Origin of the sequence: Pseudomonas qingdaonensis, from assembly GCF_018398475.1 — a bacterium.
GTDB lineage: Bacteria > Pseudomonadota > Gammaproteobacteria > Pseudomonadales > Pseudomonadaceae > Aquipseudomonas > Aquipseudomonas palmensis.
On record NZ_CP074676.1, the window covers coordinates 1882503 to 1940173 of the forward strand.

A 57671-nucleotide genomic window follows, 5' to 3' on the forward strand; every position below is an offset into this window, starting at 1 on the left:
GGCGAACAGCGACATCACGAAGCCCGGGGTACAGAAGCCGCATTGCGAGCCATGGCAGTCGACCATGGCCTGCTGCACGCTGTGCAGCTTGCCCTGGTGCTTGAGCCCTTCGACGCTGATCAGCTGCTTGCCATGCAGCGACGAGACGAACGTCAGGCACGAATTGAGGCTGCGATAACGCAGGTGCTGCCGGCCGTGTTCATCTGCAGCCAGTTCACCGACCACGACGGTGCAGGCGCCGCAATCGCCGCTCGCGCAGCCTTCCTTGGTACCGGGTTTGCCCAGGTGCTCGCGCAGGTACTCGAGCACCGTCAGGTTGGGGTCCAGGGCATGCTCACTGCGCAGCTCCTGGTTGAGTAGAAACTGGATCACGGAAGGCCTCACAAGCGAATTATTGTTGTTGAGTGGACGGGGTCGACTGTAGGCAGACTTGACTTGCCGGTCAACTGCTTTCTGACTTCAAGGTCAGCTTTTTGTGCGTGCTGATCCTGTCATCCTCGATAGCCTCTGTATTCAGCATAGAACCGGGGCCGGGTTGACGATTGTTTTGCTTCAATCGTGCCAACTGCGTGCCTGTGCCGCTGCGCGAGGTGCAGGCAAGTGCGCTACAATCGGCGCTTGTGCACAGTTCAATGATTTTGAAGGAAAACCATGACGTTCAAGGCGCCGGACAGCCTCTCCGAGCAAATTGCCCATTACCTGGCCGAGCGGATCATCCGCGGTGAGCTCAAACCTGCCGAGCGCATCCAGGAACAGAAGGTCACCCAGGCGCTCAATGTCAGCCGAGGCTCGGTGCGCGAGGCACTGCTGATACTCGAGCGCCGGCACCTGGTGACCATCCTGCCGCGCCGTGGCGCGCAGGTTACGGCGCTCAACGAGCACAACGTGCGCAGCCTCTGCACCCTGATGAGCGAGCTGTACATCCTGCTGGGCAATGCCGTGGCCAGCGCGCCGCGCAGCGAAGCCGAACTTGCACCGTTTCTGGTCATCCAGCAGCGTCTGCACGCCGCCAGTGCGCGCCAGGACATCAAGGCCTTCGTCGAAGAGAGCTTCGCGGTGATGCGCGCCGCGTACCCGTTCGCCAACAACCCCTACCTGCAGGAAACCGTCGAGAACCTGCAGCCGGCCATGAGCCGCACCTATTACCTGGCGCTGGACCAGCGCAAGGCCAACATGAACGACTTCCTGGTGCTGTTCGCCCAACTGCTAGAAGCGGTGGTGGGTGGCGACCTGCCGCGTATCCGCGAGGTGCTGACGCAGTACTGCGAGCGCAGTTGCACGCTGGTGCTGTCCTCGCTGGTTGCTGGCTGAGCATGCGCCTCAAGTGCATTCGCCTGGCGGGGTTCAAGTCGTTCGTCGACCCGACTACCGTCAACTTCCCCAGCAACATGGCGGCCGTGGTCGGCCCCAATGGCTGCGGCAAGTCCAACATCATCGATGCGGTGCGCTGGGTGATGGGCGAAAGCTCGGCGAAAAACCTGCGTGGCGAGTCGATGACCGACGTCATCTTCAACGGCTCCACCAGCCGCAAGCCGGTCAGCCAGGCCAGTATCGAACTGGTGTTCGACAACAGTGACAACACCCTGGTGGGCGAGTATGCCGCCTATGCCGAGATCTCGATCCGGCGCAAGGTGACCCGCGACGCGCAGAACACCTATTACCTCAACGGCACCAAGTGCCGTCGGCGCGACATCACCGATATCTTCCTGGGTACCGGCCTGGGCCCGCGCAGCTATTCGATCATCGAGCAGGGCATGATCTCCAAGCTGATCGAGGCCAAGCCCGAAGAGTTGCGCAACTTCATCGAAGAGGCCGCCGGCATCTCCAAGTACAAGGAGCGCCGCCGCGAAACCGAAAACCGCATCCGCCGCACCCACGAGAACCTGGAGCGCCTGACCGACCTGCGCGAAGAGCTGGAACGTCAGCTCGAACGCCTGCACCGCCAGGCCCAGGCAGCGGAGAAGTACAAGGAATACAAGGCCGAGGAGCGTCAGCTCAAGGCCCAGCTGGCGGCCCTGCGTTGGCGTGCGCTGAACGATCAGGTGGGCCAGCGCGAGGCGATCATCGGCGACCAGGAAGTGGCCTTCGAGGCCCTGGTGGCCGAGCAGCGCAATGCCGATGCGAGCATCGAGCGCCTGCGCGACGGTCACCACGACCTGTCGGAGCGTTTCAACCTGGTCCAGGGGCGCTTCTATTCGGTAGGCGGCGACATCGCCCGGGTCGAGCAGAACATCCAGCACGGCCAGCAGCGTCTGCGCCAGTTGCAGGATGACTTCAAGGAAGCCGAACGCGCGCGTCTGGAAACCGAATCGCACCTGGGCCACGACCGTACCTTGCTGGCGACCCTGGGCGAAGAGCTGGAGATGATCGAGCCCGAGCAGGAACTGTCGCTGGCGGCAGCCGAGGAGGCCGCCGCGACCCTTGAGGAAGCCGAGACCACCATGCATGGCTGGCAGGAGCAGTGGGACAGCTTCAATACCCGCTCCGCCGAGCCGCGCCGCCAGGCCGAGGTGCAGCAGTCGCGCATCCAGCAGCTGGAGCAGAGCCTGGAGCGCGTCTCGGAGCGCCAGCGCAAGCTGGGCGAAGAACGCGACCAGTTGAGCGCCGACCCTGAAGATGCGGCCATCCTGGAACTGAACGAACAACTGGCCAGCAGCGAATTGCTGCTCGAAGACCTGCACCTGGAAGAACAGCAGGTGATCGAGCGCCTCGACGCGCTGCGCGAGCAATTGCAGCAGGCCGCCCAGGCGCAGCAGCAGGCCCAGGGTGAACTGCAGCGCCTGGGTGGCCGGCTGGCATCGCTCGAAGCCTTGCAGCAGGCCGCGCTGGACCCAGGCAGCGGTACCCTCGACTGGTTGCGCGCGCAGGGCCTGGAGCAACGCCCACGCCTGGCTGAAGGCCTGCGCGTGGAGCCGGGTTGGGAGCTGGCGGTGGAAACCGTGCTGGGCGCCGACCTGCACGCGGTACTGGTGGACGACCTGGCCGGGCTCGACCTGGCGGGCTTCGAGCAGGGCGAGTTGCGTCTGCTGGAGGCCGCCGGCACCGGCAAGCGCCTTGCCGGCAGCCTGCTGGACAAAGTACAGGGCGGCGTTGACCTGGCCCCCTGGCTGGGCCAGGTCAAGCCGGTCGAGAGCCTCGAGCAGGCATTGAGCCTGCGCGGCCAGCTGGCCGACGGCCAAAGCCTGATCAGCCGCGACGGCTACTGGGTGGGGCGCCACTTTCTGCGGGTCAGCCGAGGCAACGATGCCCAAGGCGGCGTGCTGGCCCGCGGGCAGGAGCTTGAGCTGCTGGGCCTGGAGCGTCTGGAGCAGGAAGCTGCCCTGGAGCAGCTCGAAGCGCAGTTGCTGGCCCTGCGTGAACAGCAGCGCGTGCAGGAAGACAGCCGTGAACAACTGCGTCGTCGCACCCAGGAAGAAGCCCGCCAGCAAGGTGAGCTCAAGGCCCGTCTGTCGGCCGGCAAGGCCCGCGCCGAGCAGCTGACATTGCGCCGCCGGCGCCTTGAAGAAGAGCTGGCCGAGCTGCTCGAACAGCGCGCCATCGAACACGAAAGCCTGGGCGAGTCGCGCCTGCACCTGCAGGAAGCCCTCGACCTGATGGCCCACGACACCGAACAGCGCGAGGCCTTGCTGGCCCAGCGCGACAACCTGCGCGAACGCCTCGACCGCGTGCGCCAGGAAGCCCGCCAGCACAAGGACCACGCCCATCAGTTGGCGGTACGCCTGGGCTCGCTGCGCGCCCAGCACGACTCCACGCGCCAGGCCCTCGAGCGCCTGGAGCTGCAGTCGGAGCGCCTGAACGAAAAACGTGAACAACTGAGCCTGAACCTGGAGGAGGGCGAGGCGCCCCTCGAAGAGCTGCGCATGATGCTCGAGGCGCTGCTGGAAAAGCGCATGAGTGTCGACGAGGAAATGCGTCAGGCACGCCTGCACATGGACGAGGCCGACCGCGAACTGCGCGAGGCCGAAAAGCGTCGTACCCAGGCCGAACAGCAATCTCAGCTGCTGCGTGGTCAGCTCGAACAGCACCGCATGGAATGGCAGGGGCTGAGTGTGCGGCGCAAGGCCCTGCAGGAACAGTTGCAGGCTGACGGCTATGATCTGGAAGGCGTGTTGGCGACCTTGCTGGCCGAGGCCAGCGAGCAGGAGGCTGAACTTGAGCTGGAGCGCATCGATGCGCGCATCCAGCGCCTGGGCGCGATCAACCTGGCGGCCATCGACGAGTACCAGCAGCAGTCCGAGCGCAAGCGCTACCTCGACGCCCAGGATGCCGACCTGGTCGAGGCCCTCGATACCCTGGAAAACGTGATTCGCAAGATCGACAAGGAAACCCGCAACCGCTTCAAGGATACCTTTGATCAGATAAATGCCGGATTACAGGCACTTTTCCCAAAAGTTTTCGGTGGTGGCAGCGCTTATCTGGAACTGACGGGCGAAGATCTACTCGATACAGGGGTAACGATCATGGCGCGCCCGCCGGGCAAGAAGAACAGCACCATCCATCTGCTCTCGGGCGGCGAGAAGGCGCTGACGGCCCTGGCCCTGGTGTTTGCCATCTTCAAGTTGAACCCGGCACCGTTCTGCATGCTCGACGAAGTCGATGCGCCGCTGGACGACGCCAACGTCGGACGCTATGCGCGCCTGGTCAAGGAGATGAGCCAGACCGTGCAGTTCATCTATATCACCCACAACAAGATCGCCATGGAAATGGCCGATCAACTGATGGGGGTGACCATGCACGAGCCCGGTTGCTCGCGGCTGGTGGCGGTGGACGTGGAGGAGGCGATGGCCATGGTCGACGCCTGAAAAACGGATATAACGCACGAACTTGCAGCAAATGCCCCTGTCAGTTGCGACAGACGGTGTAAAGTTATCTTTGGTCGTGCTAGCTTAATGTAAATTTTTCTATGCGTGGGTAAAACGCCTGTCAGAACATAGAGTTGGCGCCACGTTTTAAAGGGGTTTAAACCCTTTATTTTTCAGCATTTTTCACAGAGGCACGGGATTACATGGAAATCGGTCTGCGCGAGTGGCTGATCGTCATCGGCATCATAGTCATTGCCGGTATTCTTTTTGACGGCTGGCGTCGCATGCGCGGCGGCAAGGGCAAGTTGAAATTCCGTCTGGACCGCAGCTTCTCCAACCTGCCGGACGAAGAGACCAGCGCCGAAGTGCTGGGCCCGCCGCGGGTGCTTGACGACCACAAGGAGCCCCAGCTCGACGAGCACGACCTGCCGTCGATGACGGCTGCGCGCGAGCAGCGCGAGCCGAAGGTGGGCAAGGGGTCCAAGCGCGCCAAACGTACCAGCGAGCCGCAGCAGGGCGACCTGAACCTGGCGGCCGAGCCACGCGAGCCTGACCTGTTCGGCAATGCCGACGACGACTTCCCGGACGAAAGCCCCAAGAGCACCGGCTTCGGTGCCAGCGAAGGCAAGGACCTGCCGCCGGTCGAGGAAGTGCTGGTGATCAGCGTGATTGCCCGCGACGAGAGCGGCTTCAAGGGCCCTGCACTGCTGCAGAACATCCTGGAAAGCGGCCTGCGCTTTGGCGAGATGGACATCTTCCACCGTCACGAAAGCATGGCCGGCAATGGCGAAGTGCTGTTCTCCATGGCCAACGCGGTCAAGCCTGGGGTTTTCGACCTGGACGACATCGACCATTTCAGCACCCGTGCGGTCAGCTTCTTCCTTGGCCTGCCGGGCCCGCGCCATCCCAAGCAGGCGTTCGACGTGATGGTGGCGGCGGCGCGCAAGCTGGCCCATGAACTGAACGGCGAGCTCAAGGATGACCAGCGCAGCGTGATGACCGCGCAGACCATCGAACACTACCGCCAGCGCATCGTCGAGTTCGAGCGCCGCGCCCTGACCCAGAAACGCTGACAGGTATGGCCGCTCCCTGCAGGAGCTGACCTTGCCGGCGAAAGCTGCCCCGCCGATCCACCGATTTGAACGCCAAGAGCAGCCCCGAGCTGCTCTTTTGCTTTGCAAGAGACGACACACATGACCGCCCAAACCCGCATCCTCGAACTGCGCGCCGAACTCGACCAGCACAACTACCGCTACTACGTGCTCGACGAGCCAAGCGTCCCGGACGCCGAATACGATCGCCTGTTCCGCGAGCTGCAGGCCCTTGAGGCCGAACACCCCGAGCTGGTCACCCCCGATTCCCCCACCCAGCGGGTGGGCGGCGCGGCGCTCTCGGCCTTCACCCAGGTGCGTCACGAGGTGCCGATGCTGAGCCTGGGCAACGCCTTCGAGGAAAATGACCTGCGCGAGTTCGACCGGCGCGTGGTCGAAGGCCTCGACCTGCCGACCGGCGACCTGTTCGGCGCAGGGGTGGCGGTGGACTACAGCTGCGAACCCAAGCTCGACGGCCTGGCGGTCAGCCTGTTGTACCGTGACGGCCTGCTGGTGCAGGGCGCCACCCGTGGCGACGGCACCACCGGCGAAGACATCAGCGTCAACGTGCGCACCATCCGCAACGTGCCGCTCAAGCTGCAGGGCAAGGGCTGGCCGGCGGTGCTGGAGGTGCGCGGCGAAGTGTTCATGAGCAAGGAGGGCTTCGAACGGCTGAACGCAGCCCAGGCCGAGATCGGCGGCAAGACCTTCGCCAACCCGCGCAACGCCGCCGCCGGCAGCCTGCGCCAGCTCGATTCGAAGATCACCGCCAGCCGCCCCCTGGAGTTCTGCTGCTATGGCGTGGGCCAGGTGTCCGAGGCCATCGCCGACACCCACATCGGCACCCTCGAAAAGCTCAAGGGCTGGGGCATGCCCATCAGCCGCGAACTGCGGCATGCCGCCGGCATCAAGGAATGCCTGGACTACTACCGTGACATCGGCGAGCGGCGCAACGCGCTGCCCTACGAGATCGACGGGGTGGTTTTCAAGGTCAACAGCCTGGCCTCGCAACGTGAACTGGGCTTTCGTGCCCGTGAGCCGCGCTGGGCGATAGCGCACAAGTTCCCGGCCATGGAAGAGTTGACCGAGGTGCTCGACGTCGAGTTCCAGGTTGGTCGCACCGGTGCGGTAACGCCCGTCGCACGGCTCAAGCCGGTCAAGGTGGCCGGCGTGACCGTGGCCAATGCCACCTTGCACAACATGGACGAAGTGGCGCGCCTGGGGGTGATGATCGGCGATACGGTGATCATCCGCCGTGCCGGTGATGTCATCCCGCAGGTGATGCAGGTGGTCACCGAGCGTCGCCCGGCCGATGCGCGTGCGGTGCACATCCCTACCCAGTGCCCGGTGTGTGGCTCGCAGGTCGAGCGCACCCAGCTGGTCAAGCGCAGCAAGGGCAAGGAAACCGTCAGCGAAGGCGCGGTGTACCGCTGCGTCGGCCGCCTGGCCTGTCGCGCGCAGCTCAAGCAGGCGATCATCCACTACGTGTCGCGCCGCGCCATGGACATCGAGGGCCTGGGCGAGAAGAGCGTCGAGCAGTTGGTGGATGAAGGGCTGATTGCCTCGCCGGCAGACCTGTACCGCTTGAAATTCGAAGACATCGTCGACCTCGAAGGCTTTGCCGAGGTGTCCAGCAACAAGCTGCTGGCTGCCATTGCCGACAGCAAGCGCCCGAGCCTGGCACGCTTCATCTACGCCCTTGGCATCCCGGATGTGGGCGAGGAGACCGCCAAGGTGCTGGCGCGCTCGCTGGGCTCGTTGCAGCGCGTGATGGTGGCGTTGCCGCAGGTGCTGACCTACCTGCCGGATATCGGCCTGGAAGTGGCTCACGAGATCCACAACTTCTTCGAGGACGAGCATAACCGCAGCGTCATCGCGCAACTGCTCGAGAACGGCCTGCAGTTGCAGGAGGAGGGCGAGCTGGCCGCCGAGTTCGCGGCCAGTACGACCCTGGCCGGGTTGATCGCCAAGCTCGACATCCCTTCTGTCGGCCCGACGGGTGCCGAGAAGCTGGTGGCCAAGCTGCAAAGCCTTGAGCGCATCATTGCCGCCGACGGCATCGACCTGCGCCAGGCGCTGGCAGCCAAGCAGGCTGATGCGGTGCGCGAGTTCTTCCTGGTCGAGTCCAACCAGGCACTGGCGCGCAGCGTCGAGGCGCAACTGCGCGAGTTCGGCATGCACTGGGAGAGCGAGAAGAAGGTTGCCCAGGGCTTGCCGCTGGCGGGGCAGACCTGGGTGCTGACCGGTTCGCTGGAGCGCATGAGCCGGGATGTCGCCAAGGACAAGCTGGAGAGCCTGGGGGCCAAGGTGGCGGGGTCTGTTTCGGCCAAGACCCACTGCGTGGTGGCGGGCCCGGGGGCAGGCTCCAAGTTGGCCAAGGCCACTGAGCTGGGGCTCAGGGTGTTGGATGAGGATGCGTTCGTGGCGTTTCTGTCGGAGCAGGGCATAGCGGTGTAGCGGTCACGCGGCCCGCTTCTGCCCGAAGGGCGTGGGAGCGGGCTTGACCCGCGATCGAGCGCGAAGCGCTCGCAACACCTGAGCGCACGGTGCGTCAGGCACACCGCAAGCGCTGTCACGCACATGGTGTAGGCTAGGCTCCAGCCAGGAGGTGGCCCCATGTACCCATTCTTCGAACAGCTCGTCGCCCGTATCGCCGCACCCTTCGTCAGCCAGGCACGCCGCAGCACGCGCGTGTGGCAATGCGAGTGCGGACAGTCCGTGTTCTTTCGCAACAGCCAATGCCTGGCCTGCCAGGCGTCGCTGGGCTACTGGCCCGATACCCACCATGTCGGCACATTGCTGCCGGCCGCTGTGGACGGCCAGTGGTACCTGGACGGCCAGCCAGAACTCGGCCCGCTCAAGCGTTGCGCCAACCTCGACACCCCGGCTTGCTGCAACTGGCTGCTGGCTGCCGACGACCCCGAAGCGTTCTGCCTGGCCTGTCGCCTAAACCGCACCATCCCCGACCTGTCGTTCACCGAAAACCACCTGCGCTGGCGCAAGCTGGAAACCGCCAAGCGCCGCCTGATTGCGCAACTGCTGCACCTGGGGTTGCCGGTCACGCCCAAGCAAGGCGCAGCCGGCGAGGGCATCGCCTTCGACTTCATCGGCATCGACATTGCCGGCAATCCCCCCACCACCGGCCACGCTGGCGGCCTGATCACCCTGGATATCCGCGAAGCCGACGACGACTGGCGCGAGCAGGTGCGCGTGCAGCTTCAGGAGCCCTACCGGACCGTGCTGGGCCACCTGCGCCACGAGATCGGGCATTACTACTGGGACCGTCTGGTGGCCAGCAGCGCCTGGCTGCAGGACTTCCGCCGCCTGTTCGGCGACGAGCGCGCCAGCTACGCCCAGGCCATGGAGCGCCACTACCAGCAAGGTGCACCGCTGGACTGGGCCGTCGCCCACGTCAGCGCCTATGCCACCATGCACCCCTGGGAGGACTGGGCCGAAACCTGGGCGCACTACCTGCACATGACCGATGCGGTGGACACCGCCCTTGCGCTGGGCATGGACGCCTCGGTGATGGACCTGGACTATCCGCCGTTCGATGCCCGCAGCCTGTACCAGCCCGAGCACCCTGGGGCGCCCGCGTTCCTGGCGTTCATCAATGCCTGGGTGGAGCTGTCGGCGATGCTCAACGAGCTGTCACGCAGCATGGGCCAGACCGACTTCTACCCGTTCGTGCTGAGTGCGCCGGTGGTGGCCAAGCTGCACTTCATTCACTGCGTGATCCAGGGCGATGCCCCGGCGGCAGTCACAAGTCCTTGAGCCAGAGTGGTTTTTTCACAGTACAGAGGTTGTAACTTCGCGTCAGACCGGTACAATGGCCCCGCTCGCTGCCAGGCGAGCATCGTTATGGTGACCCCATCGGTCCCCCCGCAACGATTACCCGTAAACCTGGTCAGGCCCGGAAGGGAGCAGCCACAGCGGGAACATCGTGTGCCGGGGTGTGGCTGGTGGGGTTGCCTCCATAACGCAAGCCCTTGTCTGCCAGGGGCCGCCTCTATCCAGTTCCCTTTCCCCGAATACGCATGCAGTGCACTGCTTTCCCTTCGCGCGCACGAAAAATGCCTGCGACCGGATCACTGTCGCAGACACCTCACTCTCTTCAGCGCTATCAGCAGGGCTCGTAAATGAACGCCTTGTAATCGCCACCCTCCCGGTAGATATAGCGCCCGATACATTCAATGTTGGCTATCTGTGCAACGTAGGTAATACGGTCCGGTTTGAATTCCCATGCCGCGGTGAGCAGCACTTTGGACAGGTCTCTTTTGACGTTTGTCACATGTTGCTCGTTGGTCTGGCTGAAATCGTCGTACTCGATGGCCCAGACGGTATTCACACCAGCCAACTTCTTCCATTGTTGTTCTGCCAGGAAGTTGTTGAAGTTGTCTCGTTCCGATTCCTTGTTGGTGAGGTCCAGCGAAAGCAATACCCTGATCATTGAGTCATTCCTTTGTGCAGTGCGCTAAGGGACGACGCTGCCCGCTGGCAGCGCCCGGCGGGCATGATTGCAGACGCGCGGCGCTCGCTTCAAGACGCTGTAATTGCGCCGAAACGGCACGCCTTTGAATGTTTCTGTTTATTTTAAAGTGCCTGAAAGCCCTTTGTTCCATAAAAGAACTTTATAGCTCGTGTTTCTTTGCGTAGTAACTTTCCTACATGGTCTTGGTTAAGTTGTTTAGTTGCTGTTTTTTGGTAAATTCTTGAATTATTTTAACTCTCAGGTGATGGCCATTTAGCATTGATGGATGAAAAGCGAGTGACTAGGTTGCAAGGGAATTTCACTGCTTATGGGAGCCCACCATGACCCTCTGCCTGTTGTCCCTCGACCTGTCCAATACCGGCGAAGTTCAGCGCGTGGCCTTTTGCAAGGTGCTCAAGGACGATAACTGGAAGCGATTTCGCAATGCCGACGCCACCTGGGAGAAGTCATACGAACTGGCCTACGACGCCCTTGTCGAAAAGCGCGTCAAGACCCTGCTCGAAGCTGCCGCCAATATGGCGGGTATCGAAGAACTGAGGTTCGTGGTGCAAGCCGGCGAGCAGGAGGGCTGGTGTTGCCAGCTGGAGAAGATCCACGGCATCTACCACTTCACCACGTTCGATTCAGCGGCAGATCTGAAAAAACTTGCCTGAGCAGTCGTCAGCGCCCGCTGCGCCGTGTCAACGCGCGCAACGGGCGTGGTGCGTCATGGCCTGGGGGGCAGCTGCACGTCACCCGCATAGGGCGTCTGCAGGTCGCGCTCGGGTATCTCCCAGATCACCAGCTGTGGCGGCGTCTGCCTGAACGCCGGGCTGTCGAAGTAGGCCTTGGCGGCTCCGGAGAATTCGCCGCCGTCCTTGGCGAAGTTGCCCACAGGCGCCGACAGCGCACGTTGCAGAAAGCCGACAAAGCTCGAGTTGCGCGAAAACGAGGTGCCGATCAGCGCGACATTCGGCAGGTTGTCGTCGCCGAACAGGTCATCGAGATTGTCGCCCGCATCGCTGACGGCCTCGGCCCGCTCGGTGATGACCGTTGGCGCCACCTGTTCCTGCGGCGGCTGCAAGGCCACTGGCAGCCAATCGATGCCGGCCAGCCGCACCAGGTCCCCGGGGCGCGGTGCCAGAGGCTCCTGGCGGGTGTCGAAGGTCTTGCTGGGGGTGGCGCTCAAGCCCATGCCCTTGACCTGCTCGGCAATGGCCTGGGCAGCGGCCTGGGCGCCGGCTTCGCTCCAGTGGGTATCGGTACGCAGAAATGCACTGGCGCCCAGCGGCTGCAGGCTGGCAGTCAGGTCCAGGGTGGCCACGCCGGCCGCCTGGAGTTTCTGCACCCACTGCTGGATGCGCGCCTGCGAGGCCGTGGGGCGAGTCAACCCGCACAGCTCGCTGGCGGCGATACGGCTCTTGTCCGGCACCACGCTCACCAGCAGACGGATACCCCGTTGCTGCAAGCTGCGTTGCAGGGCGATCACCGCATCGGCCTTGGCCTGGGCGTTGTCGGCCGCGTGCCGGTCGAGCTTGAGTTCATCGCTCAGAAACAGCCACTGCGTGCAGCCCGGCCGCACCCGCGGCCCGGTGTCGCCCAGCAACAGCCAACTGCTGGCCCGTTCCAGGTCGGCGGCCTCGCTCGGCAGCGGCGCCTTGGCCAGCTCCTTGGCAATGCGGTGGGTGATTTCGCCGTGCAGCACCTGGCCATTGGACAGGTGCTTGTCGGGCATCAGCTCGAGCTTGCCGCTGGCCACCAGCCAGCCACACGACAGCAGGCCGGCACCCAGGAACAGCGCCAGGGTGACGCCGGCGATCGGGCTGGTGCGCAGGGCCAGTGCACTGGGGGGCGTGGGCGCTGTACTGGGAGGAGGTGTCTTCATCGTCATCAGAACTGGAAGTACAGGAAGGGGACCGAATCACGGCTGGCGATCAACGCGAACGACAGCACGAAGCCGGCCACGGGCCACAGGGCAGCGGCATGCACGAACCACGCGCGGCTGGCGAAGCGGTGCTCGGCGCGTGCCTGCCAGATCGGCAGGATGATGCACGCCACGCCCAGCAACGCCGCCAGGCCGTGCACCGGGCGTACGGTGGCTGCCAGTGCCTCGCCCAGGGCAAAGCCGTGCAGGCCGAACTGGCCGGCGTACATCGACAGCGCCGTATGAAAGTCTGGGGCGCGGAACAGCGTCCAGGCCAGGCACACGAACAGCAGCGTCAGGGTGTGCGACAGCACCTTGGGGATCGCCGGCAGGCTGGAACGGCTCCAGGCCCGGTCGACGCACAGCGCGATACCGTGGGCCGAGCCCCACAGCAGGTAGTTCCAGCTGTCCCCGCCATGCCACAGGCCGGCAATGGCCATGGTCAGGAACAGGTTGCGGTAGGTGTTCCAGGTGCCGTGGCGGTTGCCGCCCAGGGCGATGTACAGGTAGTCGCGCAGCCAGCTCGACAGCGACAGGTGCCAGCGCCGCCAGAAGTCCTGGATGCTGCTGGCCAGGTACGGGCGGTTGAAGTTCTCGGGGAAGTGGAAGCCCAGCATCAGGCCCAGGCCGATGGCCATGCAGCTGTAGCCGGCAAAGTCGAAGAACAGTTGCAGCGAATACGCCAGGCAGCCCAGCCACGCGTCCAGGAACGACGGGTTGTCCAGGTGGAAGGCCACGTCCACCAGCGGCGACAGGGTATCGGCCACCAGCACCTTCATGCACATGCCGATCATGAAACGGCGCGCGCCCAGCGAGAAGTTCTGCCAGTTGAAGTAGCGCTGGTTGAGCTCGCGGCGTACCCAGTCGTAGCGGATGATCGGGCCGGCGATCGAGTGGCCGAACATCGAGATGTAGGTGGCGAAGTTCACGAAACTGCGCTCTACCGGCACGGTATGGCGGTGCACATCCACCAGGTAGGAAATCGCCTGCAGCACGATGAACGACAGCCCCGCCGGCAACGCCACCCGCTGCCACTCCATCGGCAATGCACCGTAATAGGTGATCAGCTCGTTGTAGTTGGCGGCCAGGATGTTGGCGTACTTGTACCAGCACAGCACCAGCGTATTGAACACGATCAGCGCGGCCAGCAGGCGTATGCGCCCGCGCGAGTCTTCATGGCTGCGGTTCACCAGCAGCCCGCCAACCCACGCGACCACGGTCAGCGCCATGTGCAGCAGCAGGAACAGCGGGCTCAGCCAGCCATAGAACAGCCAGCTGCCGATCAGCAGTACGCCGTTGCGCCAGGCCGGACGGCTCAGCGCGTACACCAGCATGAAGATCGGCAAAAACAGCGTCAGGAACTCGAGTGAGGCGAATACCATGGTGGTGAAGACGTCCGATCAGTTGGAGAGCGTGTCCGTGACGGGCACAAGCTGCGGGCCGCTCGCCGTGGGCAGCAGCAATACGCTGTAGCGCTCGCCGGCCTTGAGTTCGCCCAGGTCCACCGGGCCGCCGACGTTGGCATTGGCGCACACCAGTTGCACCGACAGCTTCACCGGGTTGATCGATCTACGCTGCACGCTGGCCTCTGGCGCGTCCTTGAACAGGTCCGCCGTGCGCCCGGCAGGGCGCAGGCTTGCGCCCTGGCAGGAAGGGTCGAGGTTGACGAAGGCCAGCGAAGCCTTCAGCGCATTGAAGTCGTCGGGTTGCTCGCGTACCACGCGTTGCCGGATGCCGCTGGCGTCCTGCAGGGCGACTACCGTGGCGAATTCGCCAGGAGCAACGCTCAGCTGCAGGGCCGAGCGCTGGCCGTCACGGCTCAGGGTGCCCTTGATGGCCTTGTTGGCCGGTACCGGCAGGTACGCCGACACCGGTTTGGCCGCGTCCAGCTGCAGGCTGGCCCTGGAGCCGTCCGCCACCAGTTGCAGGGTGCCGGGGGCCGCGTTGACGAAGCGCAAGAACGCCGAGTCTTCGCTGGGGCCGGTGGGGTACAGCGCGATCTCGGCCTGGGCCAGGCCCGCGCCGAGGGCGGCGGGCAGGGCCAGCAGTACAGCGTGCAGGGCGCGCTTCATTTCTTGATGCTCGTCACGACCGGCGCCTTGACGATCTCTTCGCTGATCTTCTTGCTCCAGGCCAGGTAGCCCGGGGCGGTCAAATGCTGACCGTCGACCGTGGCCCACTCGCCTTGCTTGGAGAATTTGAGCGAGTCGACGTAGTCGCACGGCGCCACGTTGGCGGCGAGGAACTTGGAGGTCAGTTCGACGCGGGCGTAGGTCTTGCCGTACTTGCCGCCTTCGGTCCCCCAGTTGGGGCCGACCCATACGCACTTGGCCCCGGTGTTGGCTATTTCCTTGGCAAAGCTGGTGGTCTGCTGCCACAGCCAGGCCTTGGGGAAGGCCGGTTTGGTGTAGCTGGCCATGGTGTCGCCCATCACCACGACCACCAGGTCCGTCTTGTCGGCCTTGATCAGGTCGCCGATCGGCCGGGTGGCCGCCTTGCTGCCCAGTACCACGGGCTTTTCGGTGCCACGGCGCTCGGCACCGCCGCAGGTGCCAGGGGTGGCTTTGAGCCAGTCGCCGGCATTGGCGCCGCAGATACCCAGCGAGTGCACCTGGGCACCTTGCTGCACGAGGTTGTCGTGCAGGCTCTTGATCAGGTAATCGGGGGTCGCCAGGTGGCTGTCGCCGATCATCAGAATGGTCAGGCCTGCGAGAAGTGAACTAGCCATGGTTGATACTCCTGCAAATCAATTCGAATAAGGGGAACGGTACGGGTTGACGGGCAACGGCATGGCGCCGCGGCCGTCGTTGAACAGGTAGCGCAGGTACAGGCCACCGGTCCATTGCTGGTAGTCGCGGGCGTTGTCCACACCCAGGGTGCCGCCGAAGAAGAACCCATCGCCCAGCCGGTATTCGCCACTGGCGCCCAGCGAGTAGCCGATGCCGGTCTTGCTTTGAGATGAGTAACGGGTGCGAAAGTCGACGTCGTTTTCAGCCAGAAGCTGCGACGCCTGATCGAATGCCGATTGCAGACGCGGGTCTCGCGGGAAGTAAGGTGCGCCGTCCTGCTCGATATGTTGCATGCCGACTGAGCCGTTGACCTGGTAGCTCCAGTCCGGCCCGCGATGGGCCCAGTTCACCGGAATGGCGATGGAGAAGAAGTTCTGTGGGCTGAAGTAGCCGCCGTGACCATAGGTGAAGAAGCTCTGGTTCTCGGCGTAGTGGGTACCCGAAACGCTCAAGCCCGCAGTCAGGCGCTGGTCCTGGTTGTTCAGCAGGTACCAGTAGATACCGCTGCCCAGTTCGGTGCGGGTATTGTCGTCGACGTTATGACCGATCAGCTTGTGCCAGGATCCGTAGCCGTAGACGCCGTAGCGCTGATTGTCGTAGCCCACTTGCAGGCGACCCCCGTTGGCAGTCACACCGCCCCATTCCAGACCACTGCGCGCGTCGCGGGCACCGGCAAAGGATGTCAGGCTGTCGGTCACGGAACGCCTTGACAGGTTGAGCCCGTAACGCCAGTTACTGCCTTCGCTGAACGGGCGATCCAGATTGATGCCGCCGACAACGGTGTTGTAGAGGAACCCGACCGGGCTTACGCCAAGGTCACTCTTGAGCCCTAGCGACGGGTTCTCATAGGCTACCGCGAAGCCGACGCCCGAATCCTTCTGTTTGCCGGTGCTGCCGAAGAACAGGTCGGAGGCTGCCTGCTCGATCTGTGCTTCGGTGCCAGCATTGGCCAGGTTGGCAATTTGCTCGGCGGTAAAGCCGCCAAAGCGGAAGCGATTCGCCGGGTCGCTGCTCACGCCTCCGGCGTTGAGCGATACCGGGGTAACGCGCAAGGCCATGCGATCGTCGCCGACGGGGAAACTGATCTCCAGCGGCGCCTCTACATCGGTGATCTTGCCCAGCCCCGATTCGCTGTCGTTACTGCGAAAGGTGACGCCCTGCTTGATCTGCGGGCTGCGCGCCTCGCGAATCGTATCCAGCTCGGTCTGCAGCGCGGCGCGCGGGTCGACCGGTGCCGGCGTGGCGAGCTGCGGCGTGGCCTGGCTGGCCGTGCGCAGGCCAGGTTCGTTGTCGCGACTGGCCAGCAGCACCGGTGCGTCGAACGCTTCGCTGGCGCGGCTGCTGACCTGGGTCTGTGCCGGCTCGGGAATTTCGGCCAGCACCGTTTCGCTCAGGCGCGACTGCTTGCGCTGGCCCGGCTGGCCGACGAAGGGGTTGACGGCAATCGCCTGGCCGAAGGGGTTGAGCACGTTCTGCTCCGGCGGCGCCTGCAAGGCCAGGGCCTGGGCATACAGCTGCTCGGCCTTGGCCAGCTTGCCGCGGCCACGGTAATAGCCGGCAGCACTGGTGAGAATCTGCGGGTTCTGCGGGGCCAGTTGCAGGGCCTTTTCAACGGCGCGCTCGGCCTTGTCGGCATCGCCGGCCTGTACGAAGGCCTGGGCGGCGCCCATCTGCACGTCGGCATTGTCCGGGTACTGGCGCAGCAGCGGGGTGAACAGCTCCACCGCCTTGGCCGGGTTGCGGTTGTCCAGGTACATGCGCGCCAGCGACGACACTGCCTGCGGGTCTTGCGGGTGTTGCGCCAGGGCCGGGGCGAGGGTGTCGTAGGCGGCCACCAGGTCGCCCTTTTCACGCAGCAGGTCGGCCTGGCGCACGGTGTACTGGAACACCAGGTCGTCGTAGCTGCGCTGGTCGCCGGCCTGCAGTGGCTGGCTGCGCAGCTCGCGCAGAATCTGGTTCACCTGCACGTCGTCGCCGGCCTTGAGCAGTGCGCCGGCATAGGCCAGGCGCAGGGACGGGGAGGGCGTGCTGCTCTGGGCAATGGCGGTGCGCAGCATGCCCAGCGCATGTTCGGTCTGGCCGATATCGATATAGGTCGCGGCCAGCGCCGAGAGCATGCCGGGGTTGTTGGCCGCTGCCGGTTCGGCGCGTTGCAGCAGCTTCATGGCCTGTTGGCGCTGGCCCTGTTTGGCCAGGTCTGCCGCCTGGCGGGTCAGCAGGTGCAGTTCGATCTCTTCGGCCAGGGTGTGCATGGCGGCGCTGCGCTGGGCCGTGGGCACCTGCGCCAGGCTGCGCTGGGCCGACTGCCACTCGCCCAGGCGGCTGAAGAACAGCGCGCTGGCATACAGCGCCTCGGCCCGCTGCGGGTTGGCCTTGAGCATCTCGTCGATGGTCTGGCGCGCCTTGCCGGAGGCATCGCTCTTGAGGTAGACCTGCGCCAGGTCGTAACGCGCCCACACGTTCTGCGGGTCGTTGCGCACGGCCTCTTCCAGCGCCTTGCGAGCGCCGGCCAGGTCGCCACTGCGCTCGGCGTCGCGGGCCTGGCCTACGGCGATGGCCGCGCGCAGCACGCGCAGGTCGCCCAGGCGTTCGCGCTGGGCATCGCTGAGCCCGTCGATCAGGCGCTGGCTTTCGCCCAGCTTGCCGTTCTGCGCCAGCACGCTGACCAGCCCGCGCAGCGCATCGGGGTTGCCGGCATCCAGACTCAGGGCCTGGCGATAGGTGGTTTCGGCGCTGTCGAACTGACCCTGGGCGGCCTGCAGGTCGGCCAGGCTGATAGGCCCCTGCACCTGGCGCGGGTTCATCGCGATGGCGCGTTGCAGCAGCTCGCGGGCGTCTTGCGGATTGCCGGCGTCGCGGGCGGCATTGGCCTGGTCCAGCAGCACCCAGTAGCGGTTGCCTTGCAGGGCGCTCTGCCAGCGGCTGCTGTTGCCACGGCTGATGGCCTGCTTGAACAGTGCATCGGCGTCGCCCAGGCGGCCCTGGCGCTGGCGCACGATGCCCAGCCCGCCGAGGGCGTCGGCATCCTGCGCCTGCTCGCGCAAACGGGCCTGGAACGACTGCTCGGCCTGGGGCAGGTCGTTGGCGTCCAGCGCCTTGAAGCCGCGCACCAGGTGGCTGTTCTGGCGTTGGACGGCGCTGGCCTGGCTGGCACGGGCACCGCTCTTGAGCTGGTTGCGGATCTCTTCGTCGTCCGGGTAGGCCTTGAGGTAGGCATCGAACAACGGCACCTCGGCGGGGCGCGGCGCACCCAGCCAGGACAGGCCCTGGCGCCAGCCCTCGATCGATTCACTGCCGATCACCGGGTCGTTGGCATAGGACGCCAGCCGGCGAATGCCCTCCACCCGCGTGCTTTCGTTGCGCAGCAGAAGCTTGGCCAGGTTGAGCTTGATCTTGGGGTTGTCCGGCGATTGGCCCTGCAGGCGCTCCAGGCCCTGGCGCGCTTCCTGCCAGCCGGTGGCGGTGTAGCCCAGGTAGCTGTAGAACTCCAGGCCCAGTTCGCCCTGGGGTGCACTGCCACTGAACAGCGTGCGGTATGCCGCCACAGCCTGATCCAGCTCGCCCGATTCGGCGAGTTGGCGGGCCTGCTCCAGTTGCGCGGTGTTATCGGCGCTGTGCAGGGCGATCTCCTGTTGCAGCAACAGGGTCTGACGCTCGCCGGGGTGCGCCTGCCTGAGCTGGTCGAGGTAGCGCTTGGCGCCCTGCGGGCGATTGCCATCAAGCTCCAGCAGGCCAAGGCCGTACAGCGCGTCGGCCTGCTGCGGATCGATCAGCAGCAGCTTGCGCCATGCCTCGGTGGCGCGGGTGGTGTCTTTGCGGGCCTGCCAGTATTGACCCTGTTCCAGCAGGACCTTGCCGTTCTCGCTGAGCTCGGCAAAGCTGCTGTTGTGGATCAGGGCGGCAAGCACCCCAATGGCTAGGGTTTGGCGGCGCGAGGGCATGAAGTCTCCCAGAGTGGTTGCAGCTTCCCGTCGTCGAGGAAGTGGTAACGATCATCCATGAAGCCGAGGGCGAACAGGCTCAGCACGAAGTCGTAGTAAGGGGGTTGTCTGGCCTGCAGCGCTTCGGGGCTCAGGCTTTTGCTCATCAGCTGGTCGACACGGGCACGCTGCTGTTCCTGCAGCCAGGGCTGCTGGCGCGCCTTGAAATACGGCAGCAGGGCGGCAGAAAAGCCGAACGGGCCATCGCCGCTGCTGGTGTTGGCCTGCACCTGCACTTTCTCTGGCGGTACGCCGTGGGTCGCGACACTGCGCGCCATGCCGTCGAGGCTGTCGAGGATCGGCTTGGCCAGTGGGTCCTTGGCCGGGGTCATGCCGGCCCACAGGTAGGTGCGGATGGCGTCGTAGCTGCCGGTTTCGCCCTTGACCGGGTCGATCACGAACAGGCCCTTGTCCGGGCCGGTGCCACGGTAGCCCACCCAGTCGGCCACATAGCCGTTGTGGCTCACGCCCTTGATCAGGCTGGCGGTGCTGCGGGCGATCTGGCTCCACGGCCCCTTGGGGTCGACCACCGCCAGGCGTCGCAGCACCGGCACCGGCAGGTAGCTGGGGTTGAGCTGCCAGAAGTGATCGGGCTTGGCAAAGCCCTCCACGCCGGGCAGCAGCATCATGCCCAGGCCCGGCAGCTCGGCCACTTCGCGGGCCTTGATATTGGCCAGCAGCTGGGCAGCCTGGGCGTTGTAGGCCGGGGTGTTCCACAGCCGCGCGGCCTCGCTCAGCGCGTAGGCGAACCACAGGTCGGCGTCCGAGGCCGAGTTGTGGTCCAGCAGGCGCCACTGGCCCTTGTCGTCCAGGCCCCAGATCCACCCCGGCAGGTTCTGCTTGATGTCGCCACCGGCAAGGTTGTTGCTGGCCCACAGCCAGAGCTTGTCGAAGCTGGCCTGGTCGTTGGCCACCAGGGCAAAGAACATCGCGTAGGACTGGCCTTCGGACGAGCTGTGCTGCTGCGGCGTGCTGGCATCGAGCACGCGCCCGTCGGGCTGCACGAAGTGCTGGCGAAACACCTGCCACAACGGCCAGGGGTCGGCCTGGCAGCTGTTGGCCTGGCTCACGCCGGGCAGCAGCAGGGTAAGGGCGCTGGCGCCCAGCAGGCGGCGCAGCAGCGAGCGCGGACGCCTGGCGGGCAACGGTGCGGTGTGTCCGGTTGGCAGAGGCATGCGATTACTCGATGTTGAGGCGACGTTTGGCCTGGGCGCGCAGCGAGAAGAACGCCACCAGGCTGACCAGGGCAACCCCCAGCAGGGTCAACAGCAGCAGCGCCGGTACATGCTGGGACAGCAGCCACTGGATGTAACGGAACGGCCCCAGGTGCCCCACGTAGTAGGCCTGCTCGGCCACCAGCGATTCGACATTCCTGCCGTTGATCACCACAAGGCTGCCTTGCAGTGCCTGGGTGTACTGCTCGCCGCCGATCAGGGCGTCGGTGACCTCCACCAGGTTCTGCGGCTGCGGGCTGGACAGCACCACCACGCTGCGCCCGCTCTTGAGCGGCGACTCGAACCCGGTGACGTACGAGCTGCGGTTCTCGCCGGTGAAGGTGAGCGCACCGCGCGCGGCGCGCAGGTTGGCCTTGGGATCGGGGCTGATCCATTCGCGCAGGCGCATCGGCAGGTCGGAGAACTCCACGTAATGCCTGGCGTCCTGGGTCCTGCTGGGCAGGTAGTCGGCCCAGGTCTTGAGCAGTGGCTGGTTGTCGCCGGAAGCCAGCACCAGCAGGTCCTTGTCGGCCAGGGCATCGACCTGGCCGGCCTGGGCCACGGTGACGGCGGTGGCCGGGTAGCCGGTGGAGTCGCCAAAGCGTCCGAGCACGGTGAGGTAGGCGCTCCAGTCGGCGCTGCCGGCGTTGTCGGGCAGGATCACCGCCGAGTCGGACAGGTCGGCCAGGCGCGTGAACGGGAAGCCGCTGTCCTTGAACACGCCCAGGTTGGGCATGGCGATGAAGTGGTCGTAGCCGCTCAGGTCCAGGGTGGAGTCCGGGTCGATGGCGCCGCGCATGTTGTCGATGATGATGTCGCGGCATTCACCCTGCTTGATGTAGTCGTACATGAAGCGGAACTGCAGGCGCGACTGCAGGGCGACCGAGTCCAGCGGCAGCAGCATGCTCGCCTCGCGGGCGATGCTGTCGTCTTTCTTCAGGGCTGCCAGCAGGCTGTCGCCGCCGCCCAGGCGCTCGATCGAGGGCAGGTTCATCGACTTGATGAAAGTGTCGTTGAAGCTCACCAGCAGCGAAGAGTTGGACGAGGTCTGCTGTGGGGTGTAGCGGTACTTGAGGTCCAGCCGGGCGCCCTGTTCGCGCCAGTTGAACAGGTCGGGTGGCAGGCGCACCGGCACGGTGATCATGCCGGGGTTGTAGCCCGACACATTGAGCTGACGCGGGTCGATCAGCTCGCCAAGGCGCACCGGGCGATCGGTCGGCAGCCAGTTGGGCGCGTCATACGGCTGCCGTGGCTGCAGCGCATTGACGGTGTCGATCTGCACGCTGGGGCCGGAGAAGCTGCGGTAGCCGATCACCAGGGCGGTGGCGGCACGCTTGAGTTCGGCGCTGTCGCGTCCGGCGATGACCAGCAGCTTGCCGTGCGGGTCGTTGGGGTTGCTCACCAGCGACAGGGTCGGGCCCTTGAGGTCGGGCAGCGTCAGGCCCTCGACCTGGTTGGCCTCGGCGGTGTTGACCAGCACCACCGCGTTGCCGCTGGCGGGCAGGCTGTGCAGGTTGGTGGGGAAGTTTGCGCCACGGTAGCTGGCCAGTGCACCGATCCACGACGACACCGCGCCCGCCGCTTCGAGGGTGGTGTTGTCGGGGGCCACGGCAAACACGAACGGCAGGCTCAGGGCGCGTGGGTCGCGACGATCGAACAGCGGCAGCGGCAGCAGGGCCAGGTCGTTGGGCAGCACCACCGGCTTGACCTGCAGGCTCAACTGGCTTTCGTTGCTGATCTTGGCCCACAGGCTCGAATGCAGCGGGTCTTCGCACTGCATGGTGTAGTGGCCGATCAACTGCACGCCGAGCCGGTTGAACTCGGTGATCAGGTACGGCGGAATGTCGATCACTTGCTTTTGCAGGACGCCGGCGTTTTCCTTGGGCAACGGCAGGCTGGCGGCCACTTCGTCGTTGACCATGATGTTGATCTGCGAGAGGTCGCTGAGCAGCGCTGGCGAATAGGTGTATTGCAGGGTCAGTTGCGCGCCGGTCACCACCTCGTCGGCCCGCACGTCGAAGTTGACCGTGTCGGTCGACTCCACGCCACGCAGGCTCATGGTGTAGTTCTTGCCCAGCTGCTTGAGGCTGAGCTGGTACTTTTCGCCGGCCGCATCCGGTGCCGCCGGCGCCGTTTCGCTGGCGGCGGGCTCCGTGGCGGGCGCCGCTGCGCTGGCCGCGACCTCATCGGCCTGGGCAGGTTGCAGCAGGCTGCCCAGGCACAGCAGCGAGCCGGCGAGCAGACGGCGAGAACGGCGCGACAGGTTCACTTGTTGGTCGGTATGAAGCATGACGGTCATTGCGAGTCCAACGAAGGTTCGAGGTGGGTGGGGGCTTGCTTGCGCTTGTAGCGACGATGGCGCAAGGCGCTGAGGGTCGCCTGGGCCAGGTCCATGATGCCGCGCACGCCGATGCGGCTCACATCGTGCAGGGCGCTCAACGGGGTGTCGGGCTTGCTGCCACCCCAGGTTGCGGCCCAGGTGTCGGCCCGCGAGAAGGTCAGGCGCACGAAGTCGCTCTGCTGGCGCAAGGTCAGCGGCTTGAACTGCACCCCGACCATGGCGCCACGGCTGAACACCACGGTGGCCGGCAGTACGCAGGCCTGCTGCTTGCGCATCAGGATCACCTGGATGTCCTGGCCCTTGTGCAGGCTCTGGCCCTCGGGAAGCTTGAAGCCCACGCCCTTTTGCGAGAAGTCCACGGTGGTGCAGTCGATGGTGGTGCCGTCGGCGGTCTGCACCTGAATCGGCAGCTCGGCGCGCACGCGCGGCTCGGAACGCACCTGGCGGGTTTCACTGGCAACCGCAACGGCAGCGCTGGTGATGATCACGTTGTAGATCGTCCAGGCCAGGTTGATGATGATGGTGATGGCTGCGGCCGGGTCGCCCCAGATCAGTTGCACCACACCGAACACCATGCCGATCAGGTTCAGGGTCAGCAGGATGATGTAGGGGCGCGCCAGCTCCCAGTCGAAGTATTCCTTGTCGATGATGCCGCCCTTGTCGGTCACGTTGAAGCCGCCGAGCTTGGGGTTGATCAGCGCCACCAGTACCGGGCGCATGATGTACCAGGCCAGCACCGACTCGTAGACCTCGTTCCAGAACGAATGGCGAAAGCGCCCCTGGATACGCGAGTTGGTCAGGCTGGCGTGGAAGATGTGCGGCAGTACGTAGGCGGTGATCATCAGCGCCGAGGCGTGGAAGATCTGCGCGCCGAAGATCAGGTACGCCAGCGGCGCGGTCAGGAAGACCAGGCGCGGCAGGCCGTAGAAGAAGTGCAGCATGGCGTTCACGTAGCACACGCGTTGGCCGAAGCTCAGGCCCTTGCCGATGAACGGGTTGTCGGTACGGAAGATCTGCGCCATGCCGCGTGCCCAGCGGATGCGCTGGCTGATGTGCCGCGACAGGCTCTCGGTGGCCAGGCCCGCAGCCTGGGGGATCGCCAGGTACGCGGTGTTGTAGCCCTTGCGGTTGAGCTTGAGCGCGGTGTGCGCATCTTCGGTCACCGTCTCGATGGCCACGCCGCCCACTTCCAGCAGGTGGCTGCGGCGGATCACTGCACACGAGCCGCAGAAGAAGGTGGCGTTCCACAGGTCGTTGCCGTCCTGCACCAGGCCGTAGAACAGCTCGCCCTCGTTGGGCACCGAGCGGAACGTGTCGAGGTTCTTCTCGAACGGGTCGGGCGAAAAGAAGAAGTGCGGGGTCTGCAGCAGGGCCAGTTTCGGGTCCTTGAGGAACCAGCCCATCGCCACCTGCAGGAAGGAGCGCGTGGGCACGTGGTCGGCGTCGAAAATGGCGATGTACTCGCCGTCGGTGACCTTCAGGGCCTCGTTGAGGTTGCCGGCCTTGGCGTGGACGTTGTCGGCGCGCACGATGTAGTTGACCCCGATCTGTCGGCAGAACTCGCGAAAATCGTCGCGGCGGCCATCATCCAGCACGTGCACGCGCAGCTTGTCGCGCGGCCAGTCGATGGCCTGGGCGGCGAAGATCGTCAGCTTCACGATGCTCAGCGCTTCGTTGTAGGTGGGGATGAACACATCCACCGTGGGCCAGTCCTTGGGGTCCTGGGTAAGAATCTTGGGCTTGCGCTGCAAGGGCCAGGCGGTCTGCATGTAGCCGAACGCCAGCACCACCAGGGCATAGAACTCTGCTGCCACCAGGCCGTAGCCGAACACGATATCCAGCCAGCTGTCGAAGCCCAGCGTGTCGGTGACGCGCCAGTACACATAACGCAGGGTGGCCACCAGCGACAACACCACCATGGCCAGCACTGGCAGGCGCCCGGGCAGCTTGCGCAGTATCAGCAGGCAGGCGAAGCACAGGGCGGCGAAGGCGAACTGGCGCTCCAGCTCCAGGGGGGCGGTGACCACGGCCACCAGCAGCAGGGCGCCGATCAGGCCGGCACCGATCTTCAGCGCGCGCAGCACCGGGGCGGGCCATTGCCCGAAGCGTTCGAGCCAGACATTCAAGCGCGCAACCGTGTTGGGCGCCTGCACTGCAGACGCCTGGTCTAAGGGGGCGGTCATGGGGTACCGGACTGTTGGTGGTGATGGGCGAGGTGGGCGCCAAGGGCATGCGCCACGTCGCGCAGGTCCTGGCAGGCAGGGCTGTCGGGCACCTTGACGAACGGATCGAATTCGAAGGCCTGGGCTTCGTCCAGGCTGTGGTCGAGACGGACCATCCCCAGCAGCTCGCGACCGATGCGCTGGCGCAGTACCTGGCACATGTCCAGGTCCAGCGCGCGGGTGGGGTCGACCTTGTTGATCAGGTAGCTGCAGCGCGGCGCGGGGCTGCGCTGGTGCAGGGGCGCAAGCCAGGCCTGCAGTTCATCCAGCACGCGGTAGGCGGCTGGAGTCGGCAGGGTCAGGGCCACCACCTGGTCGGCCATCTCCAGCACTGGCGCAAGCCATGGGGTGGCGCCGGTGGGCATGTCGATGATCAGTACGTCAGCGGGTGTCAGTGCCAGCGTTGCCAATTGCTGCAGCAGCCAGCCAGGCTGGTTGGCCAGGCGCTGCTCCAGGCTGCGCAACTGGGTGGCGTCGGCGTGCCCGAATGGCAGGCATTCGGCGGTCGAGTCGGGCACTGGGTGGCAGTGGATGCTCCAGGGTTCGTCGCTGTCGGTAGCCTGGCTCAGACCGGGGGCGGTACGCGGCAGCATCAGTTGGCTGGCGAGGCTGTTTTGCGGGTCCAGGTCCAGTGCCACCACGCGACCGTGCGGGCGCTCCAGCAGCTTGGCCAGCGCGGCGGCAAAGGTGGTCTTGCCCACACCCCCCTTGGCCGAAACCACAGCGATGATGCTGGCCTGGGGGCGTGTCGGTGCCGGTTTGTGCATGGCATGCTCCAGTGCACCCTGATTCAGCCCCTGGGCCGTGGCATGGCGCAGGCGAGCCGCCGCTTCGAGTTGTTCACGCAGCGACAGGGGGGCGCCGGCGGGCTGTGCAGCCGGTTCGGGAGCGGGCGGTATACGCTTCACGGGCGCGGGCACCGCAACGACTGCCGGCGCAGGAGCTGGTGCCTGTACCGGCGCAGGCACCGATGCCAGGGTCGGCGGCAGCTTCAGGGCCGCCAGGGTCGCGGCCACCGGGGCAACCGGCTCGGGCGCGGCAGCAGGTGTGATCGGTTCAGCCACCGTCAGCGCGGGTTCGAGGTATTCGAACTCGGTGTCGATTTCTTTATAGCTGTCCGCACTTGCCCCAAACCTGGTGAACAGATTTCCAATGTCGTCTGCATGACTCATATGTGTAATCCCGGCCTACGGCTATCTGGTCAACTGCTGGGGCAGATAAGGTCTGTCACACTGCTAGGATGCTAATGTGTGATATCAAACTGATAGTGTCAATATTTTGTTTATCTCTGGGCTGGTTTTTCGCATTTTCGCCGAGTTAAAAAAATACCGCCATAAGTTTGACTGTTTTGTCGCTGCCTGTGCAGCGCATCTGCACGATGGATGCCGTTCTTGAACAAGGTCGGCACGAACGGCATAAAGCTTAGCCTAGCTTGTAGGAAATGACTGATAAGTCGTGCTGACATATATCAGTTTGTTTCACGATTGGCACATAGGTTACCAAGCTTTGCCTGGCGCGTGTTCAGTCAGAGGACAGGCAACCGGCCAGCCCGGGCCGTTGTCCGATCAACGGTGACTGGCCGGCGTGCCCATGCACGGCGGATGCATTTTTGCCCCTGCTCCGCTAGGATTAGCGGTCTTTGGTCTATCTATCCGACGGTTTTCGATGAGTTATCAGGTTCTTGCACGTAAATGGCGTCCGCGCTCGTTCCGCGAAATGGTCGGCCAGACCCATGTGCTCAAGGCCCTGATCAACGCGCTGGACAACCAGCGGCTGCACCACGCCTACCTGTTCACCGGCACCCGCGGGGTGGGCAAGACCACCATCGCGCGCATCATCGCCAAATGCGTCAACTGTGAAACCGGCATTACCTCGACACCGTGCGGCACCTGTTCGGTGTGCCGCGAGATCGACGAGGGGCGCTTCGTCGACCTGATCGAGATCGACGCCGCCAGCCGCACCAAGGTCGAGGATACCCGCGAGCTGCTCGACAACGTGCAGTACGCGCCAAGCCGCGGGCGCTTCAAGGTCTACCTGATCGACGAAGTGCACATGCTCTCCAGCCACTCGTTCAACGCCTTGCTCAAGACGCTTGAAGAGCCGCCGCCCTACGTCAAGTTCATTCTTGCCACCACCGACCCGCAGAAGCTGCCCGCCACCATCCTGTCGCGCTGCCTGCAGTTCTCGCTCAAGAACATGACCCCCGAGCGGGTGGTCGAGCACCTGAGCCATGTGCTCGGGGTCGAGAACGTGCCGTTCGAAGACGACGCCCTGTGGTTGCTGGGCCGCGCCGCCGACGGTTCGATGCGCGATGCCATGAGCCTCACCGACCAGGCCATCGCCTTTGGCGAAGGCAAGGTGCTGGCGGCGGATGTGCGCGCCATGCTCGGCACCCTCGATCACGGCCAGGTCTATGGCGTGCTCCAGGCCCTGCTCGAAGGGGACGCACGGGCCCTGCTCGAAGCCGTGCGGCACCTGGCCGAGCAGGGGCCGGACTGGAACGGCGTGCTGTCTGAAATGCTCAATGTGCTGCACCGCGTGGCGGTGGCCCAGGCGCTGCCCGAGGCGGTGGACAACGGCCAGGGTGATCGTGACCGCGTGCTGGCGCTGGCCGGCGCTCTGCCGGCCGAAGATGTGCAGTTCTATTACCAGATGGGCCTGATCGGCCGGCGCGATCTGCCGCTGGCCCCCGACCCGCGTGGCGGCTTCGAGATGGTGCTGTTGCGCATGTTGGCGTTCCGCCCGGCCGACACCGTCGATGCGCCGACACCGACGCTAAAGTCGACGGGGATCAGCCAGGCCACAGCTGACTCCCCACCCGCGGTGGCAGCGGTCGCCGCGCCGGTGGTGGCTGCACCAGTCGTGCCCACGCCCGTTGCCGAACCTGTTGCCCGCCCGCAGCCCGAACCCGAGCCGCCCGTGCCCGAGGTCGACCTGCCCTGGAACGAGCCGGCCGCGCCTGCGCCCGAGCTCGCTGCGGCGCCTGAACCCGAGCCGGAACCCGAGCCGCAGCCCGAACCTGAACCCGAGGCGATTGCTGCGCCCGTGCCAGCCGCGCCCGCGCCGGCCATCGCGCATCACGATGAGCCACCGATCGCCGACCACGCCAGCTATAGCCCGGCGGGCATGGAGCGCGACGACGAGCCACCGCTGGACGAAGATTACTACGACGCCGAGATCGACCCGGTGGGCTACAGCTACCTGGACGAGCTGGCCAGCGAGACCGCGCCGGAGCCTGCACCGGAGCCCGAGCCAGAGCCTGCCGCGCAACCGGCCACCGGCCTGGCGTTGCAATGGCTGGAGATGTTCCCGCTGCTGCCGATTTCGGGCATGACCGCCAGCATCGCCGCCAACTGCACGCTGATCACGATGGACGGCGACAACTGGCTGCTGCACCTGGACCCGGCGCACAGCGCCCTGTTCAACGCCACCCAGCAGCGGCGCCTGAACGATGCGCTCAACCAGCACCTTGGGCGTACTCTTACCCTGAGCATCGAGCTGATCCGCCCCGAGCAGGAAACCCCGGCCCAGGCCGCGTCGCGCAAGCGTGCCGACCGTCAGCGCGAGGCCGAGGCGTCGATCGAGAACGATCCGTTCATCCAGCAGATGATCCAGCAGTTCGGCGCCACCGTGCGTCACGATACTATTGAACCTGTCGACGCCCTGGTGGCCCAGAGCGAATAACCCGTTTACCCCAGCACCGCGGTCTGCCGCGGTGTGCCAAGTAACTTGATACCGAGGTGATTCCCATGATGAAAGGTGGCATGGCCGGCCTGATGAAGCAGGCACAGCAGATGCAGGAAAAAATGGCCAAGATGCAGGAAGAACTGGCCAACGCCGAAGTGACCGGCCAATCGGGCGCCGGCCTGGTCAGCGTGGTGATGACCGGTCGCCATGACGTCAAGCGCATCAGCCTGGACGACAGCCTGATGCAGGAAGACAAGGAAGTGCTGGAAGACCTGATCGCTGCGGCCGTGAACGATGCGGTGCGCAAGGTCGAGGCCAACAGCCAGGAAAAGATGGGCGGCATGACCGCCGGCATGCAACTGCCGCCGGGCTTCAAGATGCCGTTCTGAGGCATTGCCTGCGTGACCCTCGGTGGGAGCACAGCCAGTCGGTTGTCGCTCCCATCGTCGTTTTTCCGTTCAACCGATGATCTGCCAGGCCTTTTACCATGAGCTTCAGCCCCTTGATTCGCCAACTGATCGACGCCTTGCGCACGCTGCCGGGTGTGGGTCAGAAAACTGCCCAGCGCATGGCCCTGCAACTGCTGGAGCGTGACCGCAGCGGCGGCGTGCGCCTGGCCCAGGCGTTGAGCCAGGCCATGGAGGGGGTGGGGCATTGCCGTCAGTGCCGCACCCTGACCGAGCAGGAGCTGTGCCCGCAGTGCGCCGACCCACGACGTGACGACACCCTGCTGTGCGTGGTGGAGGGGCCGATGGACGTGTACGCGGTGGAGCAGACCGGTTATCGCGGCCGCTACTTCGTGCTCAAGGGGCATCTGTCGCCACTGGACGGCCTGGGGCCGGAGGCCATCGGGATTCCGCAGTTGCTGGCGCGCATTGCCGAGCAGGGCAGCTTCACCGAGGTGATTCTGGCCACCAACCCCACGGTGGAAGGGGAGGCCACGGCGCATTACATCGCGCAGCTGCTGGCGGACAAGGGGCTGGTGGCTTCACGCATCGCCCATGGTGTGCCGCTGGGCGGGGAGCTGGAACTGGTGGATGGCGGAACGCTGGCGCATTCGTTCGCGGGGCGCAAGCCGATCACGCTGTGACCGTGCCGGCCAATCGCGGGTCAAGCCCGCTCCTACAGGGGTTGCGTAACACCTTGTGGGAGCGGGCTTGACCCGCGATTGGCTGCGCAGCGGCCCCATCAATATTCGCTAAGCGAAAACTCGGTCAGGCAGAACGTCTGCACCCCTGCCGCCTGCAGCTTCTGCGAGCCGCCCAGCTCCGGCAGGTCGATGATCGCCGCCGCCTCGAACACGGCCGCCCCCATGCGCCGTATCAGGCTGGCCGCTGCCAGCAGGGTGCCGCCGGTGGCGATCAGGTCATCCATGATCAGCACCGCATCGCCCTCGCACAGGCTGTCGGCATGCACTTCCAGAAACGCCTCGCCATATTCGGTCTGGTAACCCTCGGCCAGCACATCGGCCGGCAGCTTGCCCTGCTTGCGAAACAGGATCAGCGGCTTGTTGAGCTGGTGGGCAATGATCGAGCCGATCAGGAAGCCGCGCGCATCCAGCGCCCCGACATGGCTGAAGTCAGCCTCGACATAGCGTTCGATGAATTGGTCGGCAACGTGGCGCAGGCCCCGAGGGGACTGGAACAGCGGGGTAATGTCGCGAAAGATCACCCCCGGCTTGGGAAAGTCCGTTACCGGGCGGATCAGGGATTTGAGGTCGAACGCATCGGTCGGCATGGGGCAGGTATCCTGAAGGGCAAACGCCAGCCAGTATACCTGCTGCGCCAGGTGTCAGCTGTCCAGCGAGCCGCCCGCCAGGGCGCACAGCTGGATCGGGTCGATGATGCGTACTTCCTTGCCTTCGGCTTCGATCAGGCCGTTCTGCTGGAAGCGCGTGAACACCCGTGACACGGTTTCCACCGCCAGGCCCAGGTAGTTGCCGATTTCGTTGCGCGACATGCTCAGGCGGAACTGGTTGGCCGAGTAGCCGCGTGCGCGAAAGCGCGCCGACAGGTTGACCAGGAAGGTGGCGATGCGCTCGTCCGCAGTCTTCTTGGACAGCAGCAGCATCATCTGCTGGTCGTCGCGAATCTCGCGGCTCATCACCCGCATCAGTTGGCGACGCAGCTGCGGCAGTTGCACCGACAGCTCGTCCAGGCGCTCGAAGGGGATCTCGCACACCGAAGTGGTTTCCTGGGCCTGCGCCGATACCGGGTAGGCCTCGGTGTCCATGCCCGACAGCCCGACCAGCTCGCTGGGCAGGTGGAAGCCGGTGATCTGCTCCTCGCCCGCGTCGCTCAGGCTGAAGGTCTTCAGGGCGCCGGAGCGCACGGCGTAAACCGAGCCGAAGTTGTCGCCCTGGCGGAACAGAAACTCGCCTTTTTTCAACGGACGCCCGCGCTTGACGATTTCGTCCAGTGCGTCCATGTCTTCCAGATTCAGCGAAAGAGGTAGGCACAAGGGCGCCAGGCTGCAATCCTTGCAATGGGCCTGGTTGTGAGGGCGCAGTTTAACTGGCTCGGACATTTTCATTCGATCCTTCTGGGGAAAGCACACATAAGCCGTAAGGGTAACTCAGACGGCCGGGTTCAGGCCAGCGTGCGCGCTTTTGGTGCGTGCTGGGCTCAAGATCGGCGATGTTTGGCCGATGACCTGGAATAGTGTCCTTAACAGGAAAGACTGTCCATGCTCTCTATCGATTCAAATCCTCTGAATAGCGCTGCAACCCAACTCAAACCCCCTGTCGCCAAGACCAATGTCGACGGTGCCCAGAGCGCCCAACCGGCCGAGGCTCCTGCCAAGGAGGGGGTCAGGGTCAACCTGTCCCTGGCGGGCCTGCAGGCGTCCAAAAGCAGCGGTGGCAACAAGGACATCGAGGAAAGCGGTCTGCCCCAGACCATCCAGCAGACCCTCAAGACCATCCGCAAGCTGCAGCAGCAACTGGCTGAAAAGATGCAGCAGATGCAGGCCGTCATGCGAGACAACTCCCTGACCCCCGAGCAGATGCGGCAAAAGGTCTCATCGCTGCAGGGTGAGATCGCCACGCTGACGGGGGCAATCACCACCGCCACCGCCAACCTGAACAAGGCCATGAAGCAGGAGAACCTGAGCCTTGATCAGGTCGCGAAGGTGTTCGAGTTGATGGGCTGATTCAAATCACCCGCGAAAACCGCTGGCGGTTGTGCAGGTCCAGGTAGGCATCGAACACCATGCATACCGAGCGTACCAGCAGGCGCCCCGCCGGCAACACCTTGATCCCGTTGGCATCCAGGCTGATCAGGCCGTCCTTGGCCATGCCCAGCAGGGCAGGCCACTGCGCGTTGAAGTAACCGCGAAAATCGAGGGTGAAGGCGCGCTCGATGGTCTCGAACTCCAGTTCGAAATGGCAGATCAGCTGCTGGATCACCGCGCGGCGGATGCGGTCGTCCTCGTTGCAGATCAGGCCGCGACTGGTGGGCAACTGCGAGGCGCCGAGGGTGTTCTGGTATTCGTTCAGATCACTGCTGTTCTGGCAGTACAGGTCGCCGATCTGGCTGATGGCCGACACGCCAAGGCCGATCAGGTCGCAGTGGCCGTGGGTGGTGTAGCCCTGGAAGTTGCGCTGCAGGGTCGACTCTTCCTGGGCAATGGCCAGTTCGTCGTCGGGCAGGGCGAAATGGTCCATGCCGATGTAGCGATAGCCTGCCTCGGTCAGCTGCTCGATGGTGTTGTGCAGCATTTCCAGTTTCAGCGCAGGCGCCGGCAGGTCGCTGCTGTCGATGCGCCGCTGGGGCATGAAACGCTCGGGCAGGTGCGCATAGTTGAACACCGAGAGGCGGTCGGGCTGCAGCTTGATCACTTCCTCGACGGTGCGTGCAAAGCCTTCGGTACTCTGCTTGGGCAGGCCGTAGATCAGGTCGAGGTTGATCGAGCGAAACTGCAGGGTGCGCGCGGCCTCGATGATCGCGCGGGTCTGCTCCAGGCTTTGCGGACGGTTGATGGCCCGTTGCACCACGGGGTCGAGGTCTTGCACGCCCAGGCTGACACGGTTGAAGCCCAGTTCGCGCAGCAGCCCCATGGTCGACCAGTCGGCCTCGCGCGGGTCGATCTCGATGCCGTAGTCGCCCGAATCATCATCCAGCAGGTTGAAGTGCTGACGCAGGTGCGTCATCAGCTGGCGCAGTTCGGCGTGGCTGAGGAACGTCGGTGTACCGCCGCCCAGGTGCAACTGCTCCACGGTCTGGCGCGGGTCCAGGTGGCAGGCGATCAGCTGGATTTCCTGCTCCAGGCGCTGCAGGTAGGGCTGGGCGCGGCCGCGGTCCTTGGTGATCACCTTGTTGCAGGCGCAGTAGTAGCAGATGTTGGCGCAGAACGGCACGTGCACGTACAGCGACAGCGGGCGCGCGGCGCGGCGGCTGTCACGCAGGGCGTGCAACAGGTCGAACGAGCCGACCTGGCTGTGCAGTTGCACGGCGGTCGGGTAGGAGGTGTAGCGCGGGCCCGCCAGATCGTAACGGCGAATAAGGTCGGGGTCCCAGTGGAGGGCGTCGAGCATGGTGGCAGTCCCTGGAATGGCGGCAGTGTCCGGAGTCTAGGGAGCGTTGTGTCAGGGCGTGTTGATTTGTATCAACGGGTGTTCAGTGCCCCATGAGCCAGTGCTGGTGCGGCCCCGGCAGGGTCCACAGGCCGAACAGGATCACCAGCAGGCCCCCCGTCACGCGTACCCCGCGCTTGCGCAGCAGGGCGCTGGTGCGCTCGGCAGCCAGCCCCGTGGCCAGCAACACCGGCCAGGTGCCCAGGCCGAAGGCCAGCATCAGCAGGGCGCTGTGGGTGGCGTTGCCCTGGCTGGCGGCCCACAGCAGGGTGCTGTAGACCAGCCCGCACGGCAACCAGCCCCACAGCGCGCCCAGCAGCAGCGCGCGCGGCAGGCTCGACACCGGCAGCAGGCGATTGGCCACCGGCTGTATGTGCCGCCACAGGCCGCGCCCCAGGCTTTCGATGCGGGTCAGGCCGCTCCACCAGCCGGCCAGGTACAGGCCCATGCTGATCAGCAGCAGCGCCGCGAGCACGCGCATGCCGGTGGCCAGCGGGCCGCCCGCCACCGCCCAGCCGGCCAGGCCCAGCAGCAGGCCGGCAGCGGCATAGCTGAGGATGCGCCCCAGGTTGTACGCCAGCAGCAGCTGAAAGCGCCGGCTGCGCTGCGCCTTGGGGATGGCCAGGGTGAGTGCGCCCATCAGGCCGCCGCACATGCCCAGGCAGTGGCCGCCCCCCAGTAGGCCGAGGATCAGCGCCGAACTCAGCAGCGGCAACAGGTCAAGCATGGGGCGGGGCGCCGCTGTCGTCGGGCTTGCGCGGCTCGGCCTGGTCCAGGGCGGCCTGGTGCTTGGGGTCCTGGTCGTCGAACAGGATACTGTGGGCCGGGCCTTCGAGGTCGTCGTACTGGCCGCTGTCCACGGCCCAGAAGAAGATGTACACGGCGATCGCGACGATCAGCAGCGCGGCGGGAATCATGACGTAGAGCGCGGGCATGGGGTCTCCGGGTCAGGCCGTCGCGGGGTGTGCGGCGTCGACGATAGGGGCGGTGGCAGGCAGCTCGCGGATGCGCGTAAGGCGCAGGGCGTTGAGCACCACGATCAGCGAACTGACCGACATGCCGACCGCCGCCCAGATCGGAGTGATCCAGCCCAGTGCGGCGAACGGCAGCATGAGGCCATTGTACAGGCCAGCCCACAGCAGGTTCTCGATGATTATCCGGCGCGTGCGGCGCGCCAGGCCGAAAGCCTGCACCAGTGCCTCCAGGCGGTTGGACAACAGCACCGCATCGGCGCTGGTCTTGGCCAGGTCGGTGGCCGAGCCCATGGCAATGCTGATGTCGGCCGCGGCCAGCACCGGCACGTCGTTGACCCCGTCACCCAGCATCAGCACCTTGTGTCCCTTGGCCTGCAGGGCCTTGAGCCGTTGCAGCTTGTCGTCCGGGCGCAGGCCGCCGACGGCCTGGTCGATGCGCAGCTCGGCGGCGACGCTGGCCACCATCGGCGAGCTGTCGCCCGACAGCAGCAGGGTCTGCCAGCCGCGGGCACGGCAGGCTGCCAGCAGGTCGGCGGCGTCGTGGCGCAGGCGGTCGTCGAGCACGAACCAGGCCAGCGGCCCGTGGCTGTCGCCCAGCAGCAGCCACTGCCCGGGTTCGTCGGGCATCGCCGGCACTGCGCTGTGGCTCAGGGCGCACACGAAGTCGGCCTGGCCGATGCGCAGGCGGCGGTTCTCCACCTGCCCCTCAAGACCCAGCCCCGGCGTGCTCTGCACGTCGTCGGCGACCGTGATGGTGCGCCCGAAGGCGCGGGCGATCGGGTGCTCGGAGCGGCTTTCGAGGGCGGCGGCGAGGGTCAGGCACTGGTCGGCGTCCAGCGTCCCCAACGGGCGGATGGCGCGCAATGTCAGGCGCCCCTCGGTGAGGGTGCCGGTCTTGTCGAAAATCACCGTGTCGATCTGGTTCAGGCCCTCCAGCACATGGCCGCGGGTGAGCAGCAGGCCGAGCTTGTGCAGCGTGCCGGTGGCCGCGGTGAGCGCGGTGGGGGTGGCCAGCGATAGTGCGCAGGGGCAGGTGGCGACCAGCATGGCCAGCACGATCCAGAACGCCCGCGAGGGGTCCAGTTCCCACCACAGCAGGCCGATGGCCGCGGCGGCCACCAGCGAGAACAGCAGGAACCACTGCGAGGCACGGTCGGCGATCTCGGCAAGGCGAGGTTTTTCCGACTGGGCGCGTTCGAGCAGGCGCACGATGGCCGACAGTCGGGTGTCCTGGCCCAGGGCCTGCACCTGCACGGTCAGTACGCTCTCGATGTTCAGCGTGCCGGCCGTCACCGCATCGCCGCGCTGGCGCGGTTGCGGCAGGTACTCGCCGGTCAGCAGCGATTCGTCGACGCTCGACTGGCCATCGATGATGCGCCCGTCGGCGGGCAGCACCGCGCCCGGGTGTACCAGGACCCGGTCGCCGGTCTGCAGCTCGCGCAGCAGGATGCGCTGGCTGTTGCCGTCGGCATCCAGGCGCAGGCACGAGGCCGGCAGCAGGTTGACCAGTTGCGCGGTGGCTGCGGCGGTGCGCTCGCGGGCACGGCGTTCCAGGTAGCGCCCGGCCAGCAGGAACAGCGCGAACATGCCCACTGCATCGAAATACAGCTCGCCGCTGCCGGTGATGGCGGTCCAGATCCCGGCGAAGTAGGCCAGGCCGATGGCCAGCGACACCGAGACGTCCATGGTCAGGTGGCGGGTGCGCAGGTCGCGGGCGGCGCCCTTGAAGAACGGCGCGCAGCTGTAGAACACGATAGGCGTGGTGAGAAACAGTGCCACCCAGCGCAGGATGGTGTGCAGCTCCGGGCTCAGGTCGATGTTGAACTCGGGCCAGGTGGCCATGGTTGCCATCATGGCCTGGAACCACAGCAGGCCGGCCACGCCGAGCTGGCGCAGGGCGGTGCGGTTCTCGCTGGCCAGCTGCTCGGCGGCGCGGTCGGCCTGGTAGGGGTGGGCGGCGTAGCCGATATGGCGCAGTTCACCCAACAGTTGCGAGAGCGGCAGCTGGCTGTCGGCCCATTGCACCTGCAGGCGATGGTTGGACAGGTTCAGTCGCGCCTCGGCCACCGCCGGCAGGTTGCGCAGGTGCTTTTCGATCAGCCAGCCGCAGGCGGCGCAACTGATGCCTTCGATCATCAGGGTGGTTTCAGCGAGTTCGCCGGTGTGGCGCACAAAAGGCTTCTGCACGTCGCTGCGATCGTACAGGGCCAGTTCGTCGACCAGTTGCACGGGCAGCGCGTCGGGGTTGGCGCTGGCTTCGCTGCGGTGCTGGTAGTAGCTTTCCAGGTTGCCGGCGACGATGGCTTCGGCCACGGCCTGGCAACCAGGGCAGCAGAATGCACGGGGTTCGCCGAGTACCACGGCGGTGAAGTGGCTGCCGGCCGGGACGGGCAGGGCGCAGTGGTAGCAAGGCGTGGGGCTGGTCATTGTTATCTATCGCAGATGGGTGGTGACCTTGTCGCGGGTCAAGCCCGCTCCCACAGGGTGTCTGAGCACCGAAAACCTGTGGGAGCGGGCTTGACCCGCGATTGCAGTCGACTCATTTCTCGAGGTGTTCAGCCCCTTGCAGCGCCTCGTCACCCAGCATCAGCGTGGTGTCGTGCGCCACTTGCTCTTCTTCGAACAGGCGCCATACCTGGCCCTTTTCGGTACCCAGCAGCTCGACGAAACGCCGGCCCTCGACCTTGTCGCTCAACTGCCCCAGGTAACGTCCGGGCTCGCTTTCGCTGCGGGTCAGCATGATCTTGCGGTCCTTCTCCGGCTGGGTCGGCGAGATCAGGTTCAGCTCCAGGGTCTGCGGCTGGCTGTCACCGCTCAGGCGCAGGTCCACTTCGCCGGTCAGCTCGTCCAGGTGCACGCTGGCCTTGAGCTTCAGGCTCTGCCCCAGCAGCTCGCGGTCCAGCGAGCGGTTGATGCCCTTGCCAGCCTCGTAGTAGTTGTCGTTGACCAGGTTGTCCGGGTTGTTCACCGCGATGGTCACCATGGTCAGGCTCAAGGTCACCGACGTGGCCAGCACGCCGATGATGATCCACGGCCAGAGGTGGTGGTGCCAGGGGCTGGAGGCGTTTGCAGGCATGTCTCTACTCTCTTAGCGAATGTTGGGGCCGATGAAACGGCTCTTGGCTTCGACCTGGGTGCCGTTGTCGTCGGCGTCCTTGAGGGTGAAGGTGACTTCGTTGGCAGTCGAAGGCAGATCTTCCGGTGCCATCGACAGTTGTACCGGCAGGCTGACGATATCGCCGGCCGCCACGCGGATCTCCCGCGCGCCTTCGAGCTTGAGGTCCGGCAGGCCGGAGGCATCGAGCACGTACACGTGGTCGCGCTGGTCCTTGTTCATCACCTTGAGGCTGTACACGTTCTCGATGCGGCCCTGGGCGTTCTCGCGGTACAGCACGCGGTCCTTGCTCACGTCGAAGCCCACCAGCGGGCGCATGAGGAAGGCGGTGGCCAGCAGGCCGATCATCACCAGCAGCACCACGAAGTAGCCGATCAGGCGTGGGCGCAGCATGTGCGTCTTCTGCCCCGACAGGTTGTGCTCGGTGGTGTAGCTGATCAGCCCGCGCGGGTACTCCATCTTGTCCATGATGGTGTCGCAGGCATCGATGCAGGCGGCGCAGCCGATGCACTCGATCTGCAGGCCGTCGCGGATGTCGATGCCGGTCGGGCACACCTGCACGCACATGGTGCAGTCGATGCAGTCGCCCAGGCCCTTGGCCTTGTAGTCCATGTCCTTCTTGCGCGGGCCGCGGGTTTCGCCGCGACGCGGGTCGTACGACACGATCAGCGTGTCCTTGTCGAACATCACGCTCTGGAAGCGCGCATACGGGCACATGTAGATGCACACCTGCTCACGCAGCCAGCCGGCGTTGCCGTAGGTGGCCAGGGTGAAGAAGCCGACCCAGAAGTAGGCCCAGCCGTCGGCCTGGCCGGTGAAGAATTCGATGCTCAGTTCGCGAATGGGGCTGAAGTAGCCGACGAAGGTCATGCCGGTGACGAAGCCGATGCTCAGCCACAGGCTGTGCTTGGCCAGCTTGCGCACCAGCTTGTTGGTGCTCATGGGCGCCTTGTCGAGCTTGATGCGCTGGTTGCGGTCGCCTTCGGTGACCTTCTCGCACCACATGAAGATCCAGGTCCACACGCTTTGCGGGCAGGTATAGCCGCACCACACGCGCCCGGCGAACACGGTGATGAAGAACAGGCCGAAGGCCGCGACGATCAGGATGCCCGAGAGCAGGATGAAGTCCTGGGGCCAGATGGTGGTGCCGAAGATGTAGAACTTGCGCTCGGGCAGGTTCCACCACACGGCCTGGTGCCCGCCCCAGTTCAGCCAGACGGTACCGAAGTACAGCAGAAACAGGAGGGCCCCGCCGGCCATGCGCAGGTTGCGGAACAGGCCGGTGAAGGCGCGGGTGTAGATCTTTTCCCGTGCGGCATAGAGGTCGACGCCGCCGGCATCTTTCTTGGCAGGTGGGGTGACGTCATGTACTGGAATCTGTTTGCTCATCATTGAGTCCCACGGCAGTGGAAAAGTGCCGCGGCCAGTACATGCCGACCGCAGTCAGAAGTTGTTGCTGCTCTAGGGCGCATGATACGCCTGTCATTGCGGTACAGGGTGCAGTGCGACCTTTGGTCGCGTTGGTTAGTGGCGGGCGATAGTGTAGTGGAGCTTGTCAATTGACCTGAGTCACGTGGGTGGCAGATCCGGCCCCTTGGCCGGCTTGCCGGCAGAAGGGGCCTGCGCCAATAAAAAGGCCCCGCCAGCAACACTGGCGGGGCCTTTTCACAGCCGGGGCATGTTCACTGCGCTTCGGCGGTTTTCTCTGGCTGGTGCGACAGGCTGTAGACATAGGCCGCCAGCAGGTGGACCTTGTCGTTGCCCTGAATGTCCTGCTGCGCCGGCATCTGGCCCTGGCGGCCGTAACGGATGGTCTGCTGCAGCTGGGCGTAGCTCGAGCCGTAGATGAACGCCTGCGGATGGGTCAGGTTGGGCGCGCCCATCGCCGGGGTGCCTTTGCCTTCCGGTCCGTGGCAGGCCACGCAGTTGGCGGCGAACAGCTTCTTGCCGTTTTCCACGTCGGCCTTGGCGTCCTTGGGCAGGGTGCGGCCATCGAGGTTGGTCAGCACGAACCCGGCCACATCGGCCACGCCCTGCTCGCCGATCACTTCGGCCCACGCCGGCATCACGCCGTGACGACCGCCCATGATGGTGGCCTTGATGGTCTCGGGCTCGCCGCCCCAGCGCCAGTCGTCGTCGGTCAGGTTGGGGAAGCCGTAGGAGCCCTTGGCGTCGGAGCCGTGGCATACCGAGCAGTTGGAGGCGAACAGGCGGCCACCCATCTTCAGGGCTTGCGGATCCTTGGCCACTTCTTCAATTGGCATCGCTGCAAATTTGGCGAAGATCGGCCCGAACTTGGCATCCGAACGCGCCATTTCCTTTTCCCACTCGTGCACGCCGGTCCAGCCCGACTCGCCGTTGGCAAAGGCCACCTTGTTTTCGTTGTCCAGGTACTGGTAGCCCGGCAGCAGGCCTTTCCAGTTGCCCAGGCCCGGGTACAGCACCAGGTAGCCCAGGGCGAACACGATGGTGCCCACGAACAGCATGAACCACCACTTGGGCAGCGGGTTGTCGTATTCCTCGATGCCGTCGTAGGCGTGGCCCACGGTTTCTTCGGTGGTTTCGCTGCGCTGGCCCTTGCGGGTGGACAGCAGCAGCCAGGTCAGGGCAAAGATGGTACCCAGACTCAGAACGGTGACGTACAGACTCCAGAAGGTAGTCATTCTTTGTTACTCCTAGAAGCGCTCGCTTGCGCTTGCTCGACGTGCTTGCTGGCTTCGGGATCATCCGCGAAGGGCAGCATGGTCGCTTCGTCGAACTCGGACTTGCGCCGAGAACTGAATACCCACAACGCCAGGCCGATGAAGGCCACCATCACCACGACGGTGCCCAGGCCACGAATCATCCCGATATCCATCAAGGTCACCGTTTGCTTTTGATGATGGTGCCCAGCCCTTGCAGGTAGGCAACCAGAGCGTCCATTTCAGTCTTGCCCTTGACCGCGTCGCGGGCACCGGCGATGTCCTCGTCGGTGTAGGGCGTGCCGAGGGTACGCAACACTTCCATTTTCCTGGCGGTCAGCTTGCCGTCGAGGGTGTTCTCCACCAGCCACGGGTAGGCCGGCATCTTCGACTCCGGCACCACGTTGCGCGGGTTGTACAGGTGCGCGCGGTGCCAGTCGTCGGAGTAGCGGCCGCCGACGCGGGCCAGGTCAGGCCCGGTACGCTTGGAACCCCACAGGAACGGGTGGTCCCACACGCTTTCACCGGCTACCGAGTAGTGGCCGTAGCGCTCGGTTTCGGCGCGGAACGGACGGATCATCTGCGAGTGACACTGCACGCAGCCTTCACGGATGTAGATGTCGCGGCCTTCGAGCTCCAGCGCGACGCGGGGCTTCATGCCCTCGACCGGCTTGTTGGTGACGTCCTGGAAGAACAGCGGGACGATCTGGGTCAGGCCGCCGATGCTCACGGCGATGACCATGAAGAAGGCCAGCAGGCCGATATTCTTCTCGACTACTTCGTGCTTCATCAGTGAGCTCCAACGACAGCGATCTGAGCGGCGGCTTCAGCTTCGGCCGGCTGCGAGGCGCGGACGGTGCGCCAAACGTTGTAGGCCATCAGCAGCATGCCGGAGGCGAAGAACGCACCGCCCAGTGCACGCACGATAAAGCCCGGGTGGCTGGCCTGCAGCGCTTCGACGAAGGAGTAGGTGAGGGTGCCGTCGTCGTTGATGGCGCGCCACATCAGGCCCTGGGTGATGCCGTTGACCCACATCGAGGCGATGTACAGCACGGTGCCGATGGTCGCCAGCCAGAAGTGCGCGTTGATCAGGCCCACGCTGTGCATCTGCACGCGGCCATAGATTTTCGGAATCATGTGGTACAGCGCGCCGATCGAGATCATCGCTACCCAGCCCAGAGCGCCGGCGTGTACGTGGCCGATGGTCCAGTCGGTGTAGTGCGACAGCGAGTTGACGGTCTTGATCGCCATCATCGGGCCTTCGAAGGTCGACATGCCGTAGAACGCCAGCGATACCACCAGAAAGCGCAGGATCGGGTCGGTGCGCAGCTTATGCCAGGCGCCCGACAGGGTCATCATGCCGTTGATCATGCCGCCCCAGCTCGGGGCCAGCAGGATGATCGACATCGCCATGCCCAGCGACTGCGCCCAGTCGGGCAGGGCGGTGTAGTGCAGGTGGTGGGGGCCGGCCCAGATGTACAGGGTGATCAGCGCCCAGAAGTGCACGATCGACAGGCGATACGAGTAGATCGGGCGTTCGGCCTGCTTGGGTACGAAGTAGTACATCATGCCCAGGAAGCCGGTGGTCAGGAAGAAGCCCACGGCGTTGTGGCCGTACCACCACTGGATCATCGCGTCGGTCGCGCCCGAGTAGGCCGAGTACGACTTGAACAGGCTGACCGGCAGCGAGGCGTGGTTGACGATGTGCAGCATCGCGGTCACCACGATGAAGGCACCGTAGAACCAGTTGCCCACATAGATGTGCTTGGTCTTGCGCTTGACGATGGTGCCGAAGAACACCGCACCGTAGGTAACCCACACGATGGCCAGCAAAATGGCGATAGGCCATTCCAGTTCTGCGTATTCCTTGGTCGTGGTGTAGCCCAGCGGCAGGGTGACCAGCGCGCCGACGATCACCGCTTGCCAGCCCCAGAAGGTGAAGGCCGCGAGGCTGTCGGAAATCAGTCGCGTCTGGCAGGTTCGCTGCACGACATAGTAGGAAGTGGCAAACAGTGCGCACCCACCGAAGGCGAAGATCACCAGGTTGGTGTGCAGGGGGCGCAGGCGTCCAAAGCTCGTCCACGGCAGGTCCAGGTTCAGCTGAGGCCAGACCAGTTGCGAGGCGATGAAGACACCGAGGCCCATGCCAAGGATCCCCCAGACCACCGTCATGATGGCGAACTGGCGGACGACCTTATAGTTATAAGCAGTCGGACTGATTGCTGTGCTCATTCTAAGGTTCCACGGTTTGGGTGTTTTTGTTGGTTAAAAAATCGGCGCAAGTATGTATAAACCGTGTGGTTATTGCAACGCGATGGAAATCGCGCCGCACCTTGCGAAGGCCGATTTTACGGCGTTTCCAGCCGATTGGCGGTGGGAAGTGTACACAATCGCAAGGCGATAATGTGCACCATTATTCCGCTTTCGTTGTGCACGCATTAAGCTGCCTTGGCACTATCGTCCTGCGTGGTCAGGGCAGGCAATTCGCACTTGGGCCGGGATCCATCAGCCTTTGGTGGTGGCTCGCGAACAGAAAGTGCGCCAAAAAGGTGCATTCAGGTGCAAGACTTCAAGCCACTGTGGCAACAAGCTTAGTCTCGATCAGGGGGGGTGCAAGGCGGGTGTGCGGCGGGGTGCGACACTTGGTCGCAAGGGGCGGTGGGAACCGCCGCACCGTTGTCGATGCGGCGGTTTGAGTCAAGGCTCAGTTACATCATCGTTTCACTTGGCAGTTACGTTCTCTGCCGGTTGCGACAGGCTGTAGACATAGGCCGCCAGCAGGTGGACCTTGTCGTTGCCCTGAATGTCCTGCTGCGCCGGCATCTGGCCCTGACGGCCGTAACGGATGGTCTGCTGCAGCTGGGCATAGCTCGAACCGTAGATGAATGCCTGCGGGTGGGTCAGGTCAGGTGCGCCCATCGCCGGGGTGCCTTTGCCTTCCGGTCCGTGGCAGGCCACGCAGTTGGTGGCGAACAGCTGCTTGCCGTTTTCCACGTCGGCCTTGGCGTCCTTGGGCAGGCTGCGGCCATCGAGGTTGGTCAGCACGAACCCGGCCACATCGGCCACGCCCTGCTCGCCGATCACTTCGGCCCAGGCCGGCATCACGCCGTGACGACCGCCCATGATCGAAGCCTTGATGGTTTCCGGGTCACCGCCCCAGCGCCAGTCATTGTCGGTCAGGTTGGGGAAGCCGTAGGCACCCTTGGCGTCCGAGCCGTGGCACACCGAGCAGTTGGAGGCGAACAGGCGACCGCCCATTTTCAGCGCCTGCGGGTCCTTGGCCACTTCTTCCACCGGCATGGCGGCGAACTTGGCGAAGATCGGCCCGAACTTGGCGTCGGCGCGGTCCATTTCCTTTTGCCACTCGTTGGCGCCGGTCCAGCCGTTCTCGTAGCCGGGCAGGATGCCTTTCCAGTTGCCCAGGCCCGGGTACAGGATCAGGTAGCCCACCGAGAACACCAGGGTGCCGACGAACAGCCAGAACCACCACTTGGGCAGCGGGTTGTCGTACTCCTCGATGCCGTCGAAGCTGTGGCCCATGGTCTGGTCGGTGGTGCCCTTGCTCTGGCCCTTGCGGGTGCTGAGCAGCAGCCAGGTCAGGCCGATCAGGCTACCGATGGTCAGTACGCAGATGTACGTACTCCAGAAGGTGGTCATTGCCCGTTACTCCTCGATTCGGATTCTTTGGCGGCAGGTACAAGGCGATCGTCGGCGAACGGCAGCAGGCTCGCTTCGGCGAACTCGCGGTCACGCCGGCCGCTGAACACCCACAGCGCCAGGCCGATGAAGGCGATGGCTACCAGCAGGGTGCCCAGGCCGCGCAACTGGCCGATATCCAGTGTGAAGTCCATGGCGCTTACCTCTTGTTCTTGATCGCGGTGCCGAGCACCTGCAGGTAGGCGACCAGCGCGTCCATCTCGGACTTGCCCTTGAGCGAGGCCACGGCGCCGGTGATATCGTCGTCGCTGTAGGGCACGCCCAGGGTGCGCATCACGCGCAGCTTGGTCTCGGTATGGCTGCTGTCGACCGGGTTGGCCACCAGCCACGGGTAGGCCGGCATCTTCGACTCGGGTACCACGTTGCGCGGGTTGTACAGGTGCGCGCGGTGCCAGTCGTCGGAGTAGCGGCCGCCTACGCGGGCCAGGTCAGGCCCGGTACGCTTGGAGCCCCACAGGAACGGGTGGTCCCACACGCTTTCACCGGCTACCGAGTAGTGGCCGTAGCGTTCGGTTTCGGCGCGGAACGGGCGGATCATCTGCGAGTGGCACTGTACGCAGCCTTCACGGATGTAGATGTCGCGGCCTTCCAGCTGCAGCGCGGTGTAGGGCTTCATGCCTTCGACCGGCTTGTTGGTGACGTCCTGGAAGAACAGCGGGACGATCTGGGTGAGGCCGCCGATGCTGACGGCAAACACCATCAACAGCACCAGCAGGAAGACGTTCTTCTCGATTACTTCGTGTTTCATCAGGTTCTCCTCAGGCCAGCTGCGCAGTGGCGTTGGCGGTCTCGCCCGCTGGGGCACGCACGGTGCGCCAGGTGTTCCAGGCCATCAGGAACATGCCGGTGAGGAAGATCGCACCGCCCACGAACCGCACGATGAAGCCAGGGTGGCTGGCCACCAGGGTTTCGACGAAGGAGTAGGTCAGGGTGCCGTCGGCGTTGACTGCACGCCACATCAGGCCCTGGGCGATGCCGTTGACCCACATCGAGGCGATGTACAGCACGGTGCCGATGGTCGCCAGCCAGAAGTGCGCGTTGATCAGGCCAAGGCTGTACATCTGCTCGCGGCCGAACACTTTCGGGATCATGTGGTACAGCGCGCCGATCGAGATCATCGCTACCCAGCCAAGGGCGCCGGCGTGTACGTGGCCGATGGTCCAGTCGGTGTAGTGCGACAGGGCGTTGACGGTCTTGATCGCCATCATCGGGCCTTCGAAGGTCGACATGCCGTAGAACGCCAGCGACACCACCAGAAAGCGCAGGATCGGGTCGCTGCGCAGCTTATGCCAGGCGCCCGAGAGGGTCATCATGCCGTTGATCATGCCGCCCCAGCTGGGCGCCAGCAGGATCAGCGACATCACCATGCCCAGCGACTGCGCCCAGTCGGGCAGGGCGGTGTAGTGCAGGTGGTGCGGGCCGGCCCAGATGTACAGGGTGATCAGGGCCCAGAAGTGCACGATCGACAGGCGATACGAGTACACCGGGCGCTCGGCCTGCTTGGGCACGAAGTAGTACATCATGCCCAGGAAGCCTGCGGTCAGGAAGAAGCCTACGGCGTTGTGGCCGTACCACCATTGCACCATCGCGTCGGTGGCGCCGCCGTACAGCGAGTACGACTTGGTCAGGCTGACCGGGATTTCCAGGTTGTTGACGATATGCAGGATCGCCACGGTGATGATGAACGCACCGAAGAACCAGTTGCCCACGTAGATGTGCTTGGTGGTGCGCTTCATCAGGGTGCCGAAGAACACCACGGCGTAGGCCACCCAGACGATGGTGATCAGGATGTCGATCGGCCATTCCAGTTCGGCGTATTCCTTGGAGCTGGTATAACCCAGCGGCAGGCTGACGGCCGCGAGCACGATCACCAGTTGCCAGCCCCAGAAGGTAAAGGCGGCAAGGCGTGGCGAGAACAGCACGGTCTGGCAGGTACGCTGTACCGAGTAGTAGGAGGCGGCGAACAGTGCACAGCCCCCGAAGGCGAAGATCACCGCGTTGGTGTGCAAGGGGCGCAGGCGCCCGAAGCTGGTCCACGGGAGGTCGAAGTTGAGTGAAGGCCAGACGAGCTGCGCGGCGAGAAAAACGCCGAGCCCCATCCCGACGATTCCCCACACCACCGTCATAATGGCGAATTGGCGGACCACCTGGTAGTTGTAGGCGGTACTGCTGGTTGTGTTCATGTATGGGTTCCCATCCACGGTTATAGGCAGGCTAAACAGCGAGGCAAGCATGAGTAATGGGCAAGTGGCCGGTATTGACGGGGATCAATGGGCGCAGTGGGTCGAACAACGCGGCTGGTTGTACGATGCCCCGCAAAATCAGGCAGATGCGTCGCCCCTGGGGTGCCTGATCCTGGCCCACGGCGCGGGCGCACCCATGGACAGCGCGTTCATGACCGACATGGCGCAGAGGCTTGCCGCGCAAGGGCTGGCGGTACTGCGCTTCGAGTTTCCCTACATGGCCCAGCGCCGGCTCGATGGTGGCAGAAGGCCGCCAAACCCCCAGGCCCGCCTGCTCGACTGCTGGCGCGAAGTGGTAGCCCAGGTGCGACCATTGGTCGCTGGGCCACTGGTGATCGGCGGCAAGTCCATGGGCGGGCGCATGGCCAGCCTGGTGGCGGACGAACTGGGGGTGGATGCGCTGGTGTGCCTGGGGTATCCGTTCTATGCCGCAGGCAAGCCCGAGAAGCCGCGGGTGGCGCACCTGGCCGAACTGAAGACGCCAACCCTGATCGTGCAGGGCGAGCGTGATGCGCTGGGCAATCGCGAGACGGTGGAGGGGTATGCACTGTCGTCAGCCATCGAGCTGTGCTGGCTGGTGGCAGGGGATCATGACTTGAAGCCGCTGAAGGCCTCGGGGTTCAGCCATGCGCACCACCTAGGGGCGGCGGCGGACAGCATCGTGGCGTTTTTACGCTGATGGCCGCTTCGCCGGCAAGGCCGGCTCCTGCAACGACCGCAGTCCCCTGCAGGAGCCGGCCTTGTTGGCGAAGCCTTTGAATCAGTCGCGGTATTCGCACAGGTAGGCGGTATCGACCTTCACCTGCAGCTGGAACTTGCTGTCGGCCGGCACATTGAACTGGCTGCCGGCGGTAAAGGTTTCCCAGTTGTCGCTGCCCGGCAGCTTGACGATCAGGGCGCCGGACACCACGTGCATGATCTCGCGCTTGGCCGTACCGAACTCGTACTCGCCCGGGGCCATCACGCCGACAGTGGCCGGGCCTTCGGCGCCGGTGAAGGCGATCGACTTGACCGTGCCATCAAAGTACTCGTTGACCTTAAACATGGGCGACTCCTGAAAGGGGCAAAAAAGGGCTGGCCAGTATGCCCAAGCCTCCCGGTGGCGTCATCCGCTTTCAGGCGCCCTGGGCCGGCAGGCTCAGCGGCAGCAGGCGTGCGGTATTGCGCGCATCTTCCAGGGCGCGGTGCTGCTGCCCGACAAACTGCAGCCCGGCCAGGGCCAGCGCGCCCTTGAGCCCGGGCGGGCGTTTCAGGTGGCGAGCCTTGGCGAAGCGCTGCTTGAGGTTGAGGTGGCAGGTGTCGGCCAGCAGGCTGTGCACCTGGTGCACCTGCCATTCCTGCAGCAGCTGGCGGCGATCGTAGTCGCCCCAGCTGACCCAGCCCTGCAGGTGCGCCTGCTGATGCTGCAGCCAGTGCTCGAACCCGTCCCACACCTTGGCAAAGGAGGCGGCGGCGTCGATGTCCGCCTGGGCGATATGCGTCAGCTCACGGCAAAAGGGCGTCAGCAGCGGGCGCCGCCGGGGTTTGACGAAGCGCTGGAAGTGGTCCACCTCGCGGCCTTCGCGGTTGACCAGGCTGGCGCCGATCTCGATGATTTCCATGTCTTCGATCGGCCAGCCACCCTCGTCGGTGGTAGCTTCCAGGTCGATCACCAACCAGTGGCCCATGGCAGGCTCCTTGACAGATACTCGCCTGAGCGTAGCCAATCTGTGGTCTGTGCGGTATCCCGTGGCCATTTGCCTGATGGTTCTGCCAGTTGTGCAAGCGTAGGAAAACGCCTAGTTTAGGCGCGAACCCGTAAAGAGTGTGTTGCCTTGAGTTCAGCGTCACTGCCACAGGTCGTGCTCTCCCTGTCGATGCTCGCGGTGGCGTGGCTGACCACACCGGCGTGTGCCCAGGAGCAGATCAGGATCGGCGCAGCGCACTTTCCGCCGTACACCGTCAATCCCGAACGCGATACCGACAGCGGCCTGCTGGCGCAGTTGATCCAGGCCTTGAACGCGCTTCAGGACACCTACCATTTCACGCTGGTGCCCACCTCCATACCGCGACGCTTTCGCGACTTCAACGAGGGTCGCATCGACATGGCGATCTTCGAAAACCCTGACTGGGGCTGGAAAGGCATCGACTTCGTCAAGGTCGATCTCGGCCTCGAAGATGCCGAAGTCTTCGTCACGCACAATATCGAAGGCCGCGGCCAGGGCTACTTCGACAGCCTGCAGGGCAAGCGCCTGGCGTTGTACAGCGGCTATCACTACGCCTTCGCCGGTTTCAATGCCGACGCCAGGTACCTGCAGCAAACATTCGGCGCCACCCTGACCTATTCCCACGACAGCAACCTGATGATGGTGCAGCGCGACCGCGCCGACGTGGCCTTGGTGACCCGTTCGTACCTGTACGACTTTCTGGCGCGCCACGAGGATTACCGAGGCCAGTTCCTGGCCTCCGAGCGTACCGACCAGACCTATCACCATTACGCACTGCTGCGTCCCCAGGCACCGATCAGTGGCGAGGCCTTTGCCCGTCTGTTGCAGCAACTGCACGAGAACGGTCAGTTGCAGGACATCTTCGGGCCTTACCAGATCGGTGTCAGCGCGGCCCATTCGCCCTAAATTCGCCCACGGTTTTCACGTCAACAGCAGTGAGATTGTCTCTTCCACTTCGTGAGCCCAAGACCATGCCTTCCGATACCGCAACCTGCGCGTTGTCCCTGCCGCGCTGGCGCAGCCTCAGCGCCGATGAAACCGACTGCCACCTGAGCCTGGTGCTCGAAGACACGCCATTGGTGCGCCTGCGTCTGGAGCGCGGTGACGACCTCAACGTGCACCTGCAATACACCTGCCCCGAGCGCCCACAGCAGGCGTTGTGGGCCGCGTGCTACTGGCTGTTTTCCCGCGATCCGGGGTGTCAGCGCCTGTGCTGGCATCTGGCGCAGGTGCCCGAGGCGGCACTGGCCAGCGGCCTGCTGGTGGCCGACGAACAGGCGGGGCGCTACCGCTGCGAACGCACGCTGTTCTGGCAGTTGCCGCAACCGTGGCTGGGCGAATCGCTGTCGGGCGTGTACCCGCAGCAGATGCAGATCAGTGCCGGCAAGCGTCATCCGCGCCGTGCGCCCAAGCCGCGGGGGGAAGTATATCGGCGCTTCGATGCGCGGCTGGGGGCCTGGATCTCGTTGCGGACCCTGGAAATCGACCACGACCTGGAGCGCTTCAACCGTTGGCAGAACAACCCGCGGGTGCTGAGCTTCTGGCAGGAGGGCGGCAGCCTCGAACAGCACCGCGACTACCTGAGCAAGCTTGAGGCCGACCCGCACACACTGACCCTGATCGGCTGCTTCGACGACCAGCCGTTTGCCTACTTCGAAGCCTACTGGGCCAAGGAGGACCGGATTGCACCGTTCTATGCGGCCGACGACTACGACCGTGGCATTCACATGCTGGTAGGGGAGCAGACGCACCGCGGGCCGCACAAGGTGGCCAGCTGGCTGTCGGCGCTGGTGCACTACCTGTTCCTGGACGACCCGCGCACCCAGCGCGTGGTGGCCGAGCCTCGGGCCGACAATGCCAAGATGATCGGCTACATGCACGACCAGTGCTTTCACTGCGAGAAGGAGTTCGACTTCCCGCACAAGCGTGCGGCGCTGATGATCCTGGGGCGCGAGCGCTTCTTCGAGCGCTGCAGGCTCATGTAGGCCGGCACCCGATCCTGGGGGAGCCGGCGTTGCCGGCGAACCAGCACAAGGCGCTCGTTCTGCCGGACACCCGGCATCTGGCCTGGAGGATCGCCGGCAACGCCGGCTCCTACAGGGCAGCAGCGGCGCAGGGTGGCCCCTTCAGGCCACCTCACCCCGCGCCAGCGACACCTTGCGGCAATGCACCAGCGCATCGCGAATCATGAAGTTCACCAGGGTCGGCGACACGCCCAGCTCCTTGGCGATGTCCTTCTGCGGCACGCCATGCAGGCGGTACATCTCGAACGCATAGCGGGTGCGCTGCGGCAGCTCGCTCAGCGCATCGGCAATGTGCTCAAGCGTCGCGAAATTGATGTGCGTGGCTTCGGGCGAGGCACCATGGATGACCACATTCAGACCTTCCTCTTCGCTGCCGGAATACTTCAGCTCCATTGCCTGCTTGCGGTAATGGTCGATGGCCAGGTTGCGCACGATCTGGAACAGGTAGCTCAACTGCGCCTTGAACGACGAGGTGATCTGCGGGGCTGCACTGAGCCGGAAGAAAGCGTCCTGCACGACATCCTCGGCGCGTGAGCGACACCCGGTGATCCGGGCGGCAATTTTCACCAGAATGCTGCGATTGTCGACGAACGCTTGGAGTAACGGTGAATCGCACTTACTTGTGGACAGTTGTTCCGCCATGGAAATTTCACCTTGTTCTCGAAGAGGGAAGCGAAGCACTCCGCGAGGAGATGCTTCCTACGACGTGCGACAAGCTATTCTTAATGATAATTATTGTCAAATGCGAAAAGTAATACTTCAAACTGTTTTTTGGTTCTAAGCACCACCCCGTTATCCGCTTCGAAAATCACCTGTCGCCGCGCCACAGTGGCGCCTAATTATTTCACCCGTTCATCCGTTCCCCTGTGTACATCCTCGGCCCCTGAAGGGCGTGTGCCGGTGCCCGAACACCCGGCTCCCTGCGCCCCGCGATGCCGATTTTCACGTACAGACACTGGCAGGAACTTTCCATGACGGACGCCTTCGAACTCCCGGTTACGCTGGTCCAGGCCCTCACCCAGCGTGCTGCGCTGACCCCTGAGCGGGTGGCCTTGCGCTTTCTCGCCGAAGACGCCCGCGACCAGGCCGTGCTCAGCTACCGTGACCTGCACCTGCGTGCATGCAGCATCGCCGCCGCATTGCAGGCGCGTGCGGTGCCGGGCGACCGCGCGATCCTGCTGTTCCCCAGTGGCCCGGACTACGTCGCCGCGTTCTTCGGCTGCCTGTATGCCGGGGTGATCGCCGTGCCGGCCTATCCGCCGGAATCCTCGCGCACCCACCACCAGGCCCGCCTGCTGTCGATCATCGAGGACGCCCAGCCGCGCCTGCTGCTGACCGTCGACAACCTGCACAACAGCCTGCTGGCCCTGGATGCACTCAAGGGCGAGGATGCGCCGCAGCTGCTCAGCGTCGATCACCTCGACGCCGGCCTGGGCGAGCAGTGGCAGGCCCCGTCGCTCAAGCCGGACGACATCGCCTTTCTGCAGTACACCTCCGGCTCCACCGCGCTGCCCAAGGGCGTGCAGGTCAGCCACGGCAACCTTGTGGCCAACGAAGTGCTGATCCGCCACGGCTTCGGCATCGACGTGAACCCCGACGACGTGATCGTCAGCTGGCTGCCGCTGTACCACGACATGGGCCTGATCGGCGGCCTGCTGCAACCGATCTTCAGCGGCGTGCCCTGCGTGCTGATGGCCCCGGCCTACTTCCTGGCGCGGCCGCAGCGCTGGCTGCAGGCGATCAGCGATTACCGCGGCACCATCAGCGGCGGGCCGGACTTCGCCTACCGCCTGTGCAACGAGCGCGTCAGCAGTGCGGCGCTGGCCAGCCTCGACCTGAGCTGCTGGCGCGTGGCCTATTCGGGCTCCGAGCCGATCCGCCAGGACAGCCTCGACAGCTTTGCCGACAAATTCGCCGCGTGCGGTTTCGTGCCCTCGAGTTTCTTCGCCAGCTACGGCCTGGCCGAAGCCACCCTGTTCGTCAGTGGCAGCGTGCGCGGCGGCGGTATCCCCGCGCTGGCGCTGGACAGCGCGGCACTGGCGCACAACCGCGCCGAAGCAGGCGAGGGCAGCGTGCAGATGAGCTGCGGCTTCAGCCAGCCGCTGCACGCGGTGCAGGTCGTCGAACCGCACACCCTGGCTGTGCTGGGCGACAACCAGGTGGGCGAGATCTGGGCCGCCGGCCCGAGCATCGCCCTCGGTTACTGGCGCAACCCCGAGGCCAGCGCAAAGACCTTCGTCGAGCACGGCGGGCGCACCTGGCTGCGCACCGGCGACCTGGGCTTCATGCGTGACGGCGAACTGTTCGTCACCGGGCGCCTGAAGGACATGCTCATCGTGCGCGGGCACAACCTCTACCCGCAGGACCTGGAAAAGACCCTGGAGCGCGAGGTCGACGTGCTGCGCAAGGGCCGCGTGGCGGTGTTCGCCGTCGACGACCAGGGCGAGGAGGGTATCGGCATCGCGGTGGAGATCAGCCGCAACGTGCAGAAGGTCATCGAGCCGGCGAACCTGATCCGCACCCTGCGCCAGGTCATCGCCGATGCCTGCCAGCAGGCACCGGCGGTGGTGCTGCTGCTCAACCCCGGTGCGTTGCCCAAGACCTCCAGCGGCAAGTTGCAGCGTTCGGCCTGCCGCCTGCGCCTGCACGATGGCAGCCTGGACTGCTACGCCCGCTTCCCGGAGGCCCAGGCGCCTGCCGCACGCCACGCGGCGCCGAGCGGCGACGGGTTGCAGGCGCTGATCGCGCGGCTGTGGTGCGAGCAACTGAACGTGGCCGAGGTGGGCGACGACGATCACTTCTTCCTGCTCGGCGGCAACTCCATCGCCGCCACCCAGCTCACGGCGCGCCTGCGTGACGAACTGGGGCTGGAACTGAGCCTGAGCCTGCTGTTCGAAGCGCCGACCCTGGCAGGCTTCACTGCCCAGGTGGCCCGCCTGCACATCGACGGCGGGGTGGCCCAGGGCGCCATCGCGCAATTGCCCCGGGAAGAGGCGCTGCCGCAATCGCTGGCCCAGGCCCGGCTGTGGCTGCTGTGGCAACTGGAGCCTGGCAGTGCGGCCTACAACATCCCGGGTGGCCTGCGCCTGCGCGGCGAACTGGACGAGGCCGCGCTGCGCAGCAGCTTCCAGGCGCTGGTGGCCCGCCATGAAGCGCTGCGCACGGTGTTTGCCGACCACCACGGGCAACCGGTGCAGCGCGTGCTGGCGAACCTGGCGTTGCAGGTGCACAGCCTGGACCTGGGGCACGAAACCCCGGCCCGCGTTCAGCAGTTGCGCGAAGACGAGGCGCGCCAACCCTTCGACCTGGAGCGCGGGCCGCTGCTGCGGGTCACCCTGGTACGCCAGGACAACGAAACCCATCAGCTGTGGGTGACCCTGCACCACATCATCGCCGACGGTTGGTCGATGAACATTCTGCTGGACGAATTCGCGCGCCTGTATGCCGCCGCCTGCCAGGGCCAGCAGGCGCGACTGAATACGTTGCCGGTGCATTACGCCGACTATGCCAGCTGGCAGCGCCAGTGGCTGGCCCAGGGGGAAAGTACCCGCCAGCTCGCCTACTGGAAGGCCTTGCTCGGCGATGCGCAGCCGGTGCTCGACCTGCCCACCGATCACCCGCGCTCGGTGCAGCAGCGCAACAGTGCCACGCGCCTGAGCCTGCGTCTTGAGCCGGCGCTGGGCACTGCACTGCGCCAGGTGGCCCAGGCCCACGATGCCAGCCTGTTCATGCTGTTGCTGGCGGCCTGGCAAACCCTTCTGCACCGCTACAGCGGCCAGCGCGACATCCGTGTCGGCGTGCCCAATGCCAACCGCCCGCGCCTGGAAACCCAGGGCCTGGTCGGCTTCTTCATCAACCCCCAGGTGCTGCGTGCCGAGCTTGACCCGCGCCAGCCCTTCAGTGCCTTGCTGGCCCAGGTGCGCCAGCGCACCCTTGAAGCCCAGGCCAACCAGGACCTGCCGTTCGAGCAGTTGGTCGAAGCCTTCCCCGAGGCCCGCCAGCAGGGCCTGTTCCAGGTCATGTTCAACCACCAGCAGCGCGACCTCGGCGCCTTGCGCCGCCTGCCGGGGCTGTTGGCCGACGAACTGGCGTGGCACAGCCGCGAGGCCAAGTTCGACCTGCAACTGCACAGCGAAGAAGACCACCAGGGCCGCATCAGCCTTTCCTTCGACTATGCCGACGAGCTGTTCGACGCTGCCAGCATCGAGCGCCTGGCCGCGCAACTGGTCAGCCTGCTGCAGCAGGTGAGCAGCGCGCCGCAGCTGCCGCTGGCCGAGCTGAACCTGCTCGACGCCCCGGGCCGCGCCCAACTGCTCGACTGGGGCCAGGCCCCGGCAGCGGCCCCCGGCCAGTGGCTGGTGGAGCAACTCAACGAACAGGCGCGCAGCACCCCGCAGCGCACCGCGCTGGTATGGGCCGGCGGCAGCCTGGACTACGCGAGCCTGCACACCCAGGCCAACCGCCTGGCCCATTACCTGCGCGACAAGGGCGTGGGCCCGGACGTGTGCGTGGCGATTGCCGCCGAGCGTTCGCCGCAGCTGCTGGTGGGCCTGCTGGCTATTCTCAAGGCCGGTGGTGCCTACGTGCCGCTGGACGTCGACTACCCGGCCGAGCGCCTGGCCTACATGCTCGCCGACTGCGGCGCAAGCCTGCTGCTCAGCCACAGCGAGGTGCTCGAACGCCTGCCCCAGGTCGAGGGCGTGAGTACCATCGCCATGGACACCCTGCACCTGGACAACTGGCCCAGCCAGGCGCCGGGCCTGCACCTGCACGGTGACAACCTGGCCTACGTGATCTACACCTCCGGCTCCACCGGCCAGCCCAAGGGCGTGGGCAACACCCATGCGGCCCTGGCCGAGCGCCTGCACTGGATGCAGGCCACCTATGCGCTGGACGACCACGACGTGCTGCTGCAAAAAGCCCCGATCAGCTTCGACGTGTCGGTGTGGGAATGCTTCTGGCCGCTGGCCCAGGGCTGCACGCTGGTGCTGGCCGGCCCCGGCGAGCACCGCGACCCGCAGCGCATCGCCGAACTGGTGCAGCAGCATGGCGTGACCACGCTGCACTTCGTGCCGCCGCTGTTGCAGGTGTTCGTGCAGGAGCCCCTGGCGGCCGCCTGTACCAGCCTGCGCCGGGTGTTCTCCGGCGGCGAGGCGTTGCCGGCGGCGCTGCGCGACCGGGTGCTGCAGATACTGCCGCACGTGGCACTGCACAACCGCTATGGCCCGACCGAAACCGCGATCAACGTCACCCACTGGCACTGCCGCCGTGAAGACGGCCTGCGCTCGCCCATCGGCCGGCCCCTGGCCAACGTGCAGTGCCAGGTGCTAGATGAGGAGCTGGCGCTTTCGCCTGTGGGGGTGCCCGGTGAGCTGTGTCTGGGCGGTGCGGGCCTGGCCCGTGGCTACCTGGGCCGGCCGGGCCTCACCGCCGAACGCTTCGTGCCCGGCGCCGACGGCCAGCGCCTGTACCGCAGCGGCGACCGTGCGCGCTGGCTGGCCGACCTGGGGGCACTGGAATACCTGGGCCGCATCGACCAGCAGGTCAAACTGCGCGGTTTTCGTGTAGAGCCCGAAGAGGTGCAGGCCTGCCTGCTGGCCCAGCCGGGCGTGGAGCAGGCCGTGGTGCTGGTGCGCGACACGGCGGCCGGCCCGCAACTGGTCGGCTACTACACCCACGCGCACGACTGCGGCGAAGCATTGCTGAGCGCACTGGCGGCGCAATTGCCGCCCTACATGGTGCCCGCGCAACTGGTGCACCTGGCGCAGATGCCGCTGGGCCCCAGCGGCAAGCTCGACCGCAAGGCGCTGCCCGAGCCGAGCTGGCAGCAGCGCGTGCATGTTGCCCCGGTCACGCCGCTGCAACAGCAGATCGCCGCCATCTGGTGCGATGTGCTGGGCCTGGCGCGGGTCGGCCTGGACGATGACTTCTTCGCCCTCGGCGGGCACTCGCTGCTGGCCACCCAGATCATCGCCCGCACGCGCCAGGCCTGCGACGTCGAACTCCCGCTGCGCACCCTGTTCGAAGCCAGCGCGCTGGGCGCCTTCGCCGCGCGCATCGAGGCCCTGCAACTGGCCGGGCAGCACAACCTGCAAGGCGAAATAACGCGCATCGACCGCAGCCAGCCGGTGCCGCTGTCGTACTCGCAGCAGCGCATGTGGTTCCTCTGGCAGATGGAGCCGGACAGCCCGGCCTACAACGTCGGCGGCATGGCGCGCCTGCGCGGGGTGCTGGACGTCAGCCGCTTCGAACAGGCCCTGCAGGCGCTGATCGTGCGCCACGAGACCTTGCGCACCACCTTCCCGAGCATCGATGGCGTACCGTACCAGGCCGTTTCGCCCGACACCGGGCTGGTGATGAACTGGCTGGATTTTTCGGCCCACGACCAGGTGCAGCGCCAGCAGCGCCTGCAGGCCCTGGCCGACGAGCAGGCGCACCAGCCGTTCGACCTGGAGACCGGGCCGCTGCTGCGTGCCTGCCTGGTCAAGGCCGGCGAGCAGGAGCACTACTTCGTGCTCACCCTGCACCACATCGTCACCGAAGGCTGGGCCATGGACATCTTTGCCCGCGAGCTGGGCGAGCTGTACGAAGCGTTTCTCGACGACCGCGATTCGCCGCTCGAACCGCTGCCGGTGCAGTACCTGGACTACAGCGTGTGGCAGCGCCAGTGGCTGGAGGCCGGCGAGCGCCAGCGCCAGCTGGACTACTGGCGCGCACAGCTGGGCGATGAACACCCGGTGCTGGAGTTGCCCGCCGATCGTCCGCGCCCGGCGGTGCAGAGCCACCGCGGCGAGCTGTACCGCTTCGACCTGAGCGATGAGCTGGCCGCCAGGGTGCGCGCCTTCAATGCCGAGCATGGCCTGACCCTGTTCATGACCATGACCGCCACCCTGGCGCTGCTGCTGTACCGCTACAGCGGGCAGACCGACCTGCGCATCGGCGCACCGGTGGCCAACCGCATCCGCCCGGAAAGCGAGGGGCTGATCGGCGCCTTCCTCAACACCCAGGTGCTGCGTTGCCAGCTGGACGGGCAGATGCGCGTGGCCGACCTGATCGAGCAGGTGCGCCAGACCGTGATCGACGGCCAGTCGCACCAGGACCTGCCGTTCGACCACCTGGTCGAAGCCTTGCAGCCACCGCGCAGCGCCGCCTACAACCCGCTGTTCCAGGTGATGTGCAACGTGCAGCGCTGGGAATTCCAGCAGAGCCGCCAACTGGCCGGCATGCAGGTGGAGTACCTGGTCAACGACGCCCGGGCGACCAAGTTCGACCTCAACCTGGAAGTCACCGACCTCGACCGTCGCCTGGGCTGCTGCCTGACCTACAGTTGCGACCTGTTCGACGCGCCGCGCATCGCGCGCATGGCGGCGCACTGGCAGCGGTTGCTCGACGCCTTGCTGGCCGACCCGCAGCAACGCCTGTGCGAACTGCCGCTGCTGGGCCAGGGCGAGCGCCAGGCCCTGTTCGACAACCTGGCCGGCGACCCCGCAGCGCCGGGCCTGAACCGCACCGTGCATGACCTGTTCAGTGCACAGGCCCAGCGCACCCCGGATGCACTGGCACTGACCTTTGCCGGCGAACACCTGAGCTACGCCCAGCTCGATGCCCGGGCCAACCGCCTGGCGCGGGTGCTGCGCGAACGTGGCGTGGGCCCGCAGGTGCGGGTGGGCCTGGCGCTGGAGCGTTCGGCGCAGCTGGTGATCGGCCTGCTGGCGATCCTCAAGGCCGGCGGCGCCTACGTGCCGCTGGACCCGGAATACCCCCTCGAACGCCTGCAGTACATGATCCAGGACAGCGGCATCGGCCTGCTGCTGGGCCAGCGCGCGCTGTTCGACAGGCTGGGCGAGCTGCCGCCCGGCGTGGCCCGCTGGTGCCTGGACGACGACGCGGCGGCGCTGCACGGCTACAGCGCCGAGGCCTTGCCGTCACTCAGCCTGCCGGGTCACCAGGCCTACCTGATCTACACCTCCGGCTCCACCGGCAAGCCCAAGGGCGTGGTGGTCAGCCATGGCGAGATCGCCATGCACTGCCTGGCGGTGATCGAGGCGTTCGGCATGCGCAGCGACGACTGCGAGCTGCACTTCTATTCGATCAACTTCGACGCGGCCACCGAGCGC

44 protein-coding genes and 1 other RNA gene (2 of these 45 cut by a window edge) are annotated in these 57671 nt (G+C 65.3%); 15 read left to right on the top strand and 30 right to left on the bottom strand.

All coding sequences use genetic code 11. The features are described 5' to 3' along the window. On the bottom strand, positions 1–372 hold the beginning of the coding sequence (xdhA, locus tag KH389_RS08835) for a xanthine dehydrogenase small subunit (RefSeq protein WP_054915592.1). The gene continues 1083 nt to the left of window position 1, outside the view; the window shows 372 of its 1455 coding nt (coding positions 1–372); its start codon is at positions 370–372; the stop codon falls past the left edge of the window. A gap of 279 nt (positions 373–651) precedes the next feature. On the opposite strand from xdhA, the gene KH389_RS08840 reads away from it, so the two are divergent. The 6 genes from KH389_RS08840 (at position 652) to ffs (ending at position 9861) form a co-directional block, all read left to right on the top strand. After that, positions 652–1311 (top strand): GntR family transcriptional regulator, encoded by a 660-nt coding sequence (locus KH389_RS08840; RefSeq protein ID WP_043862359.1) that lies wholly within the window; start codon positions 652–654, stop codon positions 1309–1311. Between the two features lie 2 nt (positions 1312–1313). Further along, entirely contained in the window at positions 1314–4802 is a 3489-nt protein-coding gene (gene smc / locus KH389_RS08845) for a chromosome segregation protein SMC (protein WP_213607226.1), read from the top strand. A 203-nt stretch (positions 4803–5005) separates the two neighbouring features. Next, positions 5006–5875: a cell division protein ZipA gene (gene zipA, locus KH389_RS08850; RefSeq protein ID WP_043862361.1), complete on the top strand. Its 870-nt coding sequence runs from the start codon at positions 5006–5008 to the stop codon at positions 5873–5875. A gap of 120 nt (positions 5876–5995) precedes the next feature. Then, positions 5996–8350, top strand: a complete 2355-nt coding sequence (ligA, locus tag KH389_RS08855; RefSeq protein ID WP_213607227.1) for an NAD-dependent DNA ligase LigA — start codon at positions 5996–5998, stop codon at positions 8348–8350. Between the two features lie 159 nt (positions 8351–8509). Then, positions 8510–9667: a zinc-binding metallopeptidase family protein gene (locus KH389_RS08860; RefSeq protein WP_213607228.1), complete on the top strand. Its 1158-nt coding sequence runs from the start codon at positions 8510–8512 to the stop codon at positions 9665–9667. A 97-nt stretch (positions 9668–9764) separates the two neighbouring features. Further along, positions 9765–9861, top strand: an RNA gene (gene ffs / locus KH389_RS08865) — signal recognition particle sRNA small type. 155 nt (positions 9862–10016) lie between these two features. Here ffs and KH389_RS08870 read toward each other — a convergent pair. Continuing rightward, complete coding sequence (locus KH389_RS08870) at positions 10017–10343, bottom strand: hypothetical protein (protein WP_213607229.1); 327 nt, start codon at positions 10341–10343, stop codon at positions 10017–10019. Positions 10344–10705: 362 nt separating this feature from the next. On the opposite strand from KH389_RS08870, the gene KH389_RS08875 reads away from it, so the two are divergent. Beyond that, a complete protein-coding gene (locus KH389_RS08875) occupies positions 10706–11038 on the top strand; it encodes a hypothetical protein (protein ID WP_043862365.1) in 333 nt (110 codons plus the stop codon). 53 nt (positions 11039–11091) lie between these two features. On the opposite strand, the gene KH389_RS08880 is transcribed toward KH389_RS08875, so the two are convergent. From KH389_RS08880 to bcsQ, 9 genes are read right to left on the bottom strand one after another with little or no spacing between them, the layout of a single operon-like run. Continuing rightward, positions 11092–12255 carry an alginate O-acetyltransferase AlgX-related protein gene (locus tag KH389_RS08880; protein ID WP_213607230.1) on the bottom strand — a complete coding sequence of 388 codons (1164 nt, stop codon included), beginning with the start codon at positions 12253–12255 and terminating at the stop codon, positions 11092–11094. Beyond that, a complete protein-coding gene (locus KH389_RS08885; RefSeq protein WP_043862367.1) occupies positions 12255–13670 on the bottom strand; it encodes an MBOAT family O-acyltransferase in 1416 nt (471 codons plus the stop codon). Before KH389_RS08885 ends, KH389_RS08880 begins: the two co-directional genes overlap by 1 nt. Before the next feature lie 18 nt (positions 13671–13688). Next, positions 13689–14360: an alginate O-acetyltransferase AlgF gene (locus KH389_RS08890; protein WP_054915585.1), complete on the bottom strand. Its 672-nt coding sequence runs from the start codon at positions 14358–14360 to the stop codon at positions 13689–13691. Then, on the bottom strand, positions 14357–15016 hold the full coding sequence (locus KH389_RS08895) for an SGNH/GDSL hydrolase family protein (protein WP_213607231.1): 660 nt from the start codon (positions 15014–15016) through the stop codon (positions 14357–14359). The genes KH389_RS08890 and KH389_RS08895 overlap by 4 nt, the downstream gene beginning before the upstream one ends. A gap of 18 nt (positions 15017–15034) precedes the next feature. Continuing rightward, positions 15035–19018, bottom strand: coding sequence for a cellulose synthase subunit BcsC-related outer membrane protein (locus KH389_RS08900; RefSeq protein WP_213607232.1), 3984 nt, complete (start codon positions 19016–19018; stop codon positions 15035–15037). After that, positions 18994–20232 carry a cellulose synthase complex periplasmic endoglucanase BcsZ gene (bcsZ, locus tag KH389_RS08905; protein WP_080922885.1) on the bottom strand — a complete coding sequence of 413 codons (1239 nt, stop codon included), beginning with the start codon at positions 20230–20232 and terminating at the stop codon, positions 18994–18996. Before bcsZ ends, KH389_RS08900 begins: the two co-directional genes overlap by 25 nt. A gap of 4 nt (positions 20233–20236) precedes the next feature. After that, entirely contained in the window at positions 20237–22570 is a 2334-nt protein-coding gene (gene bcsB / locus KH389_RS08910) for a cellulose biosynthesis cyclic di-GMP-binding regulatory protein BcsB (protein WP_043862370.1), read from the bottom strand. Then, the gene (gene bcsA / locus KH389_RS08915; protein ID WP_058542029.1) at positions 22567–24795 is read right to left on the bottom strand and encodes a UDP-forming cellulose synthase catalytic subunit; all 2229 of its coding nucleotides are present in this window, start codon (positions 24793–24795) and stop codon (positions 22567–22569) included. The genes bcsB and bcsA overlap by 4 nt, the downstream gene beginning before the upstream one ends. Then, the gene (gene bcsQ / locus KH389_RS08920) at positions 24792–26006 is read right to left on the bottom strand and encodes a cellulose biosynthesis protein BcsQ (protein ID WP_104572237.1); all 1215 of its coding nucleotides are present in this window, start codon (positions 26004–26006) and stop codon (positions 24792–24794) included. Before bcsQ ends, bcsA begins: the two co-directional genes overlap by 4 nt. A gap of 493 nt (positions 26007–26499) precedes the next feature. On the opposite strand from bcsQ, the gene dnaX reads away from it, so the two are divergent. The 3 genes from dnaX to recR all read left to right on the top strand — a co-directional run bounded on the left by dnaX (position 26500) and on the right by recR (position 29611). Beyond that, complete coding sequence (gene dnaX / locus KH389_RS08925) at positions 26500–28518, top strand: DNA polymerase III subunit gamma/tau (protein ID WP_213607233.1); 2019 nt, start codon at positions 26500–26502, stop codon at positions 28516–28518. Positions 28519–28583: 65 nt separating this feature from the next. Further along, complete coding sequence (locus tag KH389_RS08930; RefSeq protein ID WP_010226011.1) at positions 28584–28910, top strand: YbaB/EbfC family nucleoid-associated protein; 327 nt, start codon at positions 28584–28586, stop codon at positions 28908–28910. A 98-nt stretch (positions 28911–29008) separates the two neighbouring features. Then, a complete protein-coding gene (recR, locus tag KH389_RS08935) occupies positions 29009–29611 on the top strand; it encodes a recombination mediator RecR (protein ID WP_043862374.1) in 603 nt (200 codons plus the stop codon). 98 nt (positions 29612–29709) lie between these two features. Here the strand turns inward: recR and KH389_RS08940 are convergent, their stop codons facing one another. Further along, positions 29710–30258: an adenine phosphoribosyltransferase gene (locus tag KH389_RS08940; protein WP_054915581.1), complete on the bottom strand. Its 549-nt coding sequence runs from the start codon at positions 30256–30258 to the stop codon at positions 29710–29712. Between the two features lie 54 nt (positions 30259–30312). Next, positions 30313–31047, bottom strand: coding sequence for a Crp/Fnr family transcriptional regulator FnrA (gene fnrA / locus KH389_RS08945; protein ID WP_043862376.1), 735 nt, complete (start codon positions 31045–31047; stop codon positions 30313–30315). Positions 31048–31206: 159 nt separating this feature from the next. On the opposite strand from fnrA, the gene KH389_RS08950 reads away from it, so the two are divergent. After that, a complete protein-coding gene (locus KH389_RS08950; RefSeq protein ID WP_043862377.1) occupies positions 31207–31671 on the top strand; it encodes a hypothetical protein in 465 nt (154 codons plus the stop codon). Between the two features lies 1 nt (position 31672). Here the strand turns inward: KH389_RS08950 and hemN are convergent, their stop codons facing one another. The 14 genes from hemN to ccoN (KH389_RS09020) form a co-directional block, all read right to left on the bottom strand. Next, positions 31673–33055, bottom strand: a complete 1383-nt coding sequence (hemN, locus tag KH389_RS08955) for an oxygen-independent coproporphyrinogen III oxidase (protein ID WP_058542025.1) — start codon at positions 33053–33055, stop codon at positions 31673–31675. Between the two features lie 82 nt (positions 33056–33137). Continuing rightward, positions 33138–33821, bottom strand: a complete 684-nt coding sequence (locus KH389_RS08960) for a sulfite exporter TauE/SafE family protein (RefSeq protein WP_043862379.1) — start codon at positions 33819–33821, stop codon at positions 33138–33140. Beyond that, on the bottom strand, positions 33814–34029 hold the full coding sequence (gene ccoS / locus KH389_RS08965) for a cbb3-type cytochrome oxidase assembly protein CcoS (RefSeq protein WP_054915579.1): 216 nt from the start codon (positions 34027–34029) through the stop codon (positions 33814–33816). Before ccoS ends, KH389_RS08960 begins: the two co-directional genes overlap by 8 nt. Before the next feature lie 12 nt (positions 34030–34041). Continuing rightward, positions 34042–36495, bottom strand: a complete 2454-nt coding sequence (locus KH389_RS08970; RefSeq protein ID WP_054915578.1) for a heavy metal translocating P-type ATPase — start codon at positions 36493–36495, stop codon at positions 34042–34044. Positions 36496–36607: 112 nt separating this feature from the next. After that, complete coding sequence (locus KH389_RS08975) at positions 36608–37144, bottom strand: FixH family protein (RefSeq protein WP_043862382.1); 537 nt, start codon at positions 37142–37144, stop codon at positions 36608–36610. A gap of 12 nt (positions 37145–37156) precedes the next feature. Then, positions 37157–38572 (bottom strand): cytochrome c oxidase accessory protein CcoG, encoded by a 1416-nt coding sequence (gene ccoG / locus KH389_RS08980; protein WP_043862383.1) that lies wholly within the window; start codon positions 38570–38572, stop codon positions 37157–37159. 293 nt (positions 38573–38865) lie between these two features. After that, entirely contained in the window at positions 38866–39846 is a 981-nt protein-coding gene (gene ccoP, locus KH389_RS08985) for a cytochrome-c oxidase, cbb3-type subunit III (RefSeq protein ID WP_043862384.1), read from the bottom strand. Next, positions 39843–40040: a CcoQ/FixQ family Cbb3-type cytochrome c oxidase assembly chaperone gene (locus KH389_RS08990; protein ID WP_043862418.1), complete on the bottom strand. Its 198-nt coding sequence runs from the start codon at positions 40038–40040 to the stop codon at positions 39843–39845. Before KH389_RS08990 ends, ccoP (KH389_RS08985) begins: the two co-directional genes overlap by 4 nt. 5 nt (positions 40041–40045) lie before the next feature. After that, positions 40046–40654: a cytochrome-c oxidase, cbb3-type subunit II gene (ccoO, locus tag KH389_RS08995; protein WP_043862385.1), complete on the bottom strand. Its 609-nt coding sequence runs from the start codon at positions 40652–40654 to the stop codon at positions 40046–40048. Then, positions 40654–42096 carry a cytochrome-c oxidase, cbb3-type subunit I gene (gene ccoN, locus KH389_RS09000; protein WP_043862386.1) on the bottom strand — a complete coding sequence of 481 codons (1443 nt, stop codon included), beginning with the start codon at positions 42094–42096 and terminating at the stop codon, positions 40654–40656. Before ccoN (KH389_RS09000) ends, ccoO (KH389_RS08995) begins: the two co-directional genes overlap by 1 nt. A 489-nt stretch (positions 42097–42585) precedes the next feature. After that, entirely contained in the window at positions 42586–43521 is a 936-nt protein-coding gene (gene ccoP / locus KH389_RS09005; RefSeq protein ID WP_043862387.1) for a cytochrome-c oxidase, cbb3-type subunit III, read from the bottom strand. Further along, positions 43518–43715, bottom strand: a complete 198-nt coding sequence (locus KH389_RS09010) for a cbb3-type cytochrome oxidase subunit 3 (RefSeq protein WP_043862388.1) — start codon at positions 43713–43715, stop codon at positions 43518–43520. The genes ccoP (KH389_RS09005) and KH389_RS09010 overlap by 4 nt, the downstream gene beginning before the upstream one ends. A 5-nt stretch (positions 43716–43720) precedes the next feature. Continuing rightward, positions 43721–44329 (bottom strand): cytochrome-c oxidase, cbb3-type subunit II, encoded by a 609-nt coding sequence (ccoO, locus tag KH389_RS09015; RefSeq protein WP_043862389.1) that lies wholly within the window; start codon positions 44327–44329, stop codon positions 43721–43723. A gap of 10 nt (positions 44330–44339) precedes the next feature. After that, entirely contained in the window at positions 44340–45764 is a 1425-nt protein-coding gene (gene ccoN, locus KH389_RS09020) for a cytochrome-c oxidase, cbb3-type subunit I (RefSeq protein ID WP_043862390.1), read from the bottom strand. A 49-nt stretch (positions 45765–45813) separates the two neighbouring features. Between ccoN (KH389_RS09020) and KH389_RS09025 the strand changes: the two genes are divergently transcribed. Next, a complete protein-coding gene (locus tag KH389_RS09025; RefSeq protein WP_043862391.1) occupies positions 45814–46503 on the top strand; it encodes an alpha/beta family hydrolase in 690 nt (229 codons plus the stop codon). An 81-nt stretch (positions 46504–46584) separates the two neighbouring features. On the opposite strand, the gene ppnP is transcribed toward KH389_RS09025, so the two are convergent. Further along, on the bottom strand, positions 46585–46869 hold the full coding sequence (ppnP, locus tag KH389_RS09030) for a pyrimidine/purine nucleoside phosphorylase (protein WP_088515639.1): 285 nt from the start codon (positions 46867–46869) through the stop codon (positions 46585–46587). Positions 46870–46939: 70 nt separating this feature from the next. Beyond that, positions 46940–47491 carry a 3'-5' exonuclease gene (locus KH389_RS09035; protein WP_043862393.1) on the bottom strand — a complete coding sequence of 184 codons (552 nt, stop codon included), beginning with the start codon at positions 47489–47491 and terminating at the stop codon, positions 46940–46942. A gap of 189 nt (positions 47492–47680) precedes the next feature. Here KH389_RS09035 and KH389_RS09040 point away from each other — a divergent pair, with 189 nt between their 5' ends. Beyond that, positions 47681–48436, top strand: coding sequence for a substrate-binding periplasmic protein (locus tag KH389_RS09040; RefSeq protein ID WP_213607514.1), 756 nt, complete (start codon positions 47681–47683; stop codon positions 48434–48436). 65 nt (positions 48437–48501) lie between these two features. Then, complete coding sequence (locus tag KH389_RS09045; RefSeq protein ID WP_213607234.1) at positions 48502–49515, top strand: GNAT family N-acetyltransferase; 1014 nt, start codon at positions 48502–48504, stop codon at positions 49513–49515. Between the two features lie 141 nt (positions 49516–49656). On the opposite strand, the gene KH389_RS09050 is transcribed toward KH389_RS09045, so the two are convergent. Then, positions 49657–50196, bottom strand: coding sequence for an RNA polymerase factor sigma-70 (locus tag KH389_RS09050; protein ID WP_043862395.1), 540 nt, complete (start codon positions 50194–50196; stop codon positions 49657–49659). A gap of 329 nt (positions 50197–50525) precedes the next feature. Between KH389_RS09050 and KH389_RS09055 the strand changes: the two genes are divergently transcribed. Further along, positions 50526–57671, top strand: the 5' portion of a protein-coding gene (locus tag KH389_RS09055) for a non-ribosomal peptide synthetase (RefSeq protein ID WP_213607235.1). 5805 nt of this gene lie beyond the right edge of the window; 7146 of the gene's 12951 nt are visible here — the first part of the coding sequence; its start codon is at positions 50526–50528; its stop codon lies off the right edge, out of view.

Coding starts and splice junctions, on each gene's coding strand:
- ccoO (WP_043862389.1), bottom strand. CDS start 44,329: ATGAAACACGAAGTAATCGAGAAGAACGTCTTCCTGCTGGTGCTGTTG.
- KH389_RS08895 (WP_213607231.1), bottom strand. CDS start 15,016: ATGGCTAGTTCACTTCTCGCAGGCCTGACCATTCTGATGATCGGCGAC.
- KH389_RS09040 (WP_213607514.1), top strand. CDS start 47,681: ATGCTCGCGGTGGCGTGGCTGACCACACCGGCGTGTGCCCAGGAGCAG.
- smc (WP_213607226.1), top strand. CDS start 1,314: ATGCGCCTCAAGTGCATTCGCCTGGCGGGGTTCAAGTCGTTCGTCGAC.
- bcsZ (WP_080922885.1), bottom strand. CDS start 20,232: ATGCCTCTGCCAACCGGACACACCGCACCGTTGCCCGCCAGGCGTCCG.
- fnrA (WP_043862376.1), bottom strand. CDS start 31,047: ATGTCCGAGCCAGTTAAACTGCGCCCTCACAACCAGGCCCATTGCAAG.
- KH389_RS08930 (WP_010226011.1), top strand. CDS start 28,584: ATGATGAAAGGTGGCATGGCCGGCCTGATGAAGCAGGCACAGCAGATG.
- hemN (WP_058542025.1), bottom strand. CDS start 33,055: ATGCTCGACGCCCTCCACTGGGACCCCGACCTTATTCGCCGTTACGAT.
- KH389_RS09045 (WP_213607234.1), top strand. CDS start 48,502: ATGCCTTCCGATACCGCAACCTGCGCGTTGTCCCTGCCGCGCTGGCGC.
- bcsA (WP_058542029.1), bottom strand. CDS start 24,795: ATGACCGCCCCCTTAGACCAGGCGTCTGCAGTGCAGGCGCCCAACACG.
- KH389_RS09025 (WP_043862391.1), top strand. CDS start 45,814: ATGAGTAATGGGCAAGTGGCCGGTATTGACGGGGATCAATGGGCGCAG.
- KH389_RS08860 (WP_213607228.1), top strand. CDS start 8,510: ATGTACCCATTCTTCGAACAGCTCGTCGCCCGTATCGCCGCACCCTTC.
- ccoP (WP_043862387.1), bottom strand. CDS start 43,521: ATGACCACCTTCTGGAGTACGTACATCTGCGTACTGACCATCGGTAGC.
- bcsB (WP_043862370.1), bottom strand. CDS start 22,570: ATGACCGTCATGCTTCATACCGACCAACAAGTGAACCTGTCGCGCCGT.
- ppnP (WP_088515639.1), bottom strand. CDS start 46,869: ATGTTTAAGGTCAACGAGTACTTTGATGGCACGGTCAAGTCGATCGCC.
- KH389_RS08990 (WP_043862418.1), bottom strand. CDS start 40,040: ATGGATATCGGGATGATTCGTGGCCTGGGCACCGTCGTGGTGATGGTG.
- ccoP (WP_043862384.1), bottom strand. CDS start 39,846: ATGACTACCTTCTGGAGTCTGTACGTCACCGTTCTGAGTCTGGGTACC.
- KH389_RS08975 (WP_043862382.1), bottom strand. CDS start 37,144: ATGCCTGCAAACGCCTCCAGCCCCTGGCACCACCACCTCTGGCCGTGG.
- KH389_RS08950 (WP_043862377.1), top strand. CDS start 31,207: ATGCTCTCTATCGATTCAAATCCTCTGAATAGCGCTGCAACCCAACTC.
- ccoN (WP_043862390.1), bottom strand. CDS start 45,764: ATGAACACAACCAGCAGTACCGCCTACAACTACCAGGTGGTCCGCCAA.
- KH389_RS08840 (WP_043862359.1), top strand. CDS start 652: ATGACGTTCAAGGCGCCGGACAGCCTCTCCGAGCAAATTGCCCATTAC.
- dnaX (WP_213607233.1), top strand. CDS start 26,500: ATGAGTTATCAGGTTCTTGCACGTAAATGGCGTCCGCGCTCGTTCCGC.
- KH389_RS09035 (WP_043862393.1), bottom strand. CDS start 47,491: ATGGGCCACTGGTTGGTGATCGACCTGGAAGCTACCACCGACGAGGGT.
- ccoG (WP_043862383.1), bottom strand. CDS start 38,572: ATGAGCAAACAGATTCCAGTACATGACGTCACCCCACCTGCCAAGAAA.
- ccoN (WP_043862386.1), bottom strand. CDS start 42,096: ATGAGCACAGCAATCAGTCCGACTGCTTATAACTATAAGGTCGTCCGC.
- KH389_RS08960 (WP_043862379.1), bottom strand. CDS start 33,821: ATGCTTGACCTGTTGCCGCTGCTGAGTTCGGCGCTGATCCTCGGCCTA.
- recR (WP_043862374.1), top strand. CDS start 29,009: ATGAGCTTCAGCCCCTTGATTCGCCAACTGATCGACGCCTTGCGCACG.
- bcsQ (WP_104572237.1), bottom strand. CDS start 26,006: ATGAGTCATGCAGACGACATTGGAAATCTGTTCACCAGGTTTGGGGCA.
- ligA (WP_213607227.1), top strand. CDS start 5,996: ATGACCGCCCAAACCCGCATCCTCGAACTGCGCGCCGAACTCGACCAG.
- KH389_RS08885 (WP_043862367.1), bottom strand. CDS start 13,670: ATGGTATTCGCCTCACTCGAGTTCCTGACGCTGTTTTTGCCGATCTTC.
- KH389_RS08880 (WP_213607230.1), bottom strand. CDS start 12,255: ATGACGATGAAGACACCTCCTCCCAGTACAGCGCCCACGCCCCCCAGT.
- KH389_RS08900 (WP_213607232.1), bottom strand. CDS start 19,018: ATGCCCTCGCGCCGCCAAACCCTAGCCATTGGGGTGCTTGCCGCCCTG.
- ccoO (WP_043862385.1), bottom strand. CDS start 40,654: ATGAAGCACGAAGTAGTCGAGAAGAATATCGGCCTGCTGGCCTTCTTC.
- KH389_RS09050 (WP_043862395.1), bottom strand. CDS start 50,196: ATGGCGGAACAACTGTCCACAAGTAAGTGCGATTCACCGTTACTCCAA.
- KH389_RS08875 (WP_043862365.1), top strand. CDS start 10,706: ATGACCCTCTGCCTGTTGTCCCTCGACCTGTCCAATACCGGCGAAGTT.
- ccoS (WP_054915579.1), bottom strand. CDS start 34,029: ATGCCCGCGCTCTACGTCATGATTCCCGCCGCGCTGCTGATCGTCGCG.
- KH389_RS08890 (WP_054915585.1), bottom strand. CDS start 14,360: ATGAAGCGCGCCCTGCACGCTGTACTGCTGGCCCTGCCCGCCGCCCTC.
- KH389_RS09010 (WP_043862388.1), bottom strand. CDS start 43,715: ATGGACTTCACACTGGATATCGGCCAGTTGCGCGGCCTGGGCACCCTG.
- KH389_RS08970 (WP_054915578.1), bottom strand. CDS start 36,495: ATGACCAGCCCCACGCCTTGCTACCACTGCGCCCTGCCCGTCCCGGCC.
- zipA (WP_043862361.1), top strand. CDS start 5,006: ATGGAAATCGGTCTGCGCGAGTGGCTGATCGTCATCGGCATCATAGTC.
- KH389_RS08940 (WP_054915581.1), bottom strand. CDS start 30,258: ATGCCGACCGATGCGTTCGACCTCAAATCCCTGATCCGCCCGGTAACG.
- KH389_RS08870 (WP_213607229.1), bottom strand. CDS start 10,343: ATGATCAGGGTATTGCTTTCGCTGGACCTCACCAACAAGGAATCGGAA.